This window comes from Aurantibacter sp. (assembly GCF_039941195.1).
GTDB lineage: Bacteria > Bacteroidota > Bacteroidia > Flavobacteriales > Flavobacteriaceae > Aurantibacter_A.
In genome coordinates, this window is the sequence record NZ_JBDVFA010000097.1 from 1 (window position 1) to 54052 (window position 54052).

The 54052-nt window shown below is 34.6% G+C and carries 39 protein-coding genes; 19 read left to right on the forward strand and 20 right to left on the reverse strand.

The genetic code is table 11. The features are described from left to right. The 4 genes from ABJF52_RS16275 to ABJF52_RS16290 all read right to left on the reverse strand — a co-directional run. A partial coding sequence (locus ABJF52_RS16275) for a 6-phosphogluconolactonase (protein ID WP_348152641.1) occupies window positions 1–574 on the reverse strand: 574 nt, incomplete at its 3' end. 19 nt (window positions 575–593) lie between these two features. After that, window positions 594–1835 carry an Nramp family divalent metal transporter gene (locus ABJF52_RS16280; RefSeq protein WP_348152644.1) on the reverse strand — a complete coding sequence of 414 codons (1242 nt, stop codon included), beginning with the start codon at window positions 1833–1835 and terminating at the stop codon, window positions 594–596. A gap of 3 nt (window positions 1836–1838) precedes the next feature. Beyond that, window positions 1839–3053 (reverse strand): amidohydrolase family protein, encoded by a 1215-nt coding sequence (locus ABJF52_RS16285; protein WP_348152646.1) that lies wholly within the window; start codon window positions 3051–3053, stop codon window positions 1839–1841. A 92-nt stretch (window positions 3054–3145) separates the two neighbouring features. Further along, a complete protein-coding gene (locus ABJF52_RS16290) occupies window positions 3146–4237 on the reverse strand; it encodes a substrate-binding domain-containing protein (RefSeq protein ID WP_348152649.1) in 1092 nt (363 codons plus the stop codon). 198 nt (window positions 4238–4435) lie between these two features. Here ABJF52_RS16290 and ABJF52_RS16295 point away from each other — a divergent pair, with 198 nt between their 5' ends. The 5 genes from ABJF52_RS16295 to ABJF52_RS16315 all read left to right on the forward strand — a co-directional run bounded on the left by ABJF52_RS16295 (window position 4436) and on the right by ABJF52_RS16315 (window position 13734). Further along, window positions 4436–5800, forward strand: coding sequence for a Gfo/Idh/MocA family oxidoreductase (locus tag ABJF52_RS16295; RefSeq protein WP_348152652.1), 1365 nt, complete (start codon window positions 4436–4438; stop codon window positions 5798–5800). Window positions 5801–5937: 137 nt separating this feature from the next. Further along, on the forward strand, window positions 5938–8991 hold the full coding sequence (locus ABJF52_RS16300) for a TonB-dependent receptor (RefSeq protein WP_348152655.1): 3054 nt from the start codon (window positions 5938–5940) through the stop codon (window positions 8989–8991). 22 nt (window positions 8992–9013) lie between these two features. After that, window positions 9014–10783: a RagB/SusD family nutrient uptake outer membrane protein gene (locus ABJF52_RS16305; protein WP_348152658.1), complete on the forward strand. Its 1770-nt coding sequence runs from the start codon at window positions 9014–9016 to the stop codon at window positions 10781–10783. Between the two features lie 148 nt (window positions 10784–10931). Then, window positions 10932–12047, forward strand: a complete 1116-nt coding sequence (locus tag ABJF52_RS16310; protein WP_348152661.1) for a DUF5009 domain-containing protein — start codon at window positions 10932–10934, stop codon at window positions 12045–12047. A gap of 109 nt (window positions 12048–12156) precedes the next feature. Further along, a complete protein-coding gene (locus ABJF52_RS16315; protein WP_348152664.1) occupies window positions 12157–13734 on the forward strand; it encodes a VCBS repeat-containing protein in 1578 nt (525 codons plus the stop codon). A 28-nt stretch (window positions 13735–13762) separates the two neighbouring features. Here ABJF52_RS16315 and ABJF52_RS16320 read toward each other — a convergent pair whose 3' ends face one another. Both ABJF52_RS16320 and ABJF52_RS16325 read right to left on the reverse strand, forming a co-directional pair. After that, window positions 13763–14836, reverse strand: coding sequence for a PmoA family protein (locus ABJF52_RS16320; RefSeq protein WP_348152667.1), 1074 nt, complete (start codon window positions 14834–14836; stop codon window positions 13763–13765). Between the two features lie 62 nt (window positions 14837–14898). Beyond that, on the reverse strand, window positions 14899–16380 hold the full coding sequence (locus tag ABJF52_RS16325; protein ID WP_348152670.1) for a Gfo/Idh/MocA family oxidoreductase: 1482 nt from the start codon (window positions 16378–16380) through the stop codon (window positions 14899–14901). A gap of 494 nt (window positions 16381–16874) precedes the next feature. Between ABJF52_RS16325 and ABJF52_RS16330 the strand changes: the two genes are divergently transcribed. From ABJF52_RS16330 to ABJF52_RS16340, 3 genes are read left to right on the forward strand one after another with little or no spacing between them, the layout of a single operon-like run. Beyond that, window positions 16875–18146 (forward strand): AGE family epimerase/isomerase, encoded by a 1272-nt coding sequence (locus ABJF52_RS16330; protein WP_348152673.1) that lies wholly within the window; start codon window positions 16875–16877, stop codon window positions 18144–18146. A gap of 22 nt (window positions 18147–18168) precedes the next feature. After that, a complete protein-coding gene (locus ABJF52_RS16335) occupies window positions 18169–19197 on the forward strand; it encodes a hypothetical protein (RefSeq protein ID WP_348152676.1) in 1029 nt (342 codons plus the stop codon). A 12-nt stretch (window positions 19198–19209) separates the two neighbouring features. Further along, on the forward strand, window positions 19210–20388 hold the full coding sequence (locus ABJF52_RS16340; protein WP_348152679.1) for a dipeptidase: 1179 nt from the start codon (window positions 19210–19212) through the stop codon (window positions 20386–20388). Between the two features lie 9 nt (window positions 20389–20397). On the opposite strand, the gene ABJF52_RS16345 is transcribed toward ABJF52_RS16340, so the two are convergent. Together ABJF52_RS16345 and ABJF52_RS16350 are read right to left on the reverse strand one after the other, a co-directional pair. Continuing rightward, entirely contained in the window at window positions 20398–21360 is a 963-nt protein-coding gene (locus ABJF52_RS16345) for a metallophosphoesterase (protein ID WP_348152682.1), read from the reverse strand. Between the two features lie 67 nt (window positions 21361–21427). After that, entirely contained in the window at window positions 21428–22393 is a 966-nt protein-coding gene (locus tag ABJF52_RS16350; RefSeq protein ID WP_348152685.1) for a D-2-hydroxyacid dehydrogenase, read from the reverse strand. Between the two features lie 239 nt (window positions 22394–22632). On the opposite strand from ABJF52_RS16350, the gene ABJF52_RS16355 reads away from it, so the two are divergent. The 3 genes from ABJF52_RS16355 (at window position 22633) to ABJF52_RS16365 (ending at window position 29610) form a co-directional block, all read left to right on the forward strand. Next, window positions 22633–24999: a GH92 family glycosyl hydrolase gene (locus ABJF52_RS16355; RefSeq protein WP_348152688.1), complete on the forward strand. Its 2367-nt coding sequence runs from the start codon at window positions 22633–22635 to the stop codon at window positions 24997–24999. Between the two features lie 197 nt (window positions 25000–25196). Beyond that, the gene (locus tag ABJF52_RS16360; RefSeq protein WP_348152691.1) at window positions 25197–27434 is read left to right on the forward strand and encodes a hypothetical protein; all 2238 of its coding nucleotides are present in this window, start codon (window positions 25197–25199) and stop codon (window positions 27432–27434) included. Window positions 27435–27483: 49 nt separating this feature from the next. Further along, a complete protein-coding gene (locus ABJF52_RS16365; RefSeq protein WP_348152694.1) occupies window positions 27484–29610 on the forward strand; it encodes a hypothetical protein in 2127 nt (708 codons plus the stop codon). 47 nt (window positions 29611–29657) lie between these two features. On the opposite strand, the gene ABJF52_RS16370 is transcribed toward ABJF52_RS16365, so the two are convergent. From ABJF52_RS16370 to ABJF52_RS16405, 8 genes are all read right to left on the reverse strand, one after another. Then, window positions 29658–30572 carry a dihydrodipicolinate synthase family protein gene (locus ABJF52_RS16370; RefSeq protein WP_348152697.1) on the reverse strand — a complete coding sequence of 305 codons (915 nt, stop codon included), beginning with the start codon at window positions 30570–30572 and terminating at the stop codon, window positions 29658–29660. 44 nt (window positions 30573–30616) lie between these two features. Next, on the reverse strand, window positions 30617–31849 hold the full coding sequence (locus ABJF52_RS16375; RefSeq protein ID WP_348152699.1) for a sugar MFS transporter: 1233 nt from the start codon (window positions 31847–31849) through the stop codon (window positions 30617–30619). Between the two features lie 28 nt (window positions 31850–31877). Next, the gene (locus ABJF52_RS16380) at window positions 31878–33164 is read right to left on the reverse strand and encodes a DUF3748 domain-containing protein (protein ID WP_348152702.1); all 1287 of its coding nucleotides are present in this window, start codon (window positions 33162–33164) and stop codon (window positions 31878–31880) included. Between the two features lie 118 nt (window positions 33165–33282). Continuing rightward, window positions 33283–33918, reverse strand: coding sequence for an SIS domain-containing protein (locus tag ABJF52_RS16385; RefSeq protein WP_348152704.1), 636 nt, complete (start codon window positions 33916–33918; stop codon window positions 33283–33285). A gap of 32 nt (window positions 33919–33950) precedes the next feature. Beyond that, the gene (locus tag ABJF52_RS16390) at window positions 33951–34934 is read right to left on the reverse strand and encodes an ROK family protein (protein WP_348152707.1); all 984 of its coding nucleotides are present in this window, start codon (window positions 34932–34934) and stop codon (window positions 33951–33953) included. A 63-nt stretch (window positions 34935–34997) separates the two neighbouring features. Then, a complete protein-coding gene (locus ABJF52_RS16395) occupies window positions 34998–37325 on the reverse strand; it encodes a hypothetical protein (RefSeq protein WP_348152710.1) in 2328 nt (775 codons plus the stop codon). Between the two features lie 113 nt (window positions 37326–37438). After that, a complete protein-coding gene (locus tag ABJF52_RS16400) occupies window positions 37439–39127 on the reverse strand; it encodes a SusD/RagB family nutrient-binding outer membrane lipoprotein (protein ID WP_348152712.1) in 1689 nt (562 codons plus the stop codon). A 22-nt stretch (window positions 39128–39149) separates the two neighbouring features. Continuing rightward, window positions 39150–42509: a SusC/RagA family TonB-linked outer membrane protein gene (locus ABJF52_RS16405; RefSeq protein WP_348152715.1), complete on the reverse strand. Its 3360-nt coding sequence runs from the start codon at window positions 42507–42509 to the stop codon at window positions 39150–39152. 533 nt (window positions 42510–43042) lie between these two features. Here ABJF52_RS16405 and ABJF52_RS16410 point away from each other — a divergent pair. The 8 genes from ABJF52_RS16410 to ABJF52_RS16445 are packed head-to-tail and all read left to right on the forward strand — an operon-like array spanning window position 43043 to window position 51445. Beyond that, a complete protein-coding gene (locus ABJF52_RS16410) occupies window positions 43043–44548 on the forward strand; it encodes a sodium:solute symporter family protein (RefSeq protein ID WP_348152718.1) in 1506 nt (501 codons plus the stop codon). A 4-nt stretch (window positions 44549–44552) separates the two neighbouring features. Next, window positions 44553–44768: a hypothetical protein gene (locus ABJF52_RS16415; RefSeq protein WP_348152720.1), complete on the forward strand. Its 216-nt coding sequence runs from the start codon at window positions 44553–44555 to the stop codon at window positions 44766–44768. A gap of 48 nt (window positions 44769–44816) precedes the next feature. Further along, the gene (locus tag ABJF52_RS16420) at window positions 44817–45050 is read left to right on the forward strand and encodes a hypothetical protein (protein WP_348152723.1); all 234 of its coding nucleotides are present in this window, start codon (window positions 44817–44819) and stop codon (window positions 45048–45050) included. Between the two features lie 4 nt (window positions 45051–45054). Next, window positions 45055–47676 carry a glycoside hydrolase family 2 TIM barrel-domain containing protein gene (locus tag ABJF52_RS16425; protein WP_348152725.1) on the forward strand — a complete coding sequence of 874 codons (2622 nt, stop codon included), beginning with the start codon at window positions 45055–45057 and terminating at the stop codon, window positions 47674–47676. Then, complete coding sequence (locus ABJF52_RS16430) at window positions 47636–48919, forward strand: DegT/DnrJ/EryC1/StrS family aminotransferase (RefSeq protein WP_348152728.1); 1284 nt, start codon at window positions 47636–47638, stop codon at window positions 48917–48919. The genes ABJF52_RS16425 and ABJF52_RS16430 overlap by 41 nt, the downstream gene beginning before the upstream one ends. A 17-nt stretch (window positions 48920–48936) precedes the next feature. Beyond that, entirely contained in the window at window positions 48937–49767 is an 831-nt protein-coding gene (locus ABJF52_RS16435; protein WP_348152731.1) for a glycerophosphodiester phosphodiesterase family protein, read from the forward strand. A 10-nt stretch (window positions 49768–49777) separates the two neighbouring features. Next, window positions 49778–50785: a Gfo/Idh/MocA family oxidoreductase gene (locus tag ABJF52_RS16440; protein ID WP_348152733.1), complete on the forward strand. Its 1008-nt coding sequence runs from the start codon at window positions 49778–49780 to the stop codon at window positions 50783–50785. A gap of 12 nt (window positions 50786–50797) precedes the next feature. After that, window positions 50798–51445 carry an HAD family phosphatase gene (locus ABJF52_RS16445; protein WP_348152735.1) on the forward strand — a complete coding sequence of 216 codons (648 nt, stop codon included), beginning with the start codon at window positions 50798–50800 and terminating at the stop codon, window positions 51443–51445. Window positions 51446–51506: 61 nt separating this feature from the next. Here the strand turns inward: ABJF52_RS16445 and ABJF52_RS16450 are convergent, their stop codons facing one another. From ABJF52_RS16450 to ABJF52_RS16465, 4 genes are all read right to left on the reverse strand, one after another. Then, window positions 51507–52232 (reverse strand): LytTR family DNA-binding domain-containing protein, encoded by a 726-nt coding sequence (locus tag ABJF52_RS16450; RefSeq protein ID WP_348152737.1) that lies wholly within the window; start codon window positions 52230–52232, stop codon window positions 51507–51509. 3 nt (window positions 52233–52235) lie between these two features. Continuing rightward, on the reverse strand, window positions 52236–53270 hold the full coding sequence (locus ABJF52_RS16455; RefSeq protein WP_348152739.1) for a sensor histidine kinase: 1035 nt from the start codon (window positions 53268–53270) through the stop codon (window positions 52236–52238). Continuing rightward, window positions 53267–53584 (reverse strand): DUF4907 domain-containing protein, encoded by a 318-nt coding sequence (locus ABJF52_RS16460; protein ID WP_348152742.1) that lies wholly within the window; start codon window positions 53582–53584, stop codon window positions 53267–53269. Before ABJF52_RS16460 ends, ABJF52_RS16455 begins: the two co-directional genes overlap by 4 nt. 115 nt (window positions 53585–53699) lie before the next feature. Further along, window positions 53700–54052, reverse strand: a 353-nt coding sequence (locus ABJF52_RS16465; RefSeq protein ID WP_348152745.1) for a kelch repeat-containing protein, incomplete at its 5' end; no start/stop codon positions are given.

Below are 54052 nucleotides of genomic sequence, written 5' to 3' on the forward strand. Positions count from 1 at the left end.
ATAGTGCTTGTTTTGGCACATCTTCTAGGGTTGGAAACCATCCTTCTCCAAGTTGTTGTTTTCTACAATCTTCATCTAAATCAACAACCTTTACTAATTTAGGGTCGTTAAAATCGGCTACCGGTGGATCGTTAAAAGCAATATGGCCATTTTCTCCAATGCCAATACATGCAACGTCTATGGGGTGATTTTTTAATTCATTCGAATAAGTTTCCATTTCTTTTTCAATATCATCGGCATCTCCATTTAAGAAAAATATCTTTTTAGGTTTTACATCATCTAAAATTCGTTCTTTAAGATATTTTCTAAAACTTGCTGGATGTGTATCCGAAATATCCTTGTACTCATCCAAATGAAAAACTGTAATTTTCTGCCATGCAATTTCTTTCTTTTTTAGTTCTTCTAAAAATGGGAATTGAGAAGAACCAGTTGCTAATATCAAATTAGCATACCCTTTGTCTTCAATTGCATTTTGTAATTTTTCTTCTACAAAATCTGCTGCAGCTTTACCCATTTCCGCAGGTTTATCAAAGGTGAATACATTTAAGTTTTCAATTGTTAAGTTGTTTTTCATATTTTGTGTGGTTTATTATTTATAAAAATTCAGCTATTGCAAACCATGAAGTTATTACTGAAAAGAGTATTACAGCTATAATACTTATATTCATTTTTGTATCTGCTTTATGTTGTTGCATGAGCGTTTTTTTATTTATCAAGATAAATATTGGAATTGCAACAGCAGGAAGAATACAAGCCTGGAATGCCTGTGAAAAAACCATAAGTGCAGGGGGTCTTTCTGCTAAAAAAACGGAACCAAAAGTGAATAATAAAGCTCCAAATATTAAAATTCTGGATTGCGTAGAATGAATATTTCTCGGTGTTCCTCGGTAATCTGCGATTAACCAAGGTGCAATTAATACAATAGGAAATATAGTGGAAATTCCTGCTCCAGCTATACCGATAATTAATGTGAATGCAGCTAGCTTACCTCCAATAGGTTCGAATAAGGCAATCATATCTATTGTATTATTAAGCCGAAGGCCTGATATGTGCAGTGTTCCTGCAGCTACCGCCATTATTGCTCCACTCAATAATAACATCATTGAAGCGGAAACTGCAGCATCCTTTTTTTCTTCCTTTAAATTTTGAATTCCCCATCCTTTTTCTGAGACAACGGTACTTCGCATTATAAAAACAGCTGCAGAACAAGTAGTGCCCGTAATAGCGGCCACAAGTCCCAACGCTCCTGGAGTGTCAGGAATTCCAGGAATCATTCCCTCCAAAATAGATGATAAACTGGGCTTTACTAGAACAAAAACTACTAAAAACGATAGTCCCATGAGAACTACAAGAGCGGTTAGGATTTTTTCAAAAACCTGGTAGCGACCATACCAAAGTAGAAAGAATAAAATGATTACAAAGAAGAGTATAATCCAAGCAGTGTTTAAAATTAGTCCATCAAATGCTAACCTAATTCCCTCTTGTACTAATTCGGCGACGATACCCATTACACCCATCAGCGCTAATAATTCTCCAATAATTAGCGCAATTATTATATATAAGGAAAGTAGCCAACCCATTTTAAATTCTGATTTGAAATTAAATAGAGCTGTTTTTCCAGATACCAATGTAACCTTACCATAGGCGACCATTAATACGTAGGTGAAAATACAGGATAATACAAGGGCCCAGAATAAGCTCATACCATGTTCTGCACCTGTTTTGGCCATTGTGGTAACGCTACCTGTACCAATATTATATCCGATTAAAAAAAGGCCAGGTCCTACAGCACTTATGCCTATAAGAATTTTTTTAAGTAGTTTATTCTCTTTCATTAATTACTCTTTTGAATAAACTAATTTTCCATTAACATAAGTTTTTTCAATAATCACTTCATTGTTATCCATACTAAAAAGAATAATGTCAGCGCGTTTTCCTTGTTCAATTTCGCCTATACTATCTAATCCAAATAATTCTGCAGGATTAGTACTTGCCATTTTTACAGCATCTTTTAACGAACATTGGGTAAAGTCCATAAATACACCTAAACATTTACTTATAGGAGAAGCGGCACCTGCAAGTACATTTTCTTTCGGTAGTTTAACAACATTAGGAGTTAATAATAAAGTTCTCTCACCACGTACATATTCACCAGGTGGCATACCAGCAAGATCTAAGGCATCTGAAACTAAAATTGTTTTATGCACACCCTTTGATTTATAAAAAGTGCGTACCTCTTCTTTAGTTAAATGGTAACCATCTGCAATTACACTAATGGTAATTTTATCTTCGGATAATTGTGGCCAAATTGGGTTATGGTGTCTATTGATTTCATTTGCACAACCATTACCTAAATGTGTTGCCATACTGGCGCCAGCATCTACTGCAAGTTGTACATCTTGATCAGTTCCGTTGTGATGACCTAGAGATACCACAACGCCGCTTTCTACACATTTACGAATAAAGGGAATAGCTCCATCCAATTCGGGAGCAAGTGTAATTAATATAATACCGTTATCTGCAGCCTTTTGTAACGCTGTAAATTCTTCCCAATTAGGATTTTTAATATACTTTTCTAAATGTGCTCCTCTAAATCCGGCAATTGGTGAAATATATGGTCCTTCTAAATGAAAACCGGGAATTGATTTTGCGATTTCAGGATCTTTACGAGCTTCAGCCATAATGGCGAAATTCTTTTTTAGACGGTTCATGTCGCTTGTTATAAGCGTTGGAAAATATGAAGTAACTCCAGCTTTCCACAATGCTTTGGTTGCTTTTTTTACGTCTGAAACGGTCAAATCGGGGCCTGAAAAATCTACGCCCATGTAGCCGTTAATTTGTACATCAATTAGGCCTGGTGCGAGATACAGTTCTGAACTTTTTGCATCATTTGCAAATCTAGTTATTTTCGAAATCTTACCATCTGTAGTTTCAATCCCTACAAGTTGATGATTTGAATATAGAACGCCTTGGATAATATTTGAATTTTCTGGCACAGTAAAGCTTGTTGTTAACATTAAAAATAGCAGGGCAAAAAGGGATGTTGTTCTCATAAATAATCTCAAAATTGAATTAAAGCAAGTTGTTTTTACCTGTTAAGGATAACAAATCAAACATAATGATTTATAGTTTGAATTGAGTAACATCAGTTTTTAGATAAAAAATTACCAACTGTCGGTTCTTTAAAATCCATGTAATAGTCCACAGTTTCTTTTATTATAATGTCAAGTGGTACTAGCTGAAGTTTCGACGGGATCTTTTTGTAAATAAAAAAATGAAACAATGCTTTAACCGCCATAGAGCCTTGGAAAAAGGGTCTTTGGGAGATTAAATAGTCGATTGTGCCATTTTTCATTTCTTTAATGTTTTCTTCTAATAAATCAAATCCTATCATTTTTACAGGAAGCTCATGTATATTGTGGTATTTAGCAATTAATGAAGCTTTGGAGTTAGTGACGAAAACACCTTTGGTGTCTAGATTTTTTAAATAATATTTGGTTAATTCTATGTTGATATCCCTTTCATCAATAGATGGAATAGTAATAGACTTAATATTTCTTTCGTTCGCAGTTGAACCAAAATATTCACGAAATCCTTTTTCAATAATATCTAAGTTACTGTTTTTAACAGACTTAATAAGATTTACAATTAATATATCATCACTAGGTTTTAATATAGAACTCATCAACTTAGCGGCAACATATCCACCGCCTTTCAAATCAGGCCCTATATAAGACAGGTTTTTTTGCTCAGGCAAAAATGAATCAATAAAAACATAAGGAATCTGTTTTTCTTCAAGTTTTTTTATGAACAACAAACTTTCTTCTCGGAAAAGCGGCGCTAAGATTACTCCATCTGGATTTGCATCTAGCACGGCCGATGTCTTTTCAATAAAACTGGACTCTTTATTTAAATCGTAATCGAACGCCGTGTAAGTAATTCCAAAATCCTTGTATTCAACAGCGGTTTGTTCCACTCCTTTTTTAGGGAGTTGCCAAAAGCTGTTTTTGGATGCAGGACAAGGCAATAAACTGCATATATGACGTTGTTTCCCTAAAGCTAATGTGCTTGCTAGAAAATTAGGATTAAAATTTAAAATCTTAATCGCTTCTAAAATTTTCTTCTTTTTATCAGGCGATACATTTCCCCTGTTATGAATAACACGATCCACTGTGCCAATAGAAACATTTACAAATTTCGCAATATCTTGAATTGTAGTTCTTCTTGATTTGTCCACGGCTTCTTGATTTATAAATCAGCAAAACACATTATGTGTGCCTACACAAATATACACAAAAATTAACATTAATTACTGTTTTGTAAGTCTAAAATGTAGGAAAAAATATTTTTTTATAAAAATTTGTTTGCGTACACATTTTTTGTAATATTGTTAACTAAATATTAAATCTTCATCAAATTCAAAGAATATTAGGCTATGAATGATCAGAAAAATGGACGAAGAAATTTTCTAAAGAATTCTACAATGGCCGCAGCAATCGCTCCTTTTTCATTATCAGTTAGTGATTTTAAAAATGAATTGAAAAGTCCTCTAAAAGGAAAAATTAAATATGCCTTAGTAGGAACAGGTACGCGTGGTAGTAGTTCTTGGGCGAAACCAATAGTAGAAAATTACACCCAAAATGCTGAGTTAGTCGCTTTATGTGATGTGAATATTGGGCGAATGGCGTATGCTAAAAAATTTATAGGTACAAAAGCGCCAACATATCATTCTTCAGATTTTGAAAAAATGATAAAAGAAACACAACCTGATACTATTATAGTAACTACCACCGATTGTTTTCATGAAAAATATATTGTAAAAGCAATGGAATTAGGTTGTGATGTTATTTCTGAGAAACCTTTGGTTACAGAAGCTCATCAAGGAAAAAAATTGATAGAAGCTGAAAATAGAACTGGTAAAAAAATAACAACAACATTTAATGCGCGATTTAGTAATGAATCGGAAGAGATTAAGAGAATCTTAAATTCTGGTGAATTGGGTAAGGTGCTATCTGCTGAGTACCACGAATATTTAAATGTTGACCATGGCGCATCGTATTACAGAAGATGGCATGGTAAAAAGAAATTTTCGGGAAGTTTACTGGTGCATAAAGCTTCACATCATTTTGATCAAATGAATTGGTGGTTGGATGCTGAACCTGTAACTGTAAAAGCGAATGGAAAAGTAGGTTTTTATGGAAAAAATAATTCTTTCCGAGGTGAAAATTGTCGAACGTGCTCTTTCAAATCTAAATGTGATTTCTATTGGGATATTGAATCATATGGTAGTAAAGAACTGTACCTCTCAGGTGAGGCTGAAGATGGATATTTACGAGATGGATGTGTTTGGGATACTGAAATTGATTCTTATGACGCTATGACTGTTGAGGTAACGTATGAGAATGATGTTTTATTAAGCTATTCCCTTAATTCTTACATGCCTTATGAAGGTCAAAACATCGCATTCAATTGTGAAAAGGGCCGTTTAGAAGTGCGGGTTTATGATGCTCAGCCGTGGGATGTAGAAAATGTATTTGAATTTAGGATAACTAAAAATTTCGAAGGTACTAAGGCTTATGGTTTAGGACGAGATACCGGAACACATGGTGGTTCTGATGATAAGTTAAGAGATAAAATTTTCTTACCCAATCAATCCGACGAATTAAAACAAATGGCAGATTCCAGGGCAGGTCTAATGTCAAGCTTAATTGGAATTGCCGCTGTTAAATCAATAGAAACAAAAGAACAAATAAACATTCACGATTTAGTGGATTTTCCCACTGAATGGAAATGGAAGTGATAAAAAATTAACTAATACGAACCCTCTAATTTTTAAGTATGCTACAATAAAACAATGAATTATAAATTGCTAAAGACCGAGTTGTGATTGAAAAATATGATGACTGATATTGAACTGAGAAACAAACTAAACTAATTATGAAAAAGAACCTATTATTATTTTTTGTCCTAGCCTTAATGCAAACCCCGTTTTTTGCTCAGGACGCAAATATTACAGTAACGGGTACAGTTATAGATCAAGAGGATGGAATGCCAGTTATTGGTGCGAATGTTGTAGAAAAAGGCACAACCAATGGTATTCTTACTAATTTTGATGGAGAGTTTACCATTGAAATTCCCTCAAATGCAACACTTGTTGTAAGCTATATAGGCTATGGAACTACCGAAATTCCGGTTGCCGGACAAACGAACATTGAAGTTTTATTAAAAACAGAAGTATCCGAACTCGATGAGGTTGTAGTCGTTGGCTATGGCACCATGAAAAAAAGTGATTTAACAGGATCTGTTGCTAATGTAAGTTCTGATACTTACAAAGATCAGCATATGACCCAAATTACAGATATGTTGCAAGGTACAGTTGCTGGTTTAAACATGACTCAGGGTACAACTGCCGCTGGTGGTGGTGAAATTGAGGTTAGGGGTGCTAATTCTTTAAATGCATCAACCCAACCAATGATAGTTGTGGATGGGTCTATTTACAATGGTAGTCTACGAGATATTAACCCTGCAGATGTAAAATCGATCGATATTTTAAAAGATGCCAGTTCTGCTGCCGTTTACGGATCACGGGCTTCTTCTGGTGTAATTTTAATTACTACAAAAGGTGGTGGAAAAGGAAAACCTACTGTTAGTTTTACTTCGCAACTAGGAATGTCTAGTCCTACAAATGATTTTGCTCCAAATAATGCATCGGAATATCTTACGTTTCGACAGGATGTAAAAAGAGCATTAGATACAGAATCCCCTTCTTATTATTATAATAATCCAAGCCAGTTACCAACTGGTGTTACCCTTGATCAATGGAGAAATGCTAGTAATAATCCAAATGCTGATAATACAAGAGAATGGTTAACTAGACTTACATTCTTTCCTGTTGAAACAGAAAACTACATCAATGGAAATACAGTTGATTGGTACGATAAGATAATTCGTAAAGGGGCCGTACAGCAAAAATACGATTTGAGTATTAATGGTGGTAGCGATGAAGCTACTTATTACTGGTCAATGGGTTATATGGACAATGAAGGACTTGTTCTAGGAGATGATTATTCTGCTTTGACTACTCGATTGAATTTAAATTTCAAACCCACAAAATGGATGGATATTGGGATGAATACCCAATATACCAATAGGGATGAAAGTTCTGTTACTGCCGATTTAACTGATATGTATCGAATGAGTCCTTATGGTTCGGAGTATAACGAAGATGGTACAATAAAAAGGTACCCAAATGATTTTACTGTTGAAAATCCATTATTAGATTATTATGGACAAGATCGCGAGAATAAAATAAATACCATTTTTAGTACGCTTTATACTAATATTCAATTGCCCTTTGGAATTAAATATAAATTATCATTTCAACCGAGATATGAGTTTTCAAGAGATTATAATTTCTGGTCTTCTGAAACAGTTACAGGTGGGCAAAGTGGTTTCGCTACTAGAGAAGAATATTCTTCATTTAACTGGATATTAGATAATATTCTTACTTGGAAAAAAGAGTTTGGTGAACATTCTTTCGATCTCACATTATTGCAAAGTGCTGAGCAGAATAAATCATGGTATTCTTATTTGCAAAATGAACAGTTTACGCCAAATGAGAATCTAGGCTTTAATGGATTGCAATATGGTGTAAATCCTGCAGTAAGCACAAATGATACACAGTCAAATGCAGATGCTTCAATGGCCCGTTTGAATTATTCTTTTGGTGACAAATATTTGTTAACAGCATCTGTGCGACGGGATGGGTATTCAGCATTTGGACAAGAAAATCCAAGAGCTACCTTTCCAGCTGTAGCTTTAGCATGGAAAGTTTCAAGTGAAGATTTTTTTAATGTAGATGCTATATCTCAATTGAAACTTAGAGCTTCATGGGGTATAAACGGAAATAGAGATATTGATATTTATGGCGCATTAGCTCAAACACAATCTGATATTTATTATGATGGTACAAATACTCAGGTAGGTGTGTATAACAGTACCTTAGCAAATTATGGGTTACGATGGGAGAAAACAGAATCGATCAATTTGGGTTTAGATTTAAGCTTATATAATAACCGTGTAAACTTAGGTGTTGATGCTTATTTAATGAAAACAGTTGACCTTTTAATGGAACGAAAATTGCCAGAATTAACAGGTTACGAATCCATATTATCTAACCTTGGAGAGTTAGAGAACAAGGGTGTAGAAGTTTCCTTGAGTACGGTTAACATTAGTAATGAAGATTTAACTTGGAGAACAGATCTTACATTTTCATTAAACCGAAATAAAATAAACAGTTTGTTTGGTGATTTTGATGAGAATGGTGAAGAATTGCCAGATTATACAAATGAATGGTTTCCAGATCATGCTATTGATGAAATATGGAATTATAATACTTTAGGAATTTGGCAAGTAGATGAAGCTGCAGAGGCCGCATTAGTAGGTTTAGAACCTGGAGACTGGAAAGTAGAAGATGTTAATGGAGATGGAATATATGATGAATTAACTGATAAACAGTTTATTGGGTATACAGAACCTCGCTTTAGACTCGGGATGCGAAATCAGTTTAATTTCTTAAAGAACTTTACAGCCTCAATTTTTCTAAGAGGTGAATTTGGTCAAGTTAGCGCTTTCTCTTATGCATTAAGACAAGGTGGAAGTGATACTTATGACAGAAGAAATGAAGTAAACATTCCTTATTGGACTCCAGAAAATCCAATCAATGATTATCCACGACTAATTACAAATACAACTGTATATGGAGGTGGAATTCAAATTTATAAGAAAAACTCTTATGTAAGAGTACAAGACCTAACACTGTCATATAATATCCCAGAAGATATTATGGACCGTTATGGAATCTCTAATGCTAGACTTTTCTTTTCTGGACGAAATCTTTATTATTTTTCTAAATGGCCAGGTTGGGATCCTCAATCATTAAATAGTCCTCTGGCAAAGACCTATTCAATAGGATTTAGTTTAACATTATAATAACCTGAATAAAACCTTAAAGATGAAAAAAATACAAAAACAACTCGCAATATTAGGTTTGGTTATATTTGTGATGGTAACATCATGTTCAAAAGACTGGTTAGACCCAGAGCCAAAATCTTTTTTCAGTCCTGAAAACGTTTATGTTGATAAAGATGGATTTGAGTCGATGCTTTTTACACTAAGAAAAGCTCTAAAAAATGAGAATACGGGCTATTTAAATTCTATCGCTGCTGAATATTCAGCATCTGATTTAGCTTCGCCGTGGTCGCAGCTAGATTTTCATAAACTTACGCCCAATCAATCACAATACTATCCTTTTTTAGATTTTTTCACAACTACGTTTGAGCATATAAAAAATGCAAATGTAGCTATCTCTAGAATTGATGATATTGAATGGGAAAATGAGACTGACCGAAATACAATTTTAGCTGAAGCTTTGTGGCACAAATCTTATTGGTATTATCGATTAGTTCATACATACGGAGATGTGCCTTACGTAAATGAAGAAATTATAGGTGAAAAACTTGATTTTTATTCACATAGTCGATGGGCTATTTTAGCGAAATTAGAGACTGATTTAGAGTATGCCGCTGAATGGTTGCCGGAAGTTGCCGGAGCTGGAGAAATCTCTAAAGGAGCAGCAAATTATTTGCTAACTAAGGTTTACTTAGCTAATAGCGAATTCGATAAAGCTTTGGCTAGTATTAATAAAGTTATTGAAGGGCCATACTCATTAATGGAATCTAGATTTGGTGTTGATTTAGCAGACGCGAATAGAAACCTTATTTGGGATCTTCACCGTCCAAAAAATTTCAATAGTGCTGAAAATAGAGAAACTATACTAGCAGTGGTTGATAGGTATGAAGCTCCATCTGATGCTAGATCCGATGGACTTTATACGATGCGTAACTACAATGCACAATGGTTTCAACCAGCAGTATTAGATAGTCAAGGTGCGCCAGGAATGATTACTGAAGGTGCCGGTCAAGTAATGTATGATACCTTAGGTAGAGGAAATTGTAATGTCCGGCTAACGCATCATTATCAATATAAGTTATGGGAATATGGTGGTGAGACATGGGAAAATACGCAAGATTTAAGACGATCAGATATCAACTGGGTTGATAAAGATGAATTATTATACAATAATCCCGCTTCTGTTGACTTTGGCACACCAGTGAATGAATCTTATTTCGCTCAAGAACTTGATACATTTAAATACATATATGCAATGCCGCATTATATTATGTTTGTACCACAAGATGACCCTACTGCAAGACCTATGGGTGGAAATGGTGATTGGTATTTATTTAGATTGGCGGGTGCTTATTTGTTAAGAGCTGAAGCCTATTTTTGGAAGGGACAATTGGCAGATGCTGCCACTGATATAAATAAAGTAAGACAAAGAGCTAATGCTTTGCCAATAAATGCAGGAGATGTAACTCTAGATTTTATTTTTGATGAACGTGCTAGAGAATTATTTGCTGAAGCACCAAGACATTCAGAACTAATTAGAGCATCTTATATTTTAGCACAACAAAATTTAGATGGTTATAGTCTAAGTACTTTTGGTGATAAGAATTATTATTATGACAGAGTAATGCGCTTAAATAAAACCTATGAAAAACAAGTAACATTATTAGGTAATACAGCAGGGATGGAACCGTATCATGCATTATGGCCTATTCCGTCTGATATAATTACTGCCAATACATTGGGCGTAATAAACCAGAATTATGGTTATGATGGTTATGCAGGAAATGTGCCGCCATTAGAAGTAATTGAGTAATTCTAAAAAAACTATTCGTACGATTAATAAATGGAAAATGGTTTTATAATAATTTATAAAATTGGAGAGTTGAGTTGATTGAGTTAGTTTTAAAGGGATGCTATATTTTTAGCATCCCTTTATTTTTTAGAAACCAAAAAATGTAAATATGGAGACCAAACCAAATTTAGAAACTAAAGAGCGGCTGCTCTCATTAGATACTTTGCGTGGCTTTGATATGTTGTGGATTATTGGTGGAGGTTCTTTGATAGGGGCACTTGCTAAAGCTACAGGGTGGGGTTGGGTTGAAGTTCTTGCAGAACAAATGCATCATGTACCATGGGAAGGGTTTCATTTTGAAGACTTAATCTTCCCTTTATTCATGTTTATGTCTGGCGTAGCAATTCCATTTGCATTAGTTAGCAAATTGGAAAAAGGGGTTGAAAAATCTATCTTATTCAAGAAGGTTTTTAAAAGAATGGTTTTGTTGGTTCTTTTTGGATTAATTTATAACGGCGCTTTAAAAAATGGATTTACTGATGTTCGCTATTTAAGCGTATTGTCACAAATAGGAATTGGTTACTTCTTCGCTTCAATGGTTGTCCTATATACAAAAAATATCAAAGTTAGAATTTTTTGGTTGGTCGGAATTATGACGGGGATCACCATATTACAACTTTTTACCCCAGTCCCTGGTTTTGGAGCTGGTGTAATTACTCCTGAAGGCAGTATAAACGCTTGGATAGATCAACAATTTTTACCTGGCAAGCTGATTTATGATACGTATGACCCAGAAGGAATACTCTCAATTGTTTCTGCAACTGTAATTACATTATTTGGGTTTTTTGCGGGTACTATTCTTCGAAACAAGGTAAATTCACAACAAAAAAAGACGAGTATTTTAGTCGGTATCGGAATTCCGTTAATTGTAATTGCACTTTTATTATCGCCTGTTTATCCCATTGTAAAAAACATCTGGACTGTTACTTTTAACATGCTTACAGCAGGAATTAGCTTTTTACTAATGGCATTGTTTTATTATGTTATTGATGTGCTAAAATGGCGTAACTGGACTTTCTTTTTCAGGGTAATTGGTATGAATTCTATCACCATATATATGGGGGTAAAAATAATTGATTTCTGGCATGCATCTAGATTTTTCTTAGGCTTTGCAGCAAAACCAGCCGGCGAGTATGGTAATGTAATTGTTATACTAGGAGTAATTGCTTTAGAATGGCTTTTTTTATATTATCTGTACAAAAAGAAGATATTTTTAAGAGTTTAATAAGTTCTATTTTTTAGTTAGCTTTTTGTATTCAATGATATAATAGTTTGTTGCTAATAATAAAGCATGATGCCTTATTTTTGCTGCTGTACGCCATAAGTCAGTAGTTATGCAGAAGCTTGTTTTGTCATCTCTTTTATTATGTTTACTGTTTTCTACTGCATGTAAAAACGAGCAAAAAAGTACCGAACAAAAAGAGATACTTGAATCCAACCTTAGCGGACAAGAATTAGCCAAAATACACTGTGCTAGTTGTCATGTTTATGTGGCACCAGAAGTATTACCAAAAACTAGTTGGAATTTTGATGTGCTACCTGCAATGGCAAATCGATTAGGAATTTTTAATGGAAAACAGCAGCCTGATAGTATTTTAGGTTCTCCTAGAAACGCTCTAGTTGTTAAAAAGGCCAATATATTTCCTGAAAAGCCATTAATAGCTAAAGCAGATTGGCAAAAAATAGTTGAATTTTATATAGAAAATTCGCCAGAAGCTATTAATCCACCTAAACAAATTGAAGCCCTTAAAGTGGGTCTAAAACATTTTAAATATAAAGAAGCCAAATTTGCCGACAAGCCATCATTTACATCAATGGTAAAAGTTTTATCAGACAAAAGAGGAATCGTTTTTAGTGATGGAAAACGCAACAACAACCGTTTAACATTTTTAGATTCCGATTTAAATAAGATACAAAGTTTACGTTTAAAAGATACTCCAATTCATTATTATGAAAAAGAGGATACTGTTTTTCTAACGACTATTGGACGTAATATATTTCCCAATGATTTGTCTGATGGTGCTTTGCAACAATTAACTTTAAACGATACAAAACAACGTTCCGAACTGCATGCACCAATAATTTCAAATATGCAGCGACCTGTAAATATGGTTTACGGGGATTTAAATGCTGATGGTTTTGAAGATGTTCTTGCTTGCGAATATGGCGACCTTACTGGTAAACTAGTTTGGTACGAAAACATAAAAAACGGATCCTATAAGGCGCACCCACTCAAAAATGCCCCTGGTGCCATTAAAACTATTATTAAAGATAATAATGCTGATGGATACAATGATATTTTTGTTTTAATGGCTCAAGGAAACGAGGGTGTTTTTTATTTTGAAAATGATGGCAACGGTGGTTTCATAGAAAAACAATTGCTTTCTTTTTCACCACTTAATGGAAGTCAAAGTTTCGATTTAGTTGATTTCAACAGTGATGGTTTTGATGATATTCTATACGTCTGTGGAGATAATGCAGATAAAACACCTTTCTTAAAAGACTTCCACGGAGTTTATATTTTTTTAAATGATGGCAACTTAAATTTTACACAGACTTTTTTCTTCCAGCAAAATGGGGCTTATAAAGCAATACCAAATGATTATGATCTCGATGGAGATTTAGATATTGCATCAATTTCGTATTTCCCTGACTACTTAAACGCTCCTGAAGAAAGTTTTGTTTATTTAGAGAACAAAGGCGAATTAAACTTTGAGCCTTCTACATTTACAGCGTCTTCTAAAGGCAGATGGATTGTTATGGATGCTGGTGATATAGATGCAGATGGCGATATTGATTTAGCCTTAGGGTCTAATGTTCAATTCCTTGCCAAAGGTGATACAACTGGATTGAGTAAAAGATGGCTTACCGAAAGTCCTTCTGTTATTATTCTTGAAAACACGATTAAATAAAGCAGATTTAAGTCAAAGGAACCCTTTTCTATTTAGATGTAAATTTCTTGAATTCTGTCTCCAATTCAGTACTGTCTTTTATTCCATCTAAAACTGCTATTCGATAGGAAAATGATACTTCGGTATTCGGTTCTAGTGTAAAATTAATCGGTGGTTCTTTACCATCAGTAAATGCTTTAGGACCTAGAGGGTTTGCAGCAAATAAACCGTAGCCACGAGCATGCCAGTATGTAGGATAACCGACATTTTTGGGTTGGTCCATAATCACTACTGTAACATCCTTTTTATTAATGGTGCCCGTAAGTGCCATCCATTTGGCACGCGTTCCCCATACATCGGTCCCTGTCAATCCTTCACTACTTAAATACTGGCCGCTTACGCCAGTATTATCGGTAACAGGTACGTCTGTTTTATTACCATTTGCATCGCTTAAGGTAACTGGTCCATCACTAGGGTGTTCCAATTCTCTTGCGGTACGTATGGCGAACATTCCTTCTTTAGTATCATTAAATAGAACTGTTTTGTCAAGCGCTTTAAAAGTTGTATTTCTATCTATAATGCGTTTTCCTTCTTCAGCGGAAAAAACAAACATTGTTTCTTCTTTCATCAATATAGAATTATCCGGATTTAACCAATTTGTGCTAACTACTAGTGTTGAACTTTCATCACCATTTTTTTGACTAACAATTTTGTCGTGACGAATTGTACCTAGTTTTTCTTTAGGTGTTTTAATTTCATCCGAGTTGCCCCAAAAATCGAGTCCGTTTACATCCCCATAATTAAACCAAGCCCCAATATGGTGTGGGTGATCGGTTCTTTCATTAGGTCTTGTGTTTAATGGATAACCGCGAGTAATTGCTTCACCGTTTGCTGCAATAATTGGATATAGAGTTGTTTTTTTAAGAACAGAAATATCATCAGCATATAGATATGAAGTAAATAGTTTACCACCCACAAATACATCTACTTTTTTGTCAGTTTCGTTGTTGTCTAAAGTTATATTTATGGTAGTTTCCTCATCTTTAACATCAACTTCTGCTTTCTTTTCTTTACAAGCACTGATCAAAAGTATAAGCGTCAAAACAGTTAGTATGGTTCTCATTTCGAATTTTATTTAAAAAAAAAGAGGCATAAAAACATATGCCTCTTTTCTATAATTTAATTTTAAACTTTATCAGGAACTACATAGCCCTTTCTGTAGTCTCTAGTTAATAATTTACTGGCTTCTTTGTCTTTAACATAAGTTTCATGCTTATCATCTATTTGTAATTCTCGTCCTACTCTGTAGGCCGCATTAGCTAATAATGGAAGTACACTTGATTTATGTCCTATCTCTATATCGCAAGTCAGCTCTGATTGGTCATTATTTCGAATAGCAGAAATAAAATTGTCAAAAATTGCTTCACCGCCACCGCCGGTTAAATTTAATGGATTGAACGATTCATCTTTTTCTCCAGATGTTGGTCCAGCTTCATTGTTTCTACCGTAAAAAGTTTGCCAATTACCACCGGCATCAATTTGCATCCAACCTTCAGTTCCTAAAACAATTACACCAATTTTTACAGGAGATGCTTTACTCGATGCCGATACTTTGCCGCCACCTGTAATATTAATGTCTGGCAAAAGAACGCCTTCGGGATCTGTGAAGATACCTCTAGTACCAAATTCTAATATTTTACCATCTGCATATTCAAACATTGACGTTTGTGTGTTTGGCGTGTTTTGTGCTGATTTTGGTCCAAAATATCCTCCCATAGAATTTACGCGAGTAGGAAGTTCTTCTTTGCCCAGGGCCCAACGTGCTACATCAAATTGGTGTGGTCCTTGATTCCCTGTGTCACCGTTACCATAATCCCAGTTCCAGTGCCAATTGTAATGGAATCTGTTTCTATTAAATGGCTTTTCTGGTGCAGGTCCTATCCACATATCGTAATGCACATTTTTAAGATATGCTTCAGTATAGGGTGTTTCAAAACCACCAGATTCAACATTCATTTTAAATTGTTCCCCAGGTTTCATCGGTCCATCGGGGTACATGCCAATGCTTGGTCTTGGTTTAAAACACAAGCCTCTTGTCATATATACATCTCCTAATTTTCCATCACGAATAAATTTAATCGCACGTTGCGTATTGGCAATTGAACGATTTTGAAACCCAACTTGTACTAAAACATTATACTTTCTGGCAGCTTCTATCATTTTTTTACCTTCAAACACATTATGGGTAGATGGTTTTTCCACATAAACATGTTTTCCCGCTTGTGCTCCCCAAATGGTAGAAAGTGCATGCCAATGATTTGGAGCAGCAACAGAAACAGCATCAACTTCTTTATCGTCAAAAATTCGACGCATATCCCATTCAGTTTTTGGACGATAGCCAGCAAATTTTTCAATTTCATCTAATCTATCTTTAAATAGATTCTCATCGATATCTACAAGATATTTTATCCGAACATTTTTCATTTTGCCAAAGTTGTTGATATGGCTGCCACCTCTTCCGCGAATACCAATTATTCCCATTTGAATGGAATCATTCGAACCAAGAATTCTACTATAGGAAGCTGCACTTGTAGAGAGCATGGAAACACCTGCTATTCCTACAGAACTTTTTTTAATAAATTTTCTTCTTGAGATACTTTTCTTCATTGTTGTTTTATTTTAATTGTGTTGATTTAGTGTTCAAAAGTTGAATTCCTAAGTTAGGTTGTTGTGGAAAGGATTCAAATTGTGAGCCTAACAAATTAAATAAAAATATAAGCTCTGTACTTCGTTAATCTTGCTGATTTTACATAAACATTTAACCTTGTCGTAATAAAACAACTACGATTTACCTGCTTCTTAGTTTAGAGTTAATATTTGATGTAAACCCGATAAAATAGAAGAAATAAAGCATATGCTAAATCTTATATTTGTTAGCACCCTGTTACAATTTCCCTAGTGTATGGCTCATTTTTTTCATAATTTATTATGTGAGATCATGTCTAAATTGACAGAACCAAAATGATATCAGGGATTGAAGAGGTAAGAATAATTTTTTTTATAGTAAAGAAATACAAGCTTTTTTAAAGCTATATAAAATTCCAAAACATATTCGCAAAGTTTTTAAATGAATCCCAAATTGATTACGAAAGTCCTTTAAGATGGATGTGACTCGAGACAAAATTCTAAATCTAAAAAATGAAGCATGCGCTCATTTAACCAAAGAATTACTTCCTTTTTGGTTTGATAGATGCAAGGATGAAATAAATGGCGGATTTATTACACATTTTGATAAAGACGGAAATGATACAGGTGTTGATGAAAAGTCTATGCTCGGGCAAGCACGTTGTATTTATAGTTTTGCTGCTGCCCATAGAGCTGGCTATGGTGATGGAAAATGCTTAGAATATGCCAAACACGGGGTTGATTTTGTAATTGATAAAATGTGGGATGATAAGCATGAAGGTTTTGTTTGGTTAACGGATAGAAAGGGGAATGTGCTTATTGATGAAAAAATACTATATGGACATAGTTTTATCATCTATGCCTTTAGTGAATATACACTAGCATCTGGTGATCAACGCGGTCTTTTTTACGCTGAAAAATGTTTTGACTTACTTCAAATATATGGAGCGGACACCATGTATGGAGGTTATTTTGAAATGTTTACTAATAATTGGACACTCAAGGGATCAGGTGCTGCTGGAGGTGACCGTAAAACATTAGATGTTCATATGCATTTAATGGAAGCGTTTACAACCTTATTCGAATGTAGTGGCAAAGAATTACACAAAAGAAAATTACTCGAGATAATTGAGGTTTTAGTAAAAAAAATAATTCATCCAAAGTATTTAACTGGGATTCCACAGTTTACTCCCGATTGGAAAATTGCACCACAAATAAAATTTGATATCGTTTGGGGTTGGGACCGTTTTTCGGATGATGGAATAAAATCTTCTCCAGAAGACAACACGAGTTATGGGCATAATGTGGAATTTGCTTGGCTATTAATGCACGCTATGGAAATTGCGGATATTCCGTTTGAGAAATATGGAAAGGTAATTGAAACTCAGTTTAATCATGCCTTTGCAGATGGTATCGATTGGGAATATGGAGGTGTTTATGTTGAAGGTTCCCATGCTGGAGGTGTTACTGACCGCGAAAAGGAATTTTGGCAACAAGCAGAAATGCTTATTGCTTTACTACAGGCGTGCATTGTATACGGGTCAGACAAATATTTGCCGGTTTATGAAAATGTACATCGGTTTGTTTATGACAAAATGATTGACCATAAAATTGGAGAATGGCTTCCATTGTTAACAAGAAAGGGTGAGCCTATTTGGAGTCATATGAGTCATAATTGGAAAATAAATTATCATACCCTTCGTGCAGTTGTACAATCGATTGAACGTATGAACAAATTGTTAGAATAAATTAAATTTTAGACGTATTGAAATGAAGAATTTAAAAGCTTATTTATATGCGTTAGTATTTCTCTTTTTACCGGTAATTGCCGGTGCTCAGAATACTCCAGAGCGCGAGGCTATTTTGTCTGTTGAGCGTATTTGGGATAGGGGTGCTCACAACGCATTTACCTCTTTAATAGATTTTAATGGAACGTTATATTGTGCCTTTAGAGAAAGTAATGGCCATGTAAACGATTCTAATGGCAGTATACGAGTAATAGCATCAGAAGATGGACAAAATTGGAAATCAGTGGCACATTTATTTGAGCAAGGAATAGATTTTAGAGATCCACAATTATCAATTACACCAGATAATAAAATCATGCTTAACATTGGAGGTTCAGTTTATACAGAAGGGAAGTTAACTTCAATGTCACCAAAGGTTAGTTTTAGTAATAGTGAAGGAAACTCATTTTCCAAAGCAGCAAATGTAAATTTAGATTCAGAAATTAAAACAGGAACAGATTGGCTATGGAGAGCAACCTGGCATAATGGAAAAGTGTATGCAGGTGTGTATCAACCCAAAAAAGAAAAGTCGGTGCAGTTAATGGTAAGTGATGATGGTATTGATTATAAATTCATAACTACCTTTGATGTTATTGAAGGCAATGAAACTACGCTTCGATTTAATAATAAAAATGAAATGATTGCTGTGGTTCGCAGAGGTAGTCGCTATAACGGAGCTATTGGAATTAGTGCTCCTCCATACAATAAATGGAATTGGAATGATTTGGAAAAAAGACTTGGCGGACCAGATTTAATGCTGCTTGAAAATAATGTTATGCTTTGTGCTACAAGAGAATATTTACCTAATAAAGCCCAAACTATTATTTCGAAAGTTGAGCTGAATGGTAAAACAACCAAACTAATAACATTACCAAGTGAAGGCGATTGTAGTTATCCCGGATTATTGATGAAAGATGATATTTTATTTATGTCTTACTATTCATCTCATGAAGATAAAACAGCAATATACTTAGCGAAAATAGCATATCTAAAAAGTATTTTCGAGAAATAATAGTACAAGAAAATGGCAGTGAAAAGAAAGAAAATATTCTATGGAACACTATTAATTTTGGTGGTAATTTATGCAGCGGTGGTTTATATAGTTCCTAGAAAATTAGACAAGGAACATAATAAAATAAAACAAGCTCCGCCATATAGTGTATCAGATAAAGCACTTTCTATGTACAATTCGCTTGACTTTATTTCAGACCTTCATTGCGATGCCTTGTTATGGAGTAGAGATTTAACAATAAAAAATTCTGTTGGGCAAGTAGATTTCCCAAGAATGCAAGAAGCAAATGTGGCGTTACAAGCATTTACTATTGTTACAAAATCTCCAAAAGGACAAAATTTTTCAGAGAATACTGCCGATGCTTTTGATAATATTACTTTGCTAAATTTTGTACAAGCAAGGCCTATTTCCAATTGGTTTAGTTTGTTTAAAAGAGCAATTTATCAAAGTAAAAAATTACATAAACAAGCGGCAGATTTTAACAATGAATTTATTGTAGTTAAAAGTTCTGAAGATCTCAAAAGACTTATCGCCTTAAGAAAAGAGAATTCGAAAGTTGTGGGTGGCTTTTTAGGAATTGAAGGCGGACATTGTCTGGAAGGAAAAATAGAGAATCTAGATAAGTTATATAATGAAGGTGTTCGTATGCTTGGGCCTACTCATTTTTTTGATAATGAACTCGGTGGCTCGGCACATGGTGTTTCAAAGGAAGGGTTAACCAATTTTGGTGTTAATGTCATACAGAGAATGAATGAATTAGGGATGATTATTGACTTAGCTCATGCCTCACCAAAAATTGTAGATGATGTATTGGCAAAAAGTAAAGATCCTGTTCTTGTTTCGCATACAGGAGTTCGTGGCACCCTCGATAATTCAAGAAATTTGTCGGATAAGCATGTTCGTGAAATAGCTGCGAATGGGGGTTTAATTGGAGTTGCATATTTTAAAGGAGCTGTAAACACACCGCTAATAAAAGGTATTGTAGATGCCATGAAACATATTAAATCTATTGCATCGATTGATTGTATCGCTTTGGGTTCAGACTTTGATGGCAGTGCGACCACACCTTTTGATATTACAGGCCTGCCATTGTTGGTAGAAGAGCTGATGAATCAAGGATTTAATGGAGATGAAATAAAAGCTATTATGGGCGAAAATGTAAAACGGTTTATGCTAAAAAATTTGAAATAATAAGTTGTTTCAGCTCTCTGATCCAACTCCAAGTTTTAAGCGTTCTGCTTCCCATCCATGATCTACATATTCCCAAGAGAAATCGCCTCCCTTAATTTTTATTTTTACAAATCCTTCTTTGGTATTGTGTCTTCTGCCTTTCCATCCATTTCCAGCAATAGAACCGCCTGTTAGAAAATGAAAACGGTCGTTCACCATACCAAATTCTTTCCAGTGAATATGCCCTTGTAATACTAATTTTAAGTTATGATTTTCTAAAAGTTTAAACGCTTCTGGTGCATTTTCAACCACTCGACCACTACCACCGTTTAATTGGGTATAGGTGCACATCATTGGAATATGAGTAGTGATAACAATTGGAGTTGTCTTATCTACTTTTTCTAAATCATCTTTTAGCCATTCGAGTTGTGCTTCATGAAAACTAGCTTTGTATCTTTTTTGTGGCGTTACATCCAAAGAGTTTAGTGTTATAAAATGCCAACCTTTATGGTTAAATGAATAGTATGTTTTGCCAAAATGACGCTCCCACATTCCATATTTATAATCTGGGTGTACTTTGGTTTCCGGACTCTCCTCATAAATTGCGAATAAATCGTGATTGCCTAAACAATTATAAACAGGCATTTGAAAATCTTTTGCCATTGTTTTATACAGATTGAAAAGCGGTTCACACTTGTCAAAGTCACCTCGCATCGCATCATATACTAAATCGCCACCAGTAATTACAAAATCGGGTTGTATTTCGTTTACTTTGTCAATAGCCATTTGAAAACCTTGTGGTGCATTCATTTCTGGTTTAATATGAATGTCGGTTAAAAAAGCAAACTCAAAAGAATCTTCAGTTTTTTTATCTTTTGTCACAGAAGATTTTTCTTCACAAGAACTTTGTAAAAACGGGATTGCAACAGCAGCTAAACCTGTGTTTTTTATGAATTTTCTTCTATCAATATTTTCTTTTTCAGTCCCTTTCATAATTCATTGTGCTTTTCAAATGATATCGTCTTTATTGTACATTAAATAGTAAGTGATTTAAATCGAATTATGAATTCACAACATTTTTGGAATCATTATTCATAAATGATTTTAAGTTATCAATTGCAGTCTTAAGTAACCTAGCCCTTGACTCTTTAGGCGCCCAAGCAATATGTGGTGTTATTATGCAATTATCGGCGCTTAACAATACATTATTTGGGTCTATAGGTTCTTTTGAAACTACATCTACTGCGGCGTATGCTACTTTTCCTGTGTCTAAGGCGTTTTTTAAATCTTTTTCAACAATAAGTGGACCTCTAGATGTGTTAATTAGCATTACTCCATCTTTCATTTTTTTTATACTTTGCTCATTGATAATGCCTTTAGTAGTCTCAAGCAAGGGACAATGTAAGCTTATAACATCTGAATTTTCGAGAAGCTCATCCATGGTAACAAATTGTAACTTGTCTGAAGCTAATTCCGGTTTTTTTCGACTTCCGGCTGTTAAAATTTTCATTCCGAAAGCTTCAGCTAATTTTGCCGTAGCTTGTCCTATTTGACCCATACCAATAATTCCTATGGTTTTGTCTTGTAACTCGATTAAAGGGTAATTCCAAAAGCAAAAATCTTTACTGGCAGCCCATTCACCTCGTTTAACTGCATTGTTATGTTCACCAACATGATGACACATTTCTAAAAGCAACGCCATAGTCATTTGAGCAACAGCTGTTGTGCTATAAACCGGTACATTAGTTACAACAATACCTAAACCTTTTGCAGCTTTTATGTCCACAACATTATAACCGGTTGCTAAAACACCTATATATTTCACCGTAGTACATTTTTGGAGCACTTTTCTGGATAAAGGTGTTTTATTCGTTAGTATGATTTCAGCATCAGCAATTGCCTCGATAATCTTATCTTCAGCAAATTCAGTTCTGTCGTAAATAGTCAAATCTCCAATTTCCTTTAACCCTTCCCAATTTAAATCTCCTGGATTAAGAGAAAACCCATCAAGCACCACTATTTTCATTTCAATATTGTTTTTAATCTATAAAAATGGTCTCTTTTAAAACTGCTCTTTACAAATATAAGGTTTATGCTTTCGCTGTAATTCCCGATATTTTATCGCGTTTGCATTAAATTTTAACCATTCAATTTAAAAGGGTACGCTATATTTGTTTAACTGGATAATATTCTTTAATCCTAAATAATATTCTTTGCATTTTACTATTGAATTTTAGGATTTTTTCTCAACGCAACTTAGTACACATGACACACGCTTGTAAATTAATTGGTGCTTTTATTTTGACCCTAATTCTTGGTCAGAATAGCTATTCTCAAACCAAAGAACTTGTTGATTATGTAGATCCATTTATTGGAACCGATTTTTTTGGACATACATTTCCTGGGGCATCATTACCCAACGCATTGGTACATTTAAGTCCGGATATAAACACAGAAGGGTGGACTTACTGTGCAGGTTATATTTATCCCGAAAGTTCAATAATGGGCTTTAGTCATACGCATTGGAGTGGGGTAGGAATGGTTAATGGTGGTGAAATTTTGTTGATGCCTACAACTAGTACCAAATTGAAAATAGTACCGGGGTCATTGGAAAATCCTGATGCTGGGTACCGTTCTAGGTTTGATCATGAAGAAGAATCTGCATCGCCTGGCTATTATTCTGTACAGCTTAAAGATTATGATGTAACTGCAGAATTAACCGCTACACAAAGAGCAGGATTCCACCGATACACTTTTCCAAAATCGATGAATTCTCGTATTATTTTAGATGTTGGACATCAAATTGGAAACATGACTCAAGGGGAGCTTTCCGAATTAAAAATTATTGACAACAATCGTATTGAAGGTTCGAAAGCAGCCGGACTTGGTAAAGTATATTTTGTAGCAGAATTCAGTAAACCATTTTTGTATTATGGCACCTTCGATGCTAGTTATAAAACTCCAGAATCTGATGGTAGTGTTTTCCCTTATAAAAATGCTGAGGTTGGAGATAAGATAGGCGCTTTTGTACAGTATCATACTGAAAAAAATGAACAAGTATTAGTTAAAGTCGGTATTTCATATACGAGCATCGAAGGGGCGCGAAAAAATTTACATAAAGAGATACCCGATTGGAATTTTGATGGCGTAAGAAATAATGCTAAAAAAATCTGGAATAAAGAATTATCAAAAATAACAGTAAAGGAAGGCACAGAAGAACAAAAACAAGTTTTTAATACTGCTTTATATCATTCGCTATTGTCACAGTATATTTCGCAAGATGTAGATGGAAAATATTTTGGTTCGGATGGAAAAATACATGAAGCTAAAGGTTTTGATTTTTATGGGTCATTTTCTTGTTGGGATACGTACCGAACCCAACATCCTTTAATGACATTAATTTCTCCCGAACACGTTGATGATTATATAAAATCAATAGCAGCCAAAGTAGAAAATTATGGATGGTTACCTGCACAACATTTTTTAAATGTGTATGGTGAATCTATGGTGGGCGATCACCTTATTCCTGTTATTGTAGATGCGTATATGAAAGGATATCGTGATTTTGATATTGAACTTTTATATAAAGCAATGCGTAAAAAAGCATTAGAACTTCCTAAAGACCCTGTACCTCATGAGGCTGGTAGATCTGGGCTAACTTATTATTTAGAAAAAGGATATGCGCCTATTGATAAAGTTACTGAGGCAGTTCCTAATACACTTGAACTCGCTTATGACGATTGGTGTATAGCTCAATTAGCGAAAGAATTGGGTAAAATAAAAGATTACGAACTGTTTACAAAAAGAGCTTACAATTATAAAAACGTATGGGATTCTAAAACGAACTTCATGAGACCCAAAAAATATGATGGTAAGTTTTTGCCAGAAATTGCTGACAATAAACAAGAAATTGTAACAATAGATGATCATAGTTATTACAAATATTTTGACCCATTATTAGTTGGTCGAAGACCTAATCGCCATTACACGGAATCTAATGCCTGGCAATATATTTGGTCTGTACAACACGACCCACAAGGACTAATAAATCTATTTGACACTAAAAATCAATTTATTGAAAAACTGGATACTTTTTTTGAAATGAGTCCGGTTATTACACCACCGAAATATGTAGGAGTAGTTGGTACTATTGGACAATATGTGCAGGGAAACCAACCCTCGCACCATGTAGCATATTTGTATAATTATGCAGGCCAGCCATGGAAAACACAATTTAGAGCACGACAAGTAACTGAAGAAATGTATCGAATTGGTCCGGGAGGTCTGCCCGGAAATGATGATATGGGATCTCTTTCTTCATGGTATCTATTTAGTGCAATGGGAATTTATCCTATGGCTCCAGGGAGTACAACATATACCATTGGTAGTCCACTTTTTGGAGAGGTTGAATTGAGGCTGATTAAAAATAAAACGTTTACAATTAAAGCTATTAATAATTCCAAAGAGAATAAATATATTCAGTCGGCAACATTAAATGGAAAATCGTTTAATAGAACATGGATAAATCATGAGGAAATTACAAAAGGAGGAACTTTACAATTTAAAATGGGACCTAAACCGAATACGAAGTGGGGTGTCTCAGACTTACCTCCTTCCTTATCTAAAAAATAGAAGGTTCAACTATATTAACGCTTTTCTGTTAAATTTTACCATAGGTAATTTTTTAGGGTAATATAGTACGTAAACCATATAATATTTAGGAAGTAAAAAGTGTCAAAATAAAGTTTATTTGTTACTGGCTTTTTAAACTATTTCTGTGAAATAGCTTTTAGCATTTAATAGTAAACTATTTAAATTTTGACAACACTATGAGAAAACTATATCAGTATAGTTATTGGATAATTTCACTTTTCTTATTGTCCTGTAATAGTCCGAAAAAGGAAAAATTGGTTGATGCTAGTATGCCAATCTATAAAGATGTTCCTTTTAAACAAGATATGGCGATTAAGTTTAATGCGCCGAACAATGATATTTCTTTCTCAAGAATATCAATGGATAGAAATAAGGTTATTCAAGTTGCATCTTCAGAAGGAATTTTACGTACGCATGATGGTCAATTTTTGTATCCTGGAACACTTGTTCGCGACAAAACATATCGCTCTCTTGTTGATAAAGCAATAAAAAATATTACGGTCTTTAAAAATCAGTTTGTTTATTTAGATGATAAAGCTGTTTTTAGTAATGCATGGGCAGGAAATCTATATCTGCAACATAATTTACCGAAAGCATTTACCTTCGATGCAGGTAATGATTTTGAATTTTTAATTAGCGACGGTAGTACGCTTCAGTTTTTGTCAAAAACAAAAGCACCATGGACAGGTAATTTGTCGAACGATACTGTTCAGGATATTTTATTTGATGATGACAGTAATAATTTTTGGGTTTTAGGGAAAAAATCAATTAGCAGTTTTGATACCTCAACAAGTGAATTAAAAACCTTATATCAAAAAAACGATTTAACCGCCTTTACATTTTATAATTCAAAATTGATTGTAGGAACCAATTCTGGCTACTTGACTTTAGATTCTACTTCAGGTAAAAAAATAACGGCACTTAATAACAAACTTCCACATGTAGAAATCACCGCTTTAACCACCATTGATGGTGAACTTTGGTTCGGTTCAACAAAGGGTGCTTTTAAGTTGCGAGAAGATGGAAAATATGATTATTACTATGGGAAACGTTGGCTGCCTGGGAATATTATCACTGATATTTCCAAAGGTACAGATGGTTCTGTTTTAATACTTACTGAGGCTGGATTAGGGCAACTTGTATTTAAGGAAATGACTCTTTTTGATAAAGCGCAATTTTACGAAAGACAAGTAAGAGATAGGCATATTCGTTTAGGATTTAATGCGTCACTAATTGGCTTAGAAGATGGAAATTGTGATACAGGAAGGTTAGATGATTCTGATAATGACGGATTATGGACATCAATGTATTTAGCTGGAGAAGTTTTTAGATATGCGGTTACGAAGTCTGATGATGCTTTGCAAAATTGTATAGAATCTATGGACGCGATGGAAAGATTATATAGTATAAACCCCGTTCCGGGTTTTCCATCACGATCTTTTGAACGAAGTGGGTATATAGAAGAATTGCATGACCCAGACCGTTGGCATAATTCCACTGACCCCGAATGGGATTGGAAAGGTACCACAAGTAGTGATGAAGCTATTGGACATATTTTTGCATTTGGTGTAATGGCCGAACTTATGGATAACGAACTTAAAAATCGTGCAATTACCCTTATTGACACTTTAATGAATCATGTTGTTAGTAATGATTTGTATATGATTGATTATGATGGAAAGCCAACTACTTGGGGTAGATGGAATCCAGATTATGTAAATGCTAGACCTAAGATGGTTGGTGATAGAAAAATAAATTCTTCCAATATTATCGCCATGCTACAGACAGCATATCACTTTACAAAAAAGGAAAAGTATAAAGAAAAGGCGTTCGATTTAATGGAAAATTATGGGTACTTAGATAATCTAATGTATCCAATGAAAGATGTAGGAATGGCTCCAGAAGATGCAGATGACTGGAGTAAAATGTTGTCCGAATCATGGAACCATTCTGATGATGAAATGTATTTTGTTGGTTATTGGGGCTTATATAACTATGCGTTTAATGATTCTTTGAAAACTAAATTTAAAGATGCAATTATTGATCATTGGGAAATTGAACGACCCGAAAAAGAAGGTGCTTGGAATATAATGACAGCACTTACCGGAACTCCAGAATTTGATTTAGATGAGGCCGCTTGGTATTTGAGAGAACATCCAATGGATCTTGTTACTTGGGATATTGCTAATAGTCATAGAAAAGATATCCAATTTGTTGAGCCAAATTTTAGAGAGCAAACTACTTCGGAAGTATTACCTCCAGATGAACGCCCTGTGCAAAGACATAATGGAAATACATTTCATTTAGATAGAGTTGGTAAAGATGGAGCCGAAGAATATTCCGCAGGTGATATTTGGTTATTACCTTATTGGATGGGGAGATATTTGGGAGTTATTAGTGAGCCTCAGAAATAATTTTTACTCGAATTAGAATCAAATTAAAAACCATTATTTATCATTAAATATGAGGACATTTTTATTTATCATAATATTTCATTGTACTGTTATTTCGCCTTGTAATGCACAAGATACTTTTAAACAAGATGTAGCAATCATTCATGATAACAAAAAGGGTCTACCAGCTGGACCTATTGAAAAAGTTACAATCACTGATAATATTCCAACGATATCAGCCACTAAAACAAATTACAATTGGAATGGAAATCAGTGGGTTAAATCGACTGTTGATGTAGATTATCCCTCATTTTCTAAGTTTAAAAAATTGCCTGATGGTTCAGGTAAAATATTATCAGAAGTAGTTTATAACGATAAAACGTATATCGGATGCGAAAAGGGTTTGTTTGTTAATTATGAAAAAAACAAATGGAAACAAGTTTTACCTGCTGATGAAAACTATAGTTGGGCCTTAAAAAATGTTACTGCTCTTACAGTTGACACGCAAGGCAATTTATGGTTTGGTTCTAAAGAAGGTGTTGGTAGGAATACTAATGGGATATGGAAACTATTTACAGGTAAAGAAGGATTACCTTATACTAATTTTACTTGCGCAGCTGCAGGGCCAAATGGTGAAGTTTGGTTTGGTACTGAAAAAGGTGCAATACGAGTTGAGAATGATTATTTCTACTACCGTTCAACACGGCGTTGGTTACCAGATAATAAGGTAAACAAAATTGCTGTTGATAAAAAAGGAACTGCTTGGATTGCTACAGAAAAAGGTCTTTCACAAATTGTGTCTAAGGAAATGTCGTACGACGAAAAAGCTACCCATTTTACAAATCTTACGGAGGAGCGACACAATAGAATGGGTTTTATTTGTCAAAACCACTTAAGTGAACAATTTAATATTGATAGCTATGAATTAGCTATCTCAGATAATGATGGTCAATATACATCCATGTATGGTGCTGCTCAAGCATTTCGTTATGCTGCAACAGGAGATATGGAAGCTAAAAAAATAGCAGACAGAAGCTTTAAAGCTGTAAAATGGTTGGTTGATATTTCTACTGTGCCTGGTTTTCCTGCACGTGTTATTATTCCTGTGGATTGGCACGAACCTGTAAACGAACAATATAGCCAAGAGTATAATAAAAGACACCAAAAAAATGACCCATTTTGGAAAGATATTTTTCCTAGATTTCCGCTAAGCGAAGATGGTAAATACCGATGGAAATGTGATACTAGTTCAGATGAACTAGCCGGACATTATTTTTATTATGGTATTTATTACGATTTAGTAGCGGAAACCCAAGAAGAAAAAGCAGCAGTTAAGCAAGTAGTCGCCGATGTTACGGATCACCTTATTCGCAATAGTTTTAAGTTGGTTGATTATGATGGTAAACCAACACGTTGGGGTAGTTTTGATCCGGAGTATTTTAATTCTATTTGGGGTTGGGATCAGCGCGGATTAAATTCCATGATGATGCTTTCATTTCTTAATGTTGCAAGTCATGTTACTAAAGACCCTAAATATGATGAAGTCGCTAAAAAATTGCGTGATGAAGAAAATTATCATATTAATGCTATGCATCCAAAAGAATTTTTTCCTCCTGAAAATGTAGTTCCATGGGATAACAACCTTGGGCTAATGAGTTTTTACGGATTAATTAATTATGAGAAAGACCCGGAACTTTTAATGATGTATCGCCTGTCTTTAGAATATGCTTGGCTCAACATCAGCAAACAAAAAAACGCTTTTTGGGATGCACTTTATGGTGCGTTGGCAAACTCGTTTACGAAAAAAGTAAATGAAGGTTATTTCGAAACAAGCGAGATGTTTACAGAAAACCCTTTGTTTGCTCAATCTGTAATAGACAGATATGGTAAAAGTAGTCTAGACACTAAATATATAAAGGAAACCCTTCAACGTATTCCATTAGATTTGATTGGTTATGAAATGGACAATACGCATCGTTTAGACGTGCTTTTAGACACTACACCAGCTCAGGAACCTGAAATGGGTTGGGGTGTAGATTCTTATGCACTTCCTATAGATGAACGAGGGCATGTTAGATTGGATAGAGATGCTTTTGATTTACACGACTCCGAAGGAAATGGATATTCTGAACATGAAGGTACGTTTTACTTGCTACCTTATTATTTCGCTAAATATCATGATTTAATACCTGAATAATATCGTAAGGATATGTATAAAATAGAGGTTTAAAGTATGCTTGAATTTTAGTTTCGCTTAAGTTTTAAATCCTTTTCAAGTTCAATTATTTTTTTAATGTGAATTTCAGCAATTTCTTGATGGATGGAATCAAACTTTAAAATGGGTTCTCGTACTCTTGCTGTTTTGTATATTCCTTGTTTAAACAACAAGCGTTTGAAAAAATGAATTGAAATATCTAGATGTTGATTTGAGAATGCAAGTACGGGTATTATTTTTCTAAAGAGCTCTTCAGATGCTTCAATTTTACCTTGCTTAAATAGATTAAATATTTCGGTATAGCAATAATGCATGCCAGTTGGCATAAAAGCATGTATACCTCTTTGTAATCCTTCTAGCATTTGTGATACTGCCCAACCTCCACTTAAATTTAGTTGGCCACCGGTTAATTCTAAAATTCTAGAATATTTTACTCCAGCAGGTACAGTTTCAATCTTTAAACATCGAAATGCTTCACATTTTTGAAAGAGCTTATAAATTAATTTATCTGGTAACCCCTCTCCAGAGAAATCCCAATCTTGTAACATTATCATTTCTGGCCCTAAGCTCGCTAAATCTGAAAAATTAGCCTCAAATTGATTCTCGTTTTCATACGGTATTTGAAAAAGAACATTTTTACAACCAATTTCTAAATGTGATTTTAATAGTTTTTTGCTTTGATTAATTGTTTGTGCTCCTATACCAGCAATTACTGGTAAATTGTCTGAAACTTCTAGAACGGTAGCGACCATATTTAGTCGCTCAGTGTTTGTAAGTTTATAGACTTCTGCCGCCATCGCAGGAACTAAAAAACCTCCAACACCTGCATCAATAGCATTAGTAACATTTTGCTTTAATGCAGATAAATCTACTTTATCATCTTTCGTAAAAGGTGTGTTTAAAACTGTTACTATTCCATGAAGTGGGTAAAGCTCCTTTTTCAAAAGATTAATTATTTAGTAGCAAACTTAAAATATTCAGCGTTTTTTTAATTGGGTAATTCGATTTTAGCCATTTCATTGGCACTTGGTTTATATCCATTTAGTGCATAATAAATAATAAATGCATAACACGTAAGTGGTAGTATATAGGATAGATGTAAACCAATAGAAGGCATATCAGCTAAAATACCTTGTAGCAGTGGTAAAATTGCGCCACCAACGGGCGCCATCACTAAAATGCCCGCTGCTTTGTTCGTGTATTTGCCAAGACCACTGATCGCTAACGTAAATATATTTGACCACATTATGGAGTTAAAAAGTCCGACCGACAACATTGCCCACATGGCTATATAACCATTTGTAAGAATGGTTACTGCTAGTAATAAAACCGATGCTAAAGAAGAATAACACAATACTTTTTGGGCGCTAACTTTTTGTAGAATAGCAGACCCTAAAAACCGTCCAATCATTAATCCACCCCAATAAAGTGGAATATAAGTGGCCGCTTTTTTTTCTGCAAAACCTGCAATGTTATCTTCGCCTAAAAAGTTTACGATAAAACTCCCAATAGTTACTTCAGCACCTACATATAGCATTAAGGCTATTGCTCCTAAGCGCAATTGTCTAAACTTTAATACATTTCCTTTTACCTTAACTCCGTCCGTTTCTAGAACTTTAGGTAATTTTAAGAAAAAGAAAATAATAGCTATTAAGAATGCAAAAATTGCCAAACCTACGTAGGGGACTTCAACGGCTGCCGCTGCTTCTTGTGGACTGTTATAATGCCCGAGGATTAGAAATCCACCAGCTAATGGAGCAAGGGTAGTAGCTAATGAATTTATACCCTGCGCTAAATTCAATCTACTAGATGCGGTTTCAGGTTTACCTAAAATAATAACATAAGGGTTTGCTACTACTTGTAATATAACACTACCCGTTGCCATCGTAAACAATCCGAATAAAAATAGTGGATACGAAACAGACCAAGATGCGGGTAAAAATAAAAGTGCACCTAAGCCGATAGTAATCAATCCGGCAGAAATTCCTTTTTTATATCCAATACGTTCAATTAATAGACTCGCAGGAATTGCCATTAAAAAGTATGCACCAAAGAAACAAAATTGAATGAGCATTGTTTCTGTATAGCTCATATTAAATAAGCCCTTAAAATGCGGAATTAAAATGTCGTTTAGTGAAACTATTACGCCCCATATAAAGAACAGGGTTGTCATTAGAGCGAATGCTCCCTTGTAAGTTTTAGTTTGAGCCGTTGATTTCAAAATAGTTGGTTTAAGTTGTTGTTGTTTGTTACTCTTTTAGAGCATCTTGAATGTCTAAAAGGAAAATTTGTTTATAGAGGTTAGTTTGTTCTCCATCGATTATTCGCGATTCACTTTTATGAGCTATTAGTGCATCGTAGGCAAGTATTTTTCCATCGTGGGATACTACTAAATTTTCTCGATTCAATTCATTTGGAGTGAGTAATATTGATTTTCCGAAACTGTCTGAATCGCCTATATAACTAGCATAAACTTTTCCTTGACTTATGGAAAATATCCATTTATCGGAGGGATGCCAGCGTATGAAACCTGCATCCGAAGTGTAATTGGTAACCTGTACTGGTCTTTTGCTAGGGTCATTAGAAATATCAGATCCATCTGCAGCAATTACAAACACTTGAGCTATGCCTTTTTTGTCCTTAGATAGATATGCGATTTTATCACCAGCAAAGGAACCTCTTACTATCCCATCGTCTGTTGTACTATGTGTTAATCTTGTTACTTGTATTCCCTTCGGTGGTTCTGGGTAGGTATTTGCATCGCCAGCATAAGCGGTGGTAATATCAACAGAATTCGGTATTTCTGCAATGAAAAGAGAATTCTCATAATCTACGCCATTTTTGGCCCGTACTTTTCCAATAAATGCACGTTTTGTTCCTAAAGAATCAACCCATGAATCGCCATAAGCTTTTTCTATTTCACCAGCTTTTGACTCACCTTTTTTTGTGGGTTTTAATAATACAGCAAAAAAATGACTAAAACCTTCGGGAGCATTTTTATTGGGCTCCATATAACCGATAGTTCGGTCATATTCTTGTTGCAAAAAATCGTCATAGGTAAAACCTACACGTTCACCATTTTTTGAATACTCATGTCTATGCGTTCCACCTCTTTGAGCTCCTGCTATGGTAGGGTTATCTGTTGATATATCTCTTAAATCAGCAATTGAAAATATTCCATTACCATCAGCGCTAACAATAGCCCCGTTTCTATTTTTAATATCGTAATAGCCTCTCAATTCAATTTCATCTAATTGTGGGCCATGTATGAAGATTACTTTATTTTCGGTTGGATGATATGAAACAGCTGCCACTCCGGGTGCTGCATTTTCTCCAGAAACAGATTCAGGTTGCCATAATATGGTTTCTTCACCAGTTGAAATATTTACTTTTTCAACGGACTTGCTATTGGCAAGATTGGTGTTGAAAACCATATATCGTGTGTCGTAACAAAGAAAATTACCGTCTGGCGAAAAATTGTCATTATTATCAAGTACATGAGATTTTGCATTGAAAGTAAGTTGTTTTTCTGTCATTATTTTATTTTTAAATGCAACTTGTTCTTTACAACTCACTATGAGCATTAGCGAGGTGATTATTAAAGAACTTTGAGTTTTTAAACGACGCATTTTGATGTTGTTTCTTAAGTTTATTTTAGAATATAGTTTCTTCAACCATAATACAAAGTGCATGATAAATTGGTAAATGATATTCTTGTACCGCAGCAGTATTCGTGGCTGGAACACAAATTGCTACATCACATAATTCTTTTATTTTACCTCCGGTCTCACCAAGTAAACCAATAACTTTCATTCCCAATGCTTTAGCGGTAATACAGGCATCTATAACGTTTTTGGAATTTCCTGAAGTGCTTATGGCCAATAACACATCATTTTTTCTACCATAACCTAAAACTTGTTGTGCAAAAATAAAATCACCACCAATATCGTTTGAAATAGCAGAAATTAATCCTCCATGCGCATTTAATGAAATAGCTGGTAAACCACCTTCTAATTTTGTTGCTAATAAAGTTCCTCTTTCTTCTGAAGATTCTTGAAGACCTTTTTTAACTTCTGAAGTTAGAGGACGTTTCTTAGAAAAGCTTTTCATTAGTTCACCCACAATATGGTCGGAGTCGGATGCGCTACCGCCATTTCCACAAATTAATAATTTACCTTCATCTTGAAATGATTGTATTAATATCTGGCCCGATTTTCTTACCGTTTCTTTACATGATTGAAGTACAGGATATCGTACTATTAAATTTTCCAGTATTGCTTCTTGCGTCATTATATTATACTATTTGTGTTCTCATTTTCGATTTAATGCAATGCAACCCCAAGGGCCGCATAGTCACCAATTTTATCGCCTAATTTGGCGGGTACAATAGTGCATACCTCCAATGCTTCAGGTATCGCTTCTTTTTTAAGGACCTCGTAAACTAATGGTTTTAATAGTGCTTCGTTTCTAGTATAAATACTACCAATAACTATGCATTCAGGGTTTAAGATATCGATAAGTAAAGCCAACCCCTTGCCTAGATATTCTGCAGTTATTTTTACAATTCCAAGTGCAACAGCATCACCTTTATGGGCTGCATTAAATACAGTTTTAGCAGTTATAGTATCAATTTCATTTAAAGTGCTACAAAAATTAACCTCTTGGTTATTTTCTAGTTTAATTTTAACGGTGCTTTTAGCTAATTGAGCTATTCCGCTCCCGCTACAAAACCCTTCAAAAGAACCAGCTTTTCCAAAACCAATTGGTCCAGTTTGTGCTAAGCGGAGATGACCAACTTCGCCGCCAAGGTCATTAGTGCCGGAATAGATTTTTCCATTTAAAATAAGTCCTGCGCCCATTCCCGTTCCAAAGGTTAGGAATGCCATATTGTCGGTTCCTTTTCCTGCACCTAACATCCATTCGGCTATTGCTCCTGCGTTGGCATCGTTTTGAATTGTTGTATCAATGCCGAATTCCTTCTCAAGAATTTGGACTATTGGAATATCGTCCCAGCCCGGTAAATTAGGTGGCGATTTAATTAATCCTTTTTTAGAATTAAGTGGGCCTCCACAGCTAACACCTATTTTGATAAATCGTTTTCGATCATACTTTTCAAAAAACGAATGAATATTTTTTTTGAATTCGTTTATAATTACTTCTGGACCTCGTTCTACTTTGGTTTCGAAAAATATCTTTTCATAAAGATTAAAATCTTTATCACCTAAAACAACAGCACATTTTGTACCACCAATATCTATACCTATGTAAAGGTCTTTAGGTACATTAGAGCTAGTGTTATCAATCATTGATTATTCGATTTCTTTATTCACTAAAATTATTACAACATGTAAGAATTCAAGTTAAGCTTATTATTCTTTTAATACCCAAACATCGGTAACTCGAGATTGTTTTCTCCAATTTAAATGTTCCTCATCAGGTTTGTCGAAAGTAATTTTAAGTTTCCCGTCTTTTATTAACTCTTTACTTAATGGAAACTCTTTAAATTGCTCAAAATCCTTTTCATAATTGGTAGGCTTTAAGCGTTCGCCGTTTGCTCTGAGTAACGCTTCACCATAGCCTGAAACACGAATTATATAATTTGAATTAGAGTCAAGTTCATCATATTCTAATTCTGGTGTAAATTGAAATAATTGTGTCGATAGCCTTTTTCTACTAAGACCATCTTTTTCCCATAGAAAATCGATAGCATCATCAGTTTTAGAGGTTACATGTTTTGCATCTGCACTCGAGATATTATCGTAGAAACTGCCTTCACTAGGGTTGTCATAGGTTCGTAAAAATTTTATTCGCGCTAATTTTTCTTCTTCAGTTTTAAGCGTTTCTATTTTTTTGAATTCATCTTCTAACCACCATCTATTGTTTAGGGGATAGTCAATTAAATCGAGAATTGCACCTCTTTCAAAACCACTGGCATTATATTTTGGCACACTGGTTTGCGCCCCGACAGATTTAAATAAAGCTTCAGCATATTCGAATACTTTGTTTTTTAAATCTTGCGCAACAGGTAAGCTATCTGCTTTTTGTAGATGCACAAGTGCCTCTAACATTGTTTGTTCTATGCCCTTGTTTTTGGCATGGGCCAGAATTTTATAGGCCTCAACTTCAAGATTCTTTTCATAAGTTAATCTATCTTGGATATAGGCATCGTAATACGCGCGCATTATTAATTGTTGCCATCGCCAATTATCTTGAAGTTGTGGATTTTCAGTTTCCAACTGCTGCCATAAGCTTAGCGTTTCTTTGACAATTCCATTTCCAATTAAAGGACCATCCCAGTTTTTTTCAAGACTGAAAACACCAATAGTAGCGCCTTCTGCAACATTATTCCCAAAATAAAAGCGGCAGTATTCCAGAACTGTATTATTGATATCAACATTAGGATTCCAACCCAGCTGACTCCATACTACTTTATTGATATCATCATGAGAACCGTCGGAGTAGGTTATAAATCCATCAGTATATTGAGAATCTTGATTAAATAGTTTTGCATAATATTTTGGTTGCGGATTGCTTGGTTCTCTACCTAAGGTAAGAGCAAAAGCTTGATCCCAGTTATCAACGGGATAATGACACCGAACGGTATGGGTAATGTCTGGGTAAAAACGGTGTTTGTATTCTTTAGACAATAATTCACGCTCCAATTGTATTGGGGGACTACTAGGACCATATACCAGCCCTCTTAACCATTCTGGTTTATTCTCATTTAAATAGTTAAAAAAGTAATCTACTTTTTCTTCTTCAAAGCCTTGTAAAGAAACCCAAATGCCAGCATCTGGATGATGTTTTTTTAGAAGTGTTGAAAGTTTCTCTAAATATGGCATTAGAACAGATGGATGGTTATCTCCAGGGTCACCGCCTGGTACAAAAACGCCATCTAATCGAGGTACACGAGCGTAAAATTCTTCTTGTTCTTTTAGACCTTCTTCGGGTGCATTTTCTATAGTTAAATCTTTTGGAGCAGGAGTCCATACCCAATATTCTGCATCATATTTATCACATATTTTGCTGAGTTCCACTTCCATTTTTTGCGGGTCAACTTTGAAGTGAACACTCGAATTTGGTTTTTGAAAAGGAATGTTCTCAAAACTGTTCGCCCCAAAAAGGACTTGCTCACGAAAGTGTTGATCGAACTGTTCAATAGTCCAAGAATCCCATGAGTTGGCTGTGTTTCTATAGCCGAATTGATGCCCCCTTAATTCGTATTGTGGTGCTTCTGAAATATCTAAAGTACTGGCTACTGAAAATTGTCCTTCGCTCATATTTGCGGTACGTAAAAGTTTGCCAATGCCATAGAGTATTGCTCTCTTATCAGCCCCAATTATCCAGAGTATGTTTTTGTCCACTTTGTTTTCATACACTAAACGATATCCTTCTTTTTTGAATTCGACATTGTCATAATCGCGTTGAGGTACTTTTAAATTGGCTATGTTTTTATCTGTACTTAAGGCAAGGGCAATAATTGTTTTTGATAATTTTTTGTCGCTTAAAGTCAGGTTTAGTTGCGTTCTTTTTTTAATTTCTTCAGTTAAAACTGTAGTAGCTGTTTTCTGAAAATTGGAATTTATTGCCGGAGAAATTAACACAGTAGCTTTTGATAAATCTAGCGTGTTATTTACCTGCTTATTACAGGAAAGTAATTGAATAATTATTACAAAAAATAGGATTTTCTTATTCATATCTTCTAAAGATTTAAAACCTAAAAAATTGCCTGGGTTTCCCCAGGCAATTAAAAAAAACTAACACAACACAATGTAAATAAAATGAGAATGTACTCTTACAAAGTATTTTATTACCAAGGGTTTGCAACACCTTGAACAATCCATGGACGTGAATAAGGACTGTCATCTGGATCAGTTGAACCATATGAAGTTTCTTCTAAAGAAGCAGCTCCTACGCTATTATTTGCGCTATTATTATCTAGTTCATCACTTGGATATATAAATCTTAATGGCATAACATCTTCTCTTGCAAAAGGTCCAGCACTTAGATCAGGTAAACCGGTTCTTCTCCAGTCCATATAAGCCTCATCACCATTGAAAATGTTTGCAATCCATTTTTGCTCCATTACCATTTCTAAAGTACCATCAAAGGTTACACCTGGATTAGTAATATAAGTGGCATAATCATCAGAAATACCCCAAACGTCAAATGAAGCTTGAATTCCAGCTAAATAGTTTCCTTCAGCATCGGACCCCCAACCTCTTACGGCAGCCTCAGCTTTTAAGAATGATAACTCAGCAAATGAAAACAATCTAGATTTTAGTAGATTTCCACCATCATCTTTTTGGTTAAATACTTCATTCATTCTAGAAACATAAGCATTGGTGCCACCTCTAGAACCCTCAGCATTTAAGTTATATTCATATGGATCAATACTACTTACAGCAACAGGCAAACCAACATAAACGCTACTGGTATCAATTAATTTTTTATCTGCTTGAGCATCTGCTGAATAAGTTGCAGGAGAATAAATTGCATAATTGTTAGCTGCTAAAGTTTCTTCATTAATATATCTAACACCATCTTCTTCAGCAATATCACCTCCACCAGGTACCTCTGCGGCAGGAACTACTTTAGTCGGTACTGCTACTGGTGCAAACCATACTGCGATTCTTGGGTCTTCAAGTTCTTTTAACTTATCAGTAATTGTAGTACATGGCTTAACTCTATAAAAATCTGAAGCAGTACCAAATTGACCACTATTTGGCCATGACTGTGAGTCTATACCACCAATATAGCTTAAGACAAGTTCATCATCAATTTCACTAATAAGTGGTTTAGCTAGTGTAGCTGTTACACCTGTTTGTGCAAAAGCTGGTAGTTTTTCAGATAAGCGCATGTAGTAACGTAATGCTAAAGAATTGGCTAATTTTTGCCATTTTGAAGCGTCACCACCATAAAACACATCTTGGTCAGCTATTACACCTTCGTAACTAGAAGCTCCTAATAGTCCTGATGCAGTTTCTAAATCTGCAATAATACCCTTGTATACTGCTTCTTGTGTGTCATATGCAGGTCGCTCTCCTTCTAAATCATTTCCTTGTAATGCTTGGGTATAAGGTATGTCACCATAATAATCGGTTAGGTTACCAAATAACATTGATTTTAATATAAGTGTTACACCTTCATGAAAAGGTAAACCTAGTTCAACAGCTCTCTCATAAGCTACTTTGTTGGTTCTTAATAAACCGTAATTAGAATTCCAAATGGAACCAGTTTCCCAGTCGTAACGATTGCTAGACCAAGAATCCTTTTGAGTGTACTGCGCTGCTGCACCTGTATCGCCTCCATAACCTCTTGAAGTAGTACTAGTTGCTAAGCCAGTCATAACCGAACTTATTAATAGGTTTGGATCAACCACACTAGACTCAACGCCATTAGGGTTCTCGTTTATTTCAACAAGTCCATCATCACAAGAAACTATAACTAACAATGGAACAAATAGAAATAGTATTGCTATGTTTTTAACTAATTTCATATTCTTATTTTTTTAATTTTATTTAGAAACTTGCGTTTAATTTAATACCTACAGGTATGGCCCAAGGCTGAATATTATACCGTTCAACACCTTGTGATAAATTACCATTAGAATATTGAAAAGCAGATTCTGGATCAATATTAATTCCTGCTTTAGTCCATAAAATAATGTTACGACTAAATAATGAAAGGGATAAATTTCGCATCGCTAACTTCTCAGCTATTTTGTTTGAGAATGTGTAACCTATAGATATTTGTCTAAGTTTTACGTAATCTGCATCAAAGGTTGAAGCTCTAGTAAAATCCCAAGCGTAGTTGTCACCATAAGTATGGTATTGTGTGCCTGGTCCTCCAATGTTCTCTTGAGTAGCTATAAAGTTACCGTCGTCGTCGTAGGATCCAATAACACCTGGTAAAAATACACCATCATTTAAATCATCTACTGGAAATCCACCATACTCTGCAGTAGGTCCACCAACTAGTGGGTAGAAATCTCCATCAGGAGACAAAAATGTATCAGCATTTTCCAGAATATAAGTTGGAATATCACCAACATCACTTAAATCATATACTTTATCTAACCATCTTGTGGTTTGTAAATCAGATTCGCCATAACGGTGTGTTTGTGATACAAATTGACCGCCTTTTCTCCAATCGAAATTCATTGATAGATTCCAATTTTTGTATTGAATTGAAGTTTGTAAGCCCATTTTAAAATCCGGGTTATAATTCCCAATTACAGCAGCAGCTCTAGTGCCATCATCATTTGATAATGTTCTGTCACTATTTTCCCATCCTTCATCATCTAATAATGGCCATCCATAATAAGGAGAATTCACATCTTCTACTCGAATGAAATCTGCATCTACAATCTGGCCAACTTCTTCGCCAACCCATGTATAAGCACCACCTCTTGCTTGACTCCAAAACTGTACATAATCTGTACCTTCTGCTAATTCAGTAATAATAGTTTTGTTCTGTGTATAGGTTACATTCATATTCCAACGTAAATCTTCGCTGTCTATTAAAACACCGCCTAAGCTAGCTTCAAAACCTGTACTGTTTAGGTTACCAGCGTTGAAAAGTTTGCTAGTTGCACCTGAAGATATTGGTAAAGCCTTACTAAATATTTGATTTTCGTTATCAGACTCGTAATATGTAAAATCCATTGTCAAACGATTTTTGAAAAGGGATAAATCAACACCATATTCTGTAGAAGTGTTCAATTCCGCTTTAATCTCATCGTTTTTTAAGGCAGCGTTTACTGCCAGTTGTGATGCTGTACCCCAATCACCAGAATTGCTCAAAATTGCATATAAGTTATGTGGACTAGTATCGTTACCAGCCTGTGCCCAACCAACACGTAGTTTGAATAAAGACACATTACTACCCATGTCAAAAATATTGTTTACCAAAATACTTGATGATACTGATGGATATAAGAAACTGTTTTCAGTTCCTGGTAATGTACTAGACCAGTCATTTCTAACTGTCGCATCTACATAGACCATATCTTTATAGCTAATATTTCCTAAAGCATATAAGCTATTTACACGCTCTTTTGATTGTGTTTCGGTATAATCAATATTGTCAGCTGCAATGTTTGACAATAAAAATAAATTAGGTACAATTAAACCAGAACCTCCATTTTTTGTCTGGGTAGAAACATAGCTGCTATTAAGATTTCTAGTATTACCACCACCTGATAAACTATAATCGAAATTTTCACCAATCTTATCTCTATAAGAAAGTAAAAAATCTGCGTTGCTTTCTACTCCATTAATGTTAGCTAGTCCATAAGCCCCGTTCATTTCTCTACTAAAACCGCTAGATATCTTTGTTTCTCTTTCTTCATGAGAATCGTTATATGCATAACGTGCCATTAAAGAAAGCTTATCTGTAATTTGGTAATCAGCTTGAATATTACCCATTAATCTTTTTCTCTCAAAGCCATTGTTAATCTCATAGGCCATGAAATATGGGTTGTTGTATTCGAAATCTGATGGATCATCACCAAAATTGTAAGGTGCATTTTGACTCTGACCTTCTACCAACCAATAATCTTCTAAATCACGAATATCAATATGCGGGTTAATGTCATAGACTGCTTGTAGTGGATTCGCATTTCTATCTGTTGTCGAAGGACGGTTATCAGCCCCTGTAATTGTATACTTTAGACTTGATGTAATTTTTAAATCATCCGTAACATCAAAAGCACTGTTGATACCGAAGTTATGTCTATGCAAATCTGAATTTGGAATAAAACCTTCATGCTGCATATTCGTATACGACATACGATAGTTCATGCGGTCTGTATTATTCTCTACCGCAATTGTGTTTGTTAAAGTGTATGCAGATTCAAAGAAGTTTTTAGCATTATCCGCTCCTTTTGATGTTAAAGGAGTAGCGATACCAACTCCACTTGCTATTTCTTCAGCCGTATAAGGCCATTGTATAGCACTTAAACCTTTGTCCAACTCTGGTCCTACCCAACCCGATGATGTTTCATCAATTTGAGTTGTGTTTGGGTCTGGTCTACTACCATTAGCAAAAAGCGTACTTTTTTCTAAAAATTTATATGGAGTTTCATAGACATTACTTGAACTAAATGAAACACCTAAACCTTTACCCTTTTTGCCTGACTTTGTAGTAATCATAATTACACCATTCGCACCTCTAGAACCATATAATGCTGCTGCACTAGGTCCTTTTAAAACAGATACGTTTGCAATATCATCTGGGTTAACATCTCCAATGCCACCGCCGTAATCTACTGCAATTCCACTACCAGTACTACCAATATTGGTAAGTCCACTGGAAAGTGGCACTCCATCAATTACATATAATGGTTGGTTATCTGTAGTTAAAGAAGAAGCACCACGAAGTATTACACTTACAGTAGATCCTGCTCCACCAGTTGAATTAATTTGAACCCCTGCAACTCTACCGTTTAAACCATTAAGCGCATTTTCTTGTGTAACTGAAGTTATGTCATCACCTTCAACCTCGGCGACTGAATAACCTAATGACTTTTTCTCTCTAGAAATACCTAATGCAGTAACAACTACTTCATCTAGTTTTTCAGAAGATTCTTCTAAAGCTACATCAATTGTAGACTGACTGCCTACTGTTATTTCTTGTGTAGACATACCTAAGTATGAAAACACTAGTACAGATGTGTTGTCAGGTACTGTAATACTATAGTTACCATCAAAATCTGAAGTTACTCCCGTAACTGTTCCTTTTACAATGACCGATACCCCCGGCAATAATTCTCCGTTTGTGTCGCTAATAACTCCTTTTACATCTTGTTGGGCATAAATGTTTGCCACAAACAGACTGAATAAAAAGAAGGTTAAAAAATTTAGATTTCTTTTTTTCATAGTGTGATTTAGTTTTATGAAATATTTGTTTGATAGGTTAGTTATGGACAAATCTATTCTAAAATATTTGTTAAAACATAATGTATATTGTTAGTTATATATAATATTTTACCCCAAATTCACCATTTGTTATTTAATAATGATTTTAAGGTTAAAATAATGTTAGTTTTTGATAAAAAGCTATAATCTGATTGTCAAGCACTTGGCTTAATGCAGTATTTTTATTGACTTTAAGAATATAAAGTCAATATTTCATTAGATTCTTTTATTTAGGAAAGAAAGAGGTTTTAGTTCTACCTATTATATATAGCTACTAAATAATGCTTAAAAAATACTTGGCAAAAGAAGTAGTTGTAGCTTAATTACTATTTTGAGTCATTTGAGACTATCAAACCATAAATTTTGACCTTATTTAAGTGAAAATGGGTAAAAAACTTATAGACGGGTTTATTTATCATGTAAAGCCAATAAGATTTAATAAAACATTTAATGGCTATTAAACTTAATTTGTATATCAATTATAATCAAAAGAGATGTTAGCAGGAATCGATTATTTTATTGTAATAGCCTATATCGTTGGTATGTTATTACTAGGCCTTTATTTTAAAAAGTTCGTCAGTAGTTCGGAAGATTATTTTCTAGGCGGTAGAAGTTTACCATTTTGGGCAATAGGAATGTCAATTGTAGTTTCTGATATTGGTGCTTTAGACTTTGTGGGAGTGTCTGGACAGGCTTATCGATATGGTATATCAGTAGGTAATTTTGATTGGGTAGGTTCAGTACCAGCAATGTTATTGGCGGCCTTTATTTTTATACCTTATTTCTGGCGAGGAGGTATGTATACTATTCCTGAATATTTAGGAAGAAGATATAATAAGTCGGTACGTACTATTGCATCTGCCACTTGGATATTATTCTTTGCTTTGGATTTAGGAGTGTTATTTTGGGCAAGTGCTGTTCTTCTTAACGTATTAATGGGTTGGCCAATTTGGATCTCCATTATGTCTACAGCAGGCGTTGTTGGATTATATACTTATTTTGGAGGTATTACTGCGGTAATTATGACCGATGTTGTGCAAATGGTTATCATGTTTATTGGAGGTTTTGCATTAGTATTCCTTAGTCTTGATGCTGTTGGAGGATGGGAAAATATGGTTGAAAAAATTAGCACCATGGGTCCTGAGTATAGAAGCCATTTTGATATTATTCAACCTGTTGACACGAAATCGCCCTTTCCCTGGACCGGTATTCTATTCGGACTTACGTTTGTAATGTCCAACGCATATATGATTGGCAATCAATCTATTGTTCAGCGTTGTTTAACAGCCAAGAATGAATGGCATGCCAAAGCGAGTATGGTATTTGGTTCTGCCTTAAAAATGTTTATTCCAATTTTGGTTTTGTTTCCAGGTTTAATGGCTGTTGTTGTTCATCCAGATTTAGCTGATGGTGACCAAGCATTACCAATGATGATTAAGAGTATATTGCCTCCAGGTTTAGTTGGTTTAATGTTTGCTGCATTCTTCGCAGGCTTAATGTCTAGTGTAGATTCACTACTAAATTCTACAGCTACCTTATTTACAAAAGATATATATGAGCCTTTTATTAAACAGGATGCAGATGATAAGCATTACTTAAAAGTAGGCCAGATTACAACCTTAGTGCTGTTAGTTATGGGGGTTGCTACTGCACCGATAAGCAGCGATTTCCCTGGTATTTACGTAGCAATACAAACCTTTATGTCATATTTTCAAGGACCGCTTTTTGCCATTTTATTACTCGGTATTTTTTGGAAACGTACCACGCAGTGGGGCGGACTTTCAGCATTGGTTATCGGAATTGGATTTGCTATTTTCCTTAATGTTTTCAAAGCAAATTTCTTTACGATAGAGGATCCATTTTTATACATTTCTTGGTGGTCTTTCTTATTAGCATTTATAATTAATGTTACGGTAAGTTTATTAACTAAGAAACACTCAGAAGAAGAATTGAAAGGTTTGGTTTTCAGTTCAAAAATTATAACTAAAAATAAAAGCTAAGACTATGTTGAATTTTGATTGGCTTTCCGGAGTTTCAGCAGAAACAGCGAAAATGATATTTTTTGGCCTGTATATTTTAATTGGTGTACTAGTAAGTTTGTTACCCAATGAATATATCTATGAAGGAATAAAAAAGGAAGACCGCCATTGGTGGAACAATTTAAAAATTTGGTCTGTTGCGGTGTTAAGTATTTTGGCAACCGTCTATTACCAATTTTAAATTGGTTAGGATTAGCATATAAATTAGAGAAGTTAAAGCATAGATATTATGACTGAAATAGAACGTCTTTCAATAGTTAAATCGGCACAAATTAATCAAGCATTAGGTGTGTTTATATTCATTTTTGGCATTATAATTACTATTGCTATGGCATTTACTGAAACTTTTGTTCAGCAAATGACTGATTTGGTTGCCGGTATAGTTTTAATGGGAATTGGTGGAGGAATGATGTGGAGAGCAAAAACCATTTTAAAGAAACACCAATCGAAAGAAGTTAATTAGTGTTATGAAGAAGCGATTTAATTTGTGTTTGTCTGAAAATTGGAAAATACAATCCTCAAAGAATATTAGTGAGAAAGGTCCGGTTATTTCTACGGACAATCATGATAAAATAACTTGGATTCCAACTACAATACCTACAACTGTACTAGGAGCACTTGTTGAGAACAATATTATTGAAGACCCCTACTTTGGTGAGAATTTAAAAGCAATAGTTAAAGATGATTTTGAAGTCCCTTGGTGGTTTGCTACCCAGTTTTCCTTGGATAAAGATGCTTCGGATAAATCGGCAACATTAGTTTTTGATGGGGTAAATTATAAAGCGAATGTTTGGTTAAATGGAAAGCAAATTGCAAACTATGATGACATAGATGGTGCTTATAGAAGAACTTCTTTTACAGTTAGCGAACATGTTGTTTCTGGAATTAACACATTAGCAGTAGAAGTAATACCACCTGTAAATGGTGATTTTAGTGTTGGTTTCGTCGATTGGAACCCGTCACCTCCTGATGGTAACATGGGAATTTTTAGACCAGTTACTTTAGAATTATTTGAGGGAGTTTTAATTGAAAATCCTTTTGTTCAAACAAAAGTAGATTTAAAAACTTTAGCATCGGCAGAACTTACGGTATCCGCGGAATTAAAAAATGATACTACACAGCCAATTACAGGTATTCTTAAAGGTACGATTGATGATTGTGTTTTTGAAAAAGAACTAAGCATACCTTCAAAAGTTAGTATTTGTTTTGAATTTTTATCTGAAGAGTTTGAACAATTAAAATTTAAAAACCCAAACTTATGGTGGCCAATACATATGGGTAATCCTGACCTGTATGAATTGGAATTAGAGTTTATTGTCGATAATCAAACTTCGAGTTGTATCACAACAAGCTTCGGAATTCGTGAAGTAGAAGATTATTGGTTGAATGAAATCCATAGAGGTTTTAAAGTAAACGGGAAAAAGGTTTTGATTAAGGGAGCTGGTTGGACAGACGACCTTTTTCTTATGGATTCTGATGATAACATAGAAGCTCAAGTGCACTATGTAAAGCAGATGAATCTAAACTGTATTCGTTTAGAAGGTTTTTGGGGAAAAGATCATAAAATTTATGACCTCTGTGATGAGCATGGAATATTACTTATGGTAGGTTGGAGCTGTCATTGGGAGCATGAAATTCATATGGGAGTTCCCGTTGATGAGCGCTTTGGTGGTGTATATAAACCAGAGCATATAGATCATGTTGCAAAAGCTTGGGAAGAGCAGGTAATTTGGTTACGTAATCATCCAAGTATTTTTGTTTGGACCGTAGCCAGCGATAAAGTGCCAATAACAGCTTTGGAGCAAAGATATATTGACACGTTTGCAGCATACGACCCAACGCGACCCTATTTAAATTCTACGGGCGGCGTAGGTAGTGATCAGCATGTTATTGGAAGCGAAGATGTTATTAGTGAAATAAGCGGTTCGTCTGGCGTAAAAATGTTAGGACCTTATGCTTATACAGCTCCTGTTTATTGGTTTACAGACACCAATTTTGGTGGTGCGTATGGTTTTAATACCGAAACTGGCCCTGGAGCTCAAATACCGCAATTAAGTAGTTTAAAAAAGTTTATTCCAGAGGATAAATTATGGCCTATTAATGAAATATGGGATTACCATTGCGGCCGTTACGAATTTGCTGACTTAAGTCGGTTTACTGAAGCAATAGATCAGCGCTATGGCACCCCAGATTCTATAGAAGAGTTTGATAAAAAGGCGCAAGCCATGAATTATGAACTAATGCGACCCATGTTTGAAGCATTTCAAGTCCATAAAGATAGATCAACTGGGCTTGTACAATGGATGTTGAATGCTGCTTGGCCCAAAATGTATTGGCAGTTGTACGATTATTATTTAAATCCTACTGGTGCATTTTATGCAACACAAAAAGCGTGTTTGCCATTACATTTGATATATAATTATGGCAATCATCAGATTTTTGCTATCAATGACTATTCGCATCAAGTAAATAATTTAACAGCGCAATTACGTATTTATACTATTAATTCCGAATTGGTATTAGAAGAACAAATTACTTTAGATGCTTTACCCGACAGTGCTGTTTCAATATTTGATGTTCAGAAATTGGAAAGTCTTACTACAACCTATTTTATTGACCTTCGCTTAATTGATGATTCAAACAATGAGGTAAGTTCTAATTTCTATTGGCTTTCAACAGTAGAAGAAGAATTAGATTACGAAGCTGATTTAGGGGAGTTTGCGTATCATACGCCAAGTAAAAAGTATGCTGATTTAACTTTACTCAATTCACTGCCAGCGGTTGAATTAAATGTCGCTTGTGACCATGAACGCAATGGAATAAAAAACACAACGATAGTAACCATTGAAAATACAGCGGAGACAATAGCTTTCTTGATTAATCTTAATATTCTTGAACAAGAGACTCAAGAAGTTGTATTGCCCGTTTTTTGGGAGGACAATTTTATAAGCTTATTGCCTGGTGAAATAAAAACAATTCAGGTAACCTACGACAGTAATGTGCCGACTGTATTAACGGTTAATGGCTGGAATTTAAATAAAACATATTATGCAGAAATTAGCGATACAAGGCGGGAAGCCTTGTCGTGATACCGATGCAAATCCATGGCCAAAATGGCCGGTTTGGGGTAAAGAAGAAGAACAAGCACTTATTGAGGTTTTAAATAGTGGTGTTTGGTCGTATAATGGACCAAAAGAAATAGAATTCAATAAATTATTCGCTGAATTTACGGGCACAAAATATGCTATATGTACTGTGAATGGTACTATTACCATGCAACTTGCATTGGAGGCATTGGGTATAGGTGTGGGAGATGAGGTTATTGTACCAGGTCTTACTTGGCAAGCAACGGCGGCTACAGTAATTGATGTAAATGCAACGCCAATTTTAGTAGATATTCTTGAAGATACGTGGTGTATTGACCCAACTGCAATCGAAAAAGCGATTACTCCTAATACTAAAGCAATTATTCCAGTTCATTTATATGGTGCCTTTGCAGATATGGATGCTATTATGGAAATAGCCAAAAAACATAATCTTTTTGTAATTGAAGATTGTGCGCATAAGCATGGTGGTGAATGGAAAGGTATGAAAGCTGGCAGCATTGGCAATGTCGGCAGTTTTAGTTATCAATTGTCTAAACATTTAACCGCTGGTGAAGGTGGGTCTATGACAACTAATGATGCTGATTTAGCCGAAAAATTAGATGCGTTAAGAAATGTTGGTCGAAGACCTGAAGGTGATTCTTTAATTGGTGCAGATAAAGGCATTGGCGATTATGGTGATGATGGTAATTTCATTCAATCTGGTAACTACCGTATTACAGAATTTCAAGCTGCTATTTTAATTGAAGGTTTAAAAAGATTACCGCAACAAAATGCTACCAGAGATAAAAATGGGGCTTATTTAAATGAAATTTTAAAGGAAATACCTGGTGTAACTCCTTTAAAAAGAGATGATCGAGAAACGAAAAAGGCATATTTTAATTTTGCTTTTCGATATGATAAAAGTGAATTTAAAGAGCTGCCAATTGATAAATTTAGAGCTGCATTAGAGGCAGAACTAGGTATTGTAGTCGATGCTTGTTACGAGCCTCTAAATAATTGTGATTTGTATGTGCCACATACAAAGCCATCACGGCATAAATTAAACGAATCGTATTGGAATTCTATTGATCCATCACGATTTTCATTACCGGTTTGTGAGCGTATTTTTAAAGAAGAGTCGGTTTGCTTGCATCATAAAATATTAATGGGTTCGCAAGAAGATATGGACTTGATTGCAACGGCTATTCGGAAAATATTTAATCAGGCAGAAGAATTAATGGCATAATAACTATGACAAATAAGATGCGATTTCTTAGCTGTTTTTTAATTTTAGTTTCGCTTCTTTTTTATAGCGCTTCCATAGTAGCGCAATCAAATAAATTACCCAAAAAAGGTATTTGCGCGCACAGAGGTGCGATGGAGCATCATCCAGAAAATACTATTGCAGCCTTTAAAGAAGCAATTCGTTTAGGAGCACAAATGATTGAGTTTGATGTACGACTTACAAAAGATAAAAGGCTTGTAGTTATTCATGACGATACTTTGGGAAGAACTACAAATGGTGTCGGAAAAGTTAAAAAAGCAACCTTTAATCAAATTCGAGAATTGGATGCCGGTTCTTGGAAGTCAGAAGAATTTTCAGCTGAAAAAGTTCCTACTTTAAAAGAAGTTCTTCAAATAATGCCTAAAACTGTTTGGCTCAATATTCATTTAAAAGGCAATAAGGAGCTAGGAATTAAAACTGCGAAAATGGTGGTTGCAGAAAATAGAATCGAACAATCAATTATTGCCTGTTCAAAGAAACCATATAAAGGTGTAAAAGAGGTGAGTACAGCGATTAAGACTTGTAACATGCAACGTTTGTCTTCTCGTTCAAAATATATTGATAAAACAATTAAAAAAAGTATCCCTTATCTACAAATTAAAAGTAGTAGAGATAACGACAAGTTGGTTTCAGATGTGCAGCGACTTAAAGAAAATGGAGTTGGTATTAATTATTATCATGCAGAAAATGAAACCAGAATTATAGAATTGTTGGATGCTGGGGTCGATTTTATCTTAACAAATCATCTATCAGAGATGATGGATGTTTTTAAAAAATACAGTGCTAAACAATCAGAAAATCAACCTTAAATAAGTTGCTATGAAAACAATAAAAATCGCATTAATTGGTGCTGGATATATTTCTGATTATCACGCGCGAGGCTTGCAGTTAATTCCGAATGTAAATATTACAGCTGTGGTAGCTCGTACTGCAACGAGTGCAGAAAAGTTTGCTGAAAAATATGAAATACCCAATGCGTATACAGATATACAAAAAGTAATAGATGATCAAGAAATTGATGGCGTAGTTATTTCTACACCAAATCAATTTCATGCACCTTACGCCATCGATTTTCTAAAAAGTGATAAGGCTGTTTTTTTGGAAAAACCAATGGCCATGGATGCTTTAGAAGGAAAGCAAATTGATGCTGTAGCCAAAGAAAATAATCAATTGGTAATGGTGGGCCATATGTGGCGTTTTGATACAGATACTAACTATATAAAAGATACCATTGCATCTGGAAAACTGGGTAAAGTTTTTAAAACCAAAGGATATGGCGTACATGAAAATTGGGGGCCATCTGGATGGTTTACCAATAAAGAATTAGCTGGAGGTGGAGCATTAGCAGATATGGGTGTTCATGCAATTGATTCTATCCGATACCTTCTAGGAGACCCTAAACCAAAAAAAGTATATGCTAGAATAGCTACTAATTTTGGTGATTACGATGTTGATGATTCTGGTATTATTGTTATTACTTGGGACAATGGTACAGAAAGTATAATTGAAAGTGGTTGGTGGCACCCGCATATGGATGGACCTGAAGCAGCCGCTGGAATTTTTGGCACAAAAGGTTATGCGAGCCTGTTTCCCACTTTCTTGAAAATGACTACGGGAGAAGAGACCTTTGAAAAAATTATTCCTGAACTTCCTGTTAGAGAAGAACATTGTGATCAAGTAATTTATTCCAGACAAATGGAACATTTTGTTTCCTGTATTCGGAATAAAGAAACTCCAATACCTGGCATATTAGAAGGTCAGATTGTTTTAGAAATTGTGGACGCTGCCTACAAATCGGCAGCAACTGGTGAGGTAATTAATTTGTAAAAAAACACGCTAATGATAACAACTATAATTTTTGATATGAATGGTGTTATCACGGATGACGAAGATTGTCATGAACTAGCTACAAAAAAAGCATTTCAATTAGTTGGTATAGCTATTACACCAGAAATTTATAGAAAATTTTGTTTAGGTCGTCCAGATACAACTGCCTTTAAAGAATTAGTTGAAAAGTTTAAAGTGAAGTCGAGCGATGTCGAAAATTTGATTGCTATTAAAACACAGTTTTATCTAGAGATTATTAAAGACGATTTAAAAATTTATCCTGATGTTGTCGAACTATTATTTAAACTGCATCAAAAATATACCCTTGCGCTAACCACCAGTTCTACTTTTGAAGAGATGAATACAGTAGTGAATTCATTGGAAATTAAAGACCTTTTTGAAGTTATAGTTTGTTCTCGAGATGTCATAAAAGGGAAACCGGACCCTGAACCTTACTTATTAACAGCTGAAAAGTTAGGTGTACATTGCAATACATGTTTGGTTATTGAAGACTCTGAAAATGGAGTGCGATCCGCAAAAGCTGCTGGTATGAAATGTTTTGCCATAACAAATACCGAAGATGCGATTAATCTTCAACTAGCAGATTCGATTATATCGGAGTATTCTGAAATTACTGATCAGTTAATACAGGGTATTTAGGTTGCTAATTGCCTTATGATAGTTTTAAAAAAAGTATATCGTTTATTAAAGAAGACTCAAATTATAGGCCTAACATCGTATAAAATTCAACTTTATAACTTTCGCCAATTGGGATTCGCATATCGTTAATAACAATTTTATTGCGCTGAACAGTTTTAATGTAATCTACATTTACAATAAAAGATTTGTGCACTCTTAGAAATTGATTAGAGGGTAATCTATCTAAAATCTCTTTAAAATTCATCAGCGTTAATACGGCTTTATTAGTGTTGCTAATGTGAATTTTTAAATAGTCTTTTAAACCTTGTATATACTCGATTTCATCCAAGCTAATTTTTATACTCTCATATTCAGACTTAACAAAAATGAACTTTTGTGTTTCATTCACCTCACCATGCGAGGAGAATACATTACCCGTAATTGGTTTTTCTTTTAAGGTTAATAGTTCTTTAGCTCTTGAAACTGCTTTTATAAAACGATGATAAGGTATGGGTTTAACTAAATAATCAACAGCGTTTAAATCAAAACCCTCAACAGCGTACTGCGAATATGCCGTAGTAAATATAAATAGTGGTCGATTGTCTAAAGACCGTACAAAATCGATACCACTAATTTGTGGCATTTCAATATCACAAAATATCAAATCAATTTTTTTCTCTTTTATGGTTGAGATTGCTTCTAACGGATTTGTATAACTTCCAACCAAGTCTAAAAAGTCAATATTTTCGCAATAATTTTCTAAGACCTCGATAGCCAATGGCTCATCATCTATGATTATACAGTTCATACTTTAAAAGTTTATTTTTAAATCTACTTCATAAGTTTTTCCATCATCAGTAATATCTAAAATATGTGAATTTGGATAAAGGTATTTAAGTCTATTTTTAATGTTTTCAAGTCCGAGGCCACTACTTTTGTCATTTTTCTTAATTACACCAATTTTATTTATAACACTAAAATGTATATAAGCTTCCTGAATTAAGAAGTTTATTTTAACCATGGTTTTGCCGTTGTAATCTGTACCATATTTAAAAGCGTTTTCAATAAATGATATGAAAAGTAATGGCGGTATATTTTTATTATTATCGTCTCCTGAAATTTTTAAATGTACATTTTCACTATCTGCTAAGCGAAGTCTTTGTAGGGCAACATAGCTTTTTATATACTCTATTTCTTTACTTAAAGGAACATTCTCTTTGTCTGCTTCATACAACATGTAGCGCATTAATTCAGATAGGTTAATAATAGCATCTGAAGTGTCTTTAGATTTTTTTACAGACAAAGAGTATATCGTATTCAAAGAATTGAATAGAAAATGAGGATTCAATTGAGCCTTTAAAAATTGAAGTTCAGATTCAACCTTTTCTTTTTCGATGGTTTTTCTTAGACTTTCATTTTTTTGCCAACTGAAATATACCCTAAGCATAGTCGAAAAAAGTAAAGGGATGCTAAAAATAACAAAGGGTATCATTGGAAAACGCAAGGCGAAAATTTCCCTTCTTAATGGTGACATACGACGCATAGGTCTTGGAAACTCCCTAATTTCCATTTGTGGAGCTGTTTTGTGAAAGATATATACTATTAGCCCTACTATAGTAACCGATAAAATTAGATATATAATTTTTTTGCCATTAAGTAAGAAATAGGGTACTAGAAAGTAATAATTAAAATAAAAGAGTACTATAGCGGTTACCATTTTTAGCAACAAATCGTTTGGTAACGCTTGTGAATAAGCTAAAAATGGATACGATAGCATACCAAAAAGAGCACTCCAAAGAAAAATGTGTACCAGAATTTGCGGTATATTTTTCTTAAGAAAACTCATTTTAAGTTTTGCTTTTCAATGGGAATACTAATGTCTAATTTTTTAAGCTCTAAAATAGATACGACAGGATTTTCTCTTTTAAGAATTTTTCGAATAACTAAATCTGCTGCTTTCTCGGCATCTAAACGAGAAGAAAATGGATGTTCCCCTTGTATTGCTGGAATATTACTTTGTTGTATTAAAACCTTTTTGTCATTTAAAATACGATAACCAAAGCCATCATTAGTACTATATACTTCAGAACTTAACTCGAACTTTGAACCTTGATTTTTACCGGAACAACTAAGTGCCAAGAGAACAAGAGTACTTAGCAAAGTAAAAACTAAGATTCTGATTAAGGTAAAACGAAACCACTTAAAACTCAAATTCATTTATAGTATTATCAACATGGAGGCAAAATTAAGTTAAACATTTGCAAGTTGCTTTTGTTTAATCTTCATCGTCGTATTCATCAAAAGGAAAAAATTCAAATAGGTCATCTAAATATAAACTGCTTGTTCGCCCAAGACCTATGAATGCTCTTGATCCATTTGAAAAAGCAATAGGGTCTTGTCGTGAAGTTCCTTCGAAACTTGTTCTAGAGTCCCATGTATCAGTACTTGGATCGTATTGCCATACACTAGCTAATGTGCCACCTGAAATACCACAGGCAATATACCCATAGCCATTTAATGTAAAAGATACCGCATTACTTCGCGTAATACTATAGTCGTCTTCTTCATCAAGGTCCAATTTGGCGCTCCAACTTTCATCTGCAGCATTAAATACCCAAAAATCATCTA

Excerpts from the sequence above, each read along its gene's own strand:
- ABJF52_RS16340 (WP_348152679.1), top strand. The coding sequence starts at position 19,210 with ATGGCAGTGAAAAGAAAGAAAATATTCTATGGAACACTATTAATTTTG.
- ABJF52_RS16295 (WP_348152652.1), top strand. The coding sequence starts at position 4,436 with ATGAATGATCAGAAAAATGGACGAAGAAATTTTCTAAAGAATTCTACA.
- ABJF52_RS16285 (WP_348152646.1), bottom strand. The coding sequence starts at position 3,053 with ATGAGAACAACATCCCTTTTTGCCCTGCTATTTTTAATGTTAACAACA.
- ABJF52_RS16280 (WP_348152644.1), bottom strand. The coding sequence starts at position 1,835 with ATGAAAGAGAATAAACTACTTAAAAAAATTCTTATAGGCATAAGTGCT.
- ABJF52_RS16315 (WP_348152664.1), top strand. The coding sequence starts at position 12,157 with ATGCAGAAGCTTGTTTTGTCATCTCTTTTATTATGTTTACTGTTTTCT.
- ABJF52_RS16445 (WP_348152735.1), top strand. The coding sequence starts at position 50,798 with ATGATAACAACTATAATTTTTGATATGAATGGTGTTATCACGGATGAC.
- ABJF52_RS16380 (WP_348152702.1), bottom strand. The coding sequence starts at position 33,164 with ATGACAGAAAAACAACTTACTTTCAATGCAAAATCTCATGTACTTGAT.
- ABJF52_RS16420 (WP_348152723.1), top strand. The coding sequence starts at position 44,817 with ATGACTGAAATAGAACGTCTTTCAATAGTTAAATCGGCACAAATTAAT.
- ABJF52_RS16300 (WP_348152655.1), top strand. The coding sequence starts at position 5,938 with ATGAAAAAGAACCTATTATTATTTTTTGTCCTAGCCTTAATGCAAACC.
- ABJF52_RS16360 (WP_348152691.1), top strand. The coding sequence starts at position 25,197 with ATGAGAAAACTATATCAGTATAGTTATTGGATAATTTCACTTTTCTTA.
- ABJF52_RS16310 (WP_348152661.1), top strand. The coding sequence starts at position 10,932 with ATGGAGACCAAACCAAATTTAGAAACTAAAGAGCGGCTGCTCTCATTA.
- ABJF52_RS16335 (WP_348152676.1), top strand. The coding sequence starts at position 18,169 with ATGAAGAATTTAAAAGCTTATTTATATGCGTTAGTATTTCTCTTTTTA.
- ABJF52_RS16395 (WP_348152710.1), bottom strand. The coding sequence starts at position 37,325 with ATGAATAAGAAAATCCTATTTTTTGTAATAATTATTCAATTACTTTCC.
- ABJF52_RS16450 (WP_348152737.1), bottom strand. The coding sequence starts at position 52,232 with ATGAACTGTATAATCATAGATGATGAGCCATTGGCTATCGAGGTCTTA.
- ABJF52_RS16410 (WP_348152718.1), top strand. The coding sequence starts at position 43,043 with ATGTTAGCAGGAATCGATTATTTTATTGTAATAGCCTATATCGTTGGT.
- ABJF52_RS16415 (WP_348152720.1), top strand. The coding sequence starts at position 44,553 with ATGTTGAATTTTGATTGGCTTTCCGGAGTTTCAGCAGAAACAGCGAAA.
- ABJF52_RS16345 (WP_348152682.1), bottom strand. The coding sequence starts at position 21,360 with ATGAAAGGGACTGAAAAAGAAAATATTGATAGAAGAAAATTCATAAAA.
- ABJF52_RS16425 (WP_348152725.1), top strand. The coding sequence starts at position 45,055 with ATGAAGAAGCGATTTAATTTGTGTTTGTCTGAAAATTGGAAAATACAA.
- ABJF52_RS16330 (WP_348152673.1), top strand. The coding sequence starts at position 16,875 with ATGGATGTGACTCGAGACAAAATTCTAAATCTAAAAAATGAAGCATGC.
- ABJF52_RS16430 (WP_348152728.1), top strand. The coding sequence starts at position 47,636 with ATGCAGAAATTAGCGATACAAGGCGGGAAGCCTTGTCGTGATACCGAT.
- ABJF52_RS16350 (WP_348152685.1), bottom strand. The coding sequence starts at position 22,393 with ATGAAAATAGTGGTGCTTGATGGGTTTTCTCTTAATCCAGGAGATTTA.
- ABJF52_RS16385 (WP_348152704.1), bottom strand. The coding sequence starts at position 33,918 with ATGACGCAAGAAGCAATACTGGAAAATTTAATAGTACGATATCCTGTA.
- ABJF52_RS16325 (WP_348152670.1), bottom strand. The coding sequence starts at position 16,380 with ATGAAGAAAAGTATCTCAAGAAGAAAATTTATTAAAAAAAGTTCTGTA.
- ABJF52_RS16455 (WP_348152739.1), bottom strand. The coding sequence starts at position 53,270 with ATGAGTTTTCTTAAGAAAAATATACCGCAAATTCTGGTACACATTTTT.
- ABJF52_RS16435 (WP_348152731.1), top strand. The coding sequence starts at position 48,937 with ATGCGATTTCTTAGCTGTTTTTTAATTTTAGTTTCGCTTCTTTTTTAT.
- ABJF52_RS16305 (WP_348152658.1), top strand. The coding sequence starts at position 9,014 with ATGAAAAAAATACAAAAACAACTCGCAATATTAGGTTTGGTTATATTT.
- ABJF52_RS16365 (WP_348152694.1), top strand. The coding sequence starts at position 27,484 with ATGAGGACATTTTTATTTATCATAATATTTCATTGTACTGTTATTTCG.
- ABJF52_RS16320 (WP_348152667.1), bottom strand. The coding sequence starts at position 14,836 with ATGAGAACCATACTAACTGTTTTGACGCTTATACTTTTGATCAGTGCT.
- ABJF52_RS16400 (WP_348152712.1), bottom strand. The coding sequence starts at position 39,127 with ATGAAATTAGTTAAAAACATAGCAATACTATTTCTATTTGTTCCATTG.
- ABJF52_RS16405 (WP_348152715.1), bottom strand. The coding sequence starts at position 42,509 with ATGAAAAAAAGAAATCTAAATTTTTTAACCTTCTTTTTATTCAGTCTG.
- ABJF52_RS16440 (WP_348152733.1), top strand. The coding sequence starts at position 49,778 with ATGAAAACAATAAAAATCGCATTAATTGGTGCTGGATATATTTCTGAT.
- ABJF52_RS16355 (WP_348152688.1), top strand. The coding sequence starts at position 22,633 with ATGACACACGCTTGTAAATTAATTGGTGCTTTTATTTTGACCCTAATT.
- ABJF52_RS16390 (WP_348152707.1), bottom strand. The coding sequence starts at position 34,934 with ATGATTGATAACACTAGCTCTAATGTACCTAAAGACCTTTACATAGGT.